Consider the following 55,182-nt stretch of genomic DNA (forward strand, 5'->3'; position numbering starts at 1 on the left):
CGGGAAAGCCCATCCACGACCATGTGGAAGACGGCGCCCACCCCGCCCACCACGAGCCCGGCCCCGGCGGCGAGGACGTAGTAAACGGCGTCTCGCGGCGTTCGGCGGGGATCGGCAGGCGCGGATGGCGTCACGCAAGGCCTCGGCGGCAAGAGAGGGAGCAAAGGTGCTCCCTTAAGGCTTACCGGAGGCAGGTGCGTGGGGGCAAGCGGCTCCGTCTCAGGTCGGGTGGAACACGGGGGCCGCGGCCGGCCGCAGCGTGCGCGGCGCCTCCTCGCCATGCAGGTGCAGCACCCGGTCGTGCAGGTCGGCGAGGGTGGAGCGGTGGCCGATGGAAATGAAGGTGGCGTGCGGCAGCCGGTCCTGCAGCAGGGCGTAGAGCGCCGCCTCGGACGGCTCGTCCAGCGCCGAGGTGGCCTCGTCCAGCAGCAGCACGTCGGGGGCGTCGAGCAGCGCGCGGGCGATGGCGAGGCGCTGCTGTTCCCCGAGGGACAGTTCGTGCGGCCACAGCGCCTGTTCCTCCAGCCGGCCGGTGAGGGCGGGCAGGCCGACAGCGGTGAGGATCTCGGCGAGGCGCTCCTTCGGCACCGTGTCCACCGGCCGCGGATAGGTGAGGGCGACGTCGAGCCGGCCCACGGGCACGTAGGGCTTCTGCGGCAGGACCAGCAGGCGCTGGTCTTCGTTGCGGTGCACCGTGCCCGATCCGAACGGCCAGATGCCAGCGATGGCGCGCAGCAGCGTGGTCTTGCCAGCGCCGGACGGGCCGGTGATCAGCACCCGCTCGCCGCGACCGATGGCGATCTCGCCGGTGCGGATGAGGGGGCCGCCGCCGGGCAGGCGCACGTCGAGGTCGCGCAGGGTGAGGCCGTGGGCGCCGGCCGCGCCCGTCGTGCCGAAGGCCGGCACGTCCGCGCCGATGCGGGCCTTTGTGATGGCGGCCTCGAAGCCGGTGAGGCGGTGCACCACCGAGGTCCACTCGGCCAGGGTGACGTAGCTCGAAATGAAGAAGGAGAAGGAGCCCTGTACCGAGCCGAAGGCGCTCGCCGTCTGCATCAATTGCCCGAGCTGGATCTGGCCGGCGAAATAGGCGGGGGCCACCACCACGTAAGGAAAGATGGTGGAAATCTGGTTGTAGCCGGCGGTGAACCAGGTGAGGCGCTTCTGCGCCTTCATGAGATCCACGAAATTACCGAAGATGCGGGAGAATCGGCCGTCGAGCTTGCGATCCTCGGCCGGTGAGCCGTTCAGCAGGGCGATCTGCTCGCCGTTCTCGCGCACCCGGACCAGATCGACGCGGAAGTCGGCCTCGTAGCGCTGCTGGTCGAAATTGAGCTTCACCAACGGCCGGCCGATGACATGGGCGATGAGCGTGCCCACCGCGGCATAGATCAGCGCCGCGAAGAACAGGTAGCCGGGAATATTGATCTCGTGCCCGAACAGCTTCAGTCCCAGCGGGCCGGACAGGTTCCAGAGGATGACGCTGAAGGACAGCAAAGAGACGACGGTGCCCAGCAGCCCCACGCCCACCGAGATGGTGCGGTTGACGAAGATCTGCACGTCCTCGGCGATGCGCTGGTCCGGGTTGTCGGCGGCATCTCCCGACAGGCGCAGGCGGTAGTGCACGTCGTCGGAGAGCCAGGCGTCGAGATAGCGCTTGGTGAGCCAGCGCCGCCAGCGGATCTCCAGTCCCTGCTTGAGGTAGACCTGGTACACCGCCACCACGATGGCGCCGGCGGCAAGGCCGCAGAACACCAGGATCTGTTTCTGGAACGCCGGGAAGTCCTTGTCCTGGATGGCGTTGTAGAAGGCCACGTTCCACTCGTTGAGCAGCACGGTGGCGAACACCCAGGCGAGTTCCAGGGCTATGACGGCGGCGAGCAGGCCGATGGCGGTCCACCGCTCCTCGCTCCTGAAATAGGGCATGGCGAGGCGGCGGATGTCGCCAATGAGGGTGAAAAGCGCGCGCACGAAGGACCTCTCCCGACACCAAGTGCGCGCAGCTTTGCCGGCTGGCGCATGACCGCACCATGGCCGCCGCATGAACGATTGGAAAGGTGCCGAAGGGGAAGTGGGCGTTGGTCGGGGCGACGCTGTGGCGCTGCGTTACAGACAGGATTGATCACTCTGTCTGTAACGCAGCGCCTGAATTCATGAAGCGCGCGAACGCGCTCAGGCCTTCTTCACGAACTCCGTGCGCAGCACGAGGCCCTTGACCTTCTCGACCTTGCAGTCGATTTCCTCCGGATCGTCGGTGAGGCGGATGCCCTTCACCAGCGTGCCCCGCTTCAAGGTGACGGACGTGCCCTTCACCTTGAGGTCCTTGATGAGGGTCACGTTGTCGCCATCCTTCAGGATGGCGCCGTTCGCGTCCTTGACGTCCACTCAGACCTCCTTGGCCATCTCGCGCAGCCGGAACTTCTGGATCTTGCCGGTCGATGTCTTCGGGATTTCCTCGAAGACGATGTGGCGCGGGCACTTATAAGCCGCCAGATGGGTCCGGCAATGGGCGATCAGTTCCTCCACCGTCGCGCTCGCGCCCTCGCGCAGCTCCACGAAGGCGACCGGCGTCTCGCCCCACTTCTCGTCGGGCTTGGCCACCACCGCCGCCGCGCTCACTGCCGGGTGCTTGTAGAGGGCGTCCTCCACCTCGATGGAGGAGATGTTCTCGCCGCCCGAGATGATGATGTCCTTGGAGCGGTCCTTCAGCTGGATGTAGCCGTCGGGATGCTTCACCCCGAGGTCGCCGGAATGGAACCAGCCGCCGGCGAACGCGGCGTCGGTGGCGGTGGGATTTTTGAGGTAGCCCTTCATCACCACGTTGCCGCGGAACATGACCTCGCCCAGCGTCTCGCCGTCGGCGGGCACCGGCACCATGGTTTCGGGATCCAGCACGTCGAGGGCTTCCAGCGCGCCGTAGCGCACGCCCTGCCGTGCCTTCTTGATGGCGCGATCCTGCGCGGGCAGGGCATCCCATTCGGCATGCCATTCGTTGACCACGGAGGGGCCATAGACCTCGGTGAGGCCGTAGACGTGCACGACGTTGAAGCCGGCCTCCTGCATGGCGGCAAGCACCGCCTCCGGCGGCGGGGCGGCGGCGGTGATGAATTCCACCTTGTGGGGCAGCGGCCGCTTGTCCGTCTCCGGCGTGTTGAGCAGCGTGGACATGACGATGGGGGCGCCGCACATGTGCGTCACCTTGTAGTCGGCGATGGCATCGAAGATGGGCTTGGCGCGCACCTGCCGCAGGCACACATGGGTGCCGCCCGCCAGCGTGATGGACCAGGGGAAACACCAGCCGTTGCAGTGGAACATGGGCAGCGTCCACAGATAGACCGGATGCTTGCCGAGGCTGCAGGTGACCACGTTGCCCACCGCGAGCAGGTGCGCGCCGCGATGGTGATAGACCACGCCCTTGGGGTCGCCGGTGGTGCCGGAGGTATAGTTGAGGGCGATGGCGTCCCATTCGTCGTCCGGCGTCTTCCAGGCGAAGTCGGCATCGCCGGTGGCCAGGAAATCCTCGTATTCGATGGTGCCGATGCGCTCGCCGTTGCCGGTGAATTCGGGGTCGTCATAGTCGATGACCACGGGCTTCGTTGTCGCCATAGCCAGGGCGGCCTTCATGACGGGCGAGAATTCCCGGTCGGTGATGAGCACCTTGGCCTCGCCGTGGTCGAGGGTGAAGGCGAGGATGGCGGCGTCGAGGCGGGTATTGAGGGAGTTGAGGATCGCGCCCGTCATGGGCACGCCGTAGTGCGCCTCCAGCATGGCCGGCGCGTTGGGGAGCATGACGGCGACCGTGTCGCCCTTGCCCACGCCGAGCTTGGCGAGGGCCGAGGCGAGCCGCCGGCTGCGGGCGTAGAAATCGCGATAATTGCGGGTGAGCGCGCCATGGATGATGGCAGTGTGGTCCGGGAACACGCCGGCGGCCCGCTCCAGGAAGCCGAGCGGGGTCAGCGGCTGGAAATTCGCGGGATTGCGGTCGAGATGCAGGTCATAGATGCCGCCGGCCATCGGTCCCCCCTTGGTGCAAGCTTTTGGGGCGCGGCGGTGTCGGCGCGCCCGAATTTGGGTTGTATTCGGGTCGCGACCGTAGCCGAGGCGGGCGATCCGGTGCAATCTCGCCAAAGCGAGACGAAAGTCTCACCGCGCTTCGCCAGATCGATCTTGCGGATGGCGAACTGCTGATCCGGGTCAATTTGTTGGACCAGCTGAACTGGGTGGTCCAAGGTTTTTCCCGACCAAGGTCTTACGCATTTGTGCGAACTTGCGTCGTGGATAGGCGACCGGCAGTAACCATCCCCAACAAGAGGGTCGAATGGGAGGCGTCCATGTCCGAGGTCGGAACGAGCGGATACGCTGAAACCTATGCCAGCTGGCGGGCGGATCCTTCCGCTTTCTGGGGCGCGGCGGCGCAATCCCTAGAATGGTCCAAGGCGCCGGAGAAGGTGTTCGATCCCGAGGCCGGTGTCTATGGCCGCTGGTTCCCCGACGCTGTCGGCAACATCTGCCACAACGCCCTCGATCGCCACGTGGCCGCCGGCCGTGGCGACCAGGCGGCGCTGATCTATGACAGCCCGGTCACCGGCGCCAAGCGCACCCTCACTTATGCGCAGATGCTGAAGGAGGTGAGCACGCTCGCTGCGGTGCTTCAGGACCTCGGCGTCGGCAAGGGCGACCGGGTGCTGATCTACATGCCCATGGTGCCCGAGGCCATCGGCGCCATGCTCGCTTGCGCCCGCATCGGCGCCATCCATTCGGTGGTGTTCGGCGGGTTCGCGGCGAAGGAGCTGGCCACCCGCATCGAGGATGCCGAGCCGAAGGTGATCCTCGCCGCCTCGTGCGGCATCGAGCCCAACCGCGTGGTGGCCTACAAGCCGCTCCTCGACCTTGCCATTTCCATGTCCGCGGTGAAGCCGCAGCGTTGCCTCGTGCTCCAGCGCCCCGAGGGGCCCGGCGCCCTGACCGAGGGTCGCGACCTCGACTGGGCGGCGGCCTGCGCGGCTGCGGCCGATGCCGGCAAGAGCGCGCCCTGCGCGGACATGGCGGCCACCGACCCGCTCTACATCCTCTACACTTCCGGGACCACGGGTAAGCCCAAGGGCGTCGTGCGCGACATCGGCGGCTACATGGTGGCGCTCGACTGGAGCATGAAGAACCTCTACGGCATCGCGCCCGGCGAGGTATTCTGGACCGCCTCCGACATCGGCTGGGTGGTGGGCCATTCCTACATCGTCTACGGCCCGCTGATCCACGGCGCGACCACCCTCGTCTATGAGGGCAAGCCGGTGGGCACGCCGGACCCAGGCGCGTTCTGGCGGGTGATCGAGGAGCACAAGGTGGTGGCGCTGTTCACCGCGCCCACAGCGCTCCGCGCCATCAAGAAGGAGGATCCCGATTGCCTCCTGAAGCAGGGCCGCGACCTCTCCCGCTTCCGCACCCTGTTCCTCGCTGGTGAGCGTGCCGATCCCGATACGGTGATCTGGGCGCAGCAGCAGCTACAGGTGCCGGTGGTGGATCACTGGTGGCAGACCGAGACCGGCTGGGCCATTGCCGCCAATCCGGTGGGCCTCGGCCTTTTGCCCACCAAGCTCGGCTCGCCCACCGTGCCCATGCCGGGCTATGACATCGCGATCGTGGACGAGGCTGCAAAGCCGGTGCCAGCGGGCACCATGGGCTCCATCGTGGTGAAGCTGCCGCTGCCGCCCGGCTGCCTGCCCACCCTGTGGCAGCAGGACGACCGCTTCGCCGAGGGCTACCTCGCCGACTATCCCGGCTACTACAAGACCTCCGATGCCGGCTTCCTGGACGAGGACGGCTATGTCTTCGTCATGGGCCGCACCGACGACATCATCAACGTCGCCGGCCACCGCCTGTCCACCGGCGGCATGGAAGAGGTTCTGGCCTCCCATCCGGACGTGGCCGAATGCGCGGTCATCGGCGTCAAGGACGAGCTGAAGGGCGAGGTGCCTTGCGGCTTCGTGGTGCTCAAGGCAGGCGAGCGCCGCGCGCCCGACGTGATCGAGAAGGAACTGGTGGGCCTCGTGCGCGACCGCATCGGCCCGGTGGCGGCGTTCAAGCTGGCGGTGACGGTGAACCGCCTGCCCAAGACGCGCTCGGGCAAGATCCTGCGCGGCACCATGAAGAAGATCGCCGATCACGACGAATGGTCGGTTCCGGCCACCATCGACGACGCCGGCGTGCTCGAGGAGATCGAGGACGTGCTGAAGGCGCGCGGCATCGCCTGAGATCGCACTGGAGGTGAGCCTGGACGCAGCAGCCGTGTGCCTGCGTCCAGGCGCTCAAACACCCATGCGGAAAATGCGATCCGGCAAACACCGCCGATAGGTTGCCGGGGCCCCGTCAGCCGTCATCGGCTGTAGCTGCCCCCGCGAAACGGCTCGAAGCAGCTGTAGCCGATGAAGCACTGGGGGTTGTCCTTCGTCGGCACCCATTCCGGCCTGGTGTCCTGGTCGTAGAGGCAGAAGCTCCGGTCGCGCACATAGCGATCGTAGAGCGTGCGGGAGGTGGCCAACACGGCCGAGCCCCGCGTGTTGATGAGCGCGGCCGCCTGCGCGCACGTCATGGTGATGCTCGGGGTCTGGGCGACGGCGCGGTCGGTGCCGGCCACCAGCGCGAGGCCCGCGAGAAGCCCGGGACCAGCCGCCAGCGCGAACGTGCCGAGGGCAAGGGGCAATCTTCTCATCTTCGACCTTTCCGTTCGGAACGTCCGTCAGGCTGACGCCCTACAGCTGGTGCGGGCCGGTCCGACTCTCAAGGGCACTGTGCCTGCGGAGCGAATCTTGGCCTGCGGAGCGAATCTTGCGGCGAGCCTCACCGGCCCACGCCGTTGTCGCGGCTCGGCACGTAGCACGTATAGCCGACGAAACACTGTGGATTATCCCGCGTCTTCACCCACTCCGCCTTGAGCTGCTCGGCGCCTGAGCAGAAGCGAATCTGGCTGACATAGCGGTCGTAGATGTTAGGACCGGTGCCGAGCACGATGGCTCCGCTCTTCGTTACCAAGTCGGCGGCGTCCTGGCAGGACAGGGCAAGGGTGTCCGGGCGCGCCTGAGCCTCGACAGGTCCCGCCGCGAGAGTGGCGAGGAGGAGCGCGGCCGCCAGTTGGGGGACTCGGGAAAGTTGCATCGCAAGGCTCCTCTTCAGGGACAGCGCCAGCTCGAATCGTAGTCTCTTCCCCCTCGCCTGAACGGGGGCTGAAGATATTGTGTTTACGTTCTTTTTACCGCTTGAGCATGGAACCGGCGCCGTGGCGCGCGGAAAGCCCCGCAAAGCGCGCTAAAGGGCGGTAACCCAATATGATTTGGGCAATTGGTTGTGCTGATTTGGGTCCGGTGTGGCAGGAATGTAACGGCATTCGGAGCGGGCGTCTGCTAGATAGGTGCCACTGGACGCAGCGACTCGTGTCTCACGTCTGTAACGAAACTAATTTGCGTAACACCCAACAAGGGGGTTGGTCATGAAGAAGTTCCTTCTCGCCACTGTCGCGCTGGCGGCGCTTTCGGCTCCGGCCATGGCTGCTGACCTGGCGACGAAGTATCCCGTCAAGGCGGTTGCCGTCGTGCCGGTGTTCTCCTGGACCGGCTTCTACATCGGCGCCAACGCCGGTTACGGCGGTGACAAGTTCACCTTCGACGAGGCCAAGCTTGACAACTATGCCTCTTCCAGCCCGCTGGATAAGACGCTTTCTGACTCGATCAATTCTTCCGGCTTCTTCGTCGGCGGTCAGATCGGCTACAACTACCAGTTCGCCAACAATGTGGTGATCGGTGTTGAGACCGACCTGCAGTGGTCGAACATCGAGGGCACCCACGATTGGTCTTCCGCGACCGCTTGGGGCACTCTCCGCAGCGGCACCCTCGGCGCCAGCGTCGATTACTTCGGCACCATCCGCGCCCGTCTCGGTTACGCCTTCGATCGGTTCCTGCCCTACATCACCGGCGGTGCGGCGTACGGCAAGACCGCTCTGAACATCGGTGAGGTGGTTAGCTACTCCAACGGCTATACCGAAGGCTTCGCCGCTTCCGGCTCGGCCACCAACTGGGGTTGGACCGTCGGTGCCGGCGTTGAGTACGCCATCACCAACAACTGGACGTTCAAGACCGAGTATCTGTACGTCGATCTCGGCAGCACCGACTACACGTACTTCACTGCCGACACCAACCACTATTACACCGGCACTGTGGACACCAAGTTCCACACCCTCAAGGCCGGTGTGAACTACAAGTTCTGATCGAAGCTTCGCTTCGTCGGGAAAGCCCGCTGCTTCGGCAGCGGGCTTTTTTATTGCGTGAACGACCCCCTCCGCCCCCTGCGGCCCGTTTCCTCGCGTGTTCAGAGGCCCCAACGGCGACATCCGCAGGCTTGCCCGGGCAGACGCCCTCTTGAGTTTGAGCGCGGATTCCCCGATCAGCTTGGATCAGACCCGATCATGTCCGGCTCGGAACACCTGAGCTTTGAGACATGATCATGAGGTCCGACGTCATGAGGCTTGCGCCATGAGTGAGGACATCGCCTTCAACCGCGCGTTCGACGCGCCGCCCGGCCGGGTGGATGAGGTGTCCCCCCTGGTGCGCCGGATCGTGGCGCCCAATCCTTCCCCCTTTACCTTTACCGGTACGTGCTCCTACATCATCGGACGCGGGCAGGTGGCGATCCTCGATCCCGGCCCGGACCATCCCGCCCATGTGGCAGCCCTGCTGGATGCCGTGCGCAATGAGACGGTGACGCACGTCTTCGTGACCCACACCCATCGCGACCACTCTCCGGCCGTACGCGCGGTGGTGGCCGCGACCGGGGCGGTGACCTTGGGGGAGGGGCCCCATCGTGCCGCCCGCCCCCTCGCCATCGGCGAGGTCAACCCCCTCGATGCCAGCGCCGACACCGACTTCTCTCCCGATATCCGCCTTGGGGAGGGCGACACCATCGCGGGGCCGGGCTGGACCCTGACGGCCGTTGAGACCCCCGGGCATTGTGCCAACCACCTCGCCTTCGCCCTGAAGGAAGACGACCTGCTCTTCTCCGGCGACCATGTGATGGCCTGGGCCACCTCCATTGTCGCGCCGCCGGACGGCTCCATGGGCGACTATATCCGCTCCCTCGAAAAGCTCGGGCTGAGGGAGGAGCGCATCTATCTCCCCGGCCACGGCGGGCCGGTGACGGACGCGCCCGATTTCGTGCGGGCCTATCTGACCCACCGCATGTCCCGTGAAGCTGCGATTCTGCGCGCCCTCGACCGGGACGTGGAAACCATCCCCGACCTCGTGCGGGGCATCTATATCGGTCTCGATCCACGGCTGGTGGGCGCGGCGTCCCTCACCGTGCTGGCGCACCTGGAGCACCTGGTGTCGAGCGGCCGCGTGGTGACGGATAGCCCGGTTGCCGCCATCACCGGGCGATTCCGGCGTGCGGCCTGAAGCCCAGCGATCCGGGACCTGCGCCTGATGTGCGGGCGGTTCGTCCAGCAGATGCCGCCGGTGCGCGCCGGCGAGCTGTTCGACGTGGACCCGGCGCTGGCGGCTTTGCCCAATGCGCCGCCGCGCTACAATGCGGCGCCGACGCAGGATCTCATGGTGGTCCGCCGCGATCCGCAAACGGGTGCGCGCCACCTCTCGCTGCTGAAGTGGGGGCTGGTGCCGTCCTTCGCCAAGGACGCGTCGGGCGGTGCCCGCCTCATCAACGCCCGCTCGGAGACGGCATCCGAAAAGCTATCCTTCCGCGCCGCGTGGCGCGCCCGGCGCCGCTGCATCGTGCCGGCGGACGGCTTCTATGAATGGGCGCGCGCACCCGGACGCCGCCAGCCCTTCTTCATCCGCCGCGCCGATGGTCGCCCCCTGGCGCTCGCGGGATTGTGGGAGGGCTGGAGGGATCCGGCGACCGGCCAGTGGCTTCGCACCTTCACCATCCTGACCACGGCCGCTGATCCCAAGCTCCGCCCGCTGCACGAGCGGATGCCGGTGATACTGCCCGAAGCGGACATCGCCGCCTTCCTGGAGGCGGAGGATCCACGCGGCCTCATGCGGTCGTTCCCGGGCGCCGATCTCGACCTGAGGCCGGTCTCGGATCGCGTCAATGCGGTGCGCAACGACGATCCGGAGCTCATAGCGCCGCTGCCGGCCGAGGCGGCGGCCTCAGCCGTGGCGCTGCTCTCCGCCGGAGCGGATGCCGACACTCGCGGCTTCGGCGCCCCTGAGATCTCCTAATCCGCCCGGCCCTAGCGGCGGCGGCGCTCGGCAGCAAGGTCCGCCATCAGCGCCTCCACGCGCTCGGAATTGGTGCCGAGATCATGGGAGCCGTAGCGGGAGGCGGAGCGCACATCCACCCGCGCGCCTTTCGCGGTTGGGCGGATGCGGATGGAGACGTTGGAGCGGAAGCCCATGATCGGCGACACCGCCACCGCCTCGATCTGCCCGTCGCGCCGGGTTCCGCGAGGCGGGACGGCGTCGAGGATGGTCCAGTGGCGCTTCTGCACCAGGGCGAGCACGGTGTTGAAGGCCTCTTCCGGCGTCGCGGTGAGATCCACCGGCTTGATGCCGGGATAGGCCATGCGCTGGACCGCGGCATTGTCGATGCCGCCATAGGTCAGCGTGTTGGCCTCGCGTGGAGAGGCGAGGGCGAGGGAACGGAACCGCGGCGGATCGGCCGCGTCGGTGGAGATGTCGGTGAGGGGCGGCAGCATCATGCCGCGCGCCAGCACGGCGGCGGGGCCGGCCAGCACCAATACCGCGATGCCCACCGCCGCCATGGCCCGGCCGATGCCCAGCCAGCCGGTTTCCCAGGTGATGAAAAAGGCCACAGTGCCGAGAATGCCGGCGATCGCCGCAAGGCCAAGCCCGGTGGCGAGTGTTACCAGCGCCGGCTGGAAATCGAGAAATCCGGCGCGGTAGAGCAGCGCGGCGAGCGCCACCACCGGCAGCGAGAACAAGGCGAGCCGGAAGCTCCACCGCGCCAGCGGGGAGAAGCGTTCTTCCGTGTAAAGCCTGCGTCTGATCATTCCATCCGTCCGCTTGCGGGCGACCGCATGATTAGAGCATTTTCGAGCGAAGTGGACCCCGGTTCGCGCGAAGAAAATGCGTCGGCTCTCAACTTCAGACCGCGTTTTCCGGCGCTGGGGAAGAGGGTTCCATGGCCAGAAGGCGGGGCAGATCGTCGATGCTGTCCACCACCAGGTCGGCCTCGGGCAAAAGGTCGTCGATGGGCGCGGGGCCGGAACGTACGGCGATGAAACGGGCTCCGGCGCCGCGGGCGGCAGCGAGGTCATGGGCGCTGTCGCCGATCACCGCCATGGCGTGGGGCGCAAGGCCGAAGCGCGCGCCGAAGGCCGTAACCATCCCCGGCCCGGGCTTGGAGCCGAAACCGGAATCATAGCCGTGCACTGCCGCCAGCAGCGGCAGGATGCCGAGGGCGTCGGCCTGCTTGCGGGCGCTTTCCTCGGCGTCATTGGTGACAATGCCGAGGGTGAAGCCGGCGCTCTTGAGGTGGGCAAGCGTCGCACGGGGCTGGCCGATAGGGGTGAGGAAGGCAAGGCCCTCGCGGGCGAACAGGTCGTCGATCTCGGCGAGGAAGTCGGGCGTGGCCGGCCGGCCGAGCGCGTCCGCCCAGAGCGGTCCGTAATGGGCCGACGATCCTGAGACCAAAGGCGAGGTGTGCAGGAAACGCCCTTCCGCCGGCAGGTAGTGGCTCACCTGCTGAAGGCGGGCCAGCGCGGCGGCGTCGCCCCCCGCCAGGGCGCGCATGGCCGCCCCACAGGCGGGACCCCAGGTTCGGTCGAAATGGACGAGGGTGCCGTCCTTGTCGAACAGCAGGGCGGAAACATCGCGCATGGGCAGGTCCGGGCGAGGCGGCCAAAGGCACGCCGGGAGGAAAATGGTACCAAGCCGGCCGTATCGACCGGGCGGTTCGGCTTCTCTACTATCACGCATCATGCACTCGCGACGATCTGCGCCGCCCGGCGTCCGCCTTTCCGCCCCGCCGGCCGCCGCCGCGTCGGATTCTGCCCGGACCGTATGGATGCGGATCGCCCGGTCGGGCGTATCCTGCCTCGTGCTCGCCGCTAGCGGACCTGCCCTCGGGGCGACGGCGCCGCTGCCGCCGAAGAAACCGCAGGGGCTGTCCGTGTCGGTGCCGGCGCCCACCGCCGTGCGGCGTCCGCTCGTGCGTGCCGCGCCACTGCCGCCGCCGCGCCCGGCCGAGCTGGATGCCGAGGAGGAGGAAGCGCCGGAACCGGCTGCCGAGCCCCGGCTCGCTGCGCGGACGGTTGGCCCGCAGGAGGGATCGGAGGCCGCAGGGCAGGGGTTCGCGCCCGGCGCGGTCCCGCTGCCGCCAACCCGCCCGGATGCACAGGCGCCGGCCGGGGATGACGCCGCCGGCACGCCGGCGCCGCCCTCTGGCGCGCGGGAGATGCCGGCGGCGTGCGCGGCCCTGATCGAGGAGGGCACCATGGTCGCTACCCTGGAGGCGCCGATCGCGCCTGCGGGCGGCTGCGGCCTTGCCCAGCCGGTGCGCCTGACCGGCGTGCGCCTCCAGGACGGCCGCCTCGTCGCCTTCAAGCCCGCCGCCGTAACCCGATGCGAGGTGGCCGCCGCCGTGGCCGACTGGCTGCGCGAGGATCTGGCTCCGGCGGTTGCCGCGCTGGGATCGCAGGTTGCGTCCGTCACGGTGGCTGCCTCCTATGACTGCCGCTCGCGCAATCGCATCGCCGGTGCGCGCATGAGCGAGCATGGCCTTGGCAATGCGCTGGACGTGGGCGGCTTCGAGCTGGCCGACGCCCGCGTGGTGAAGGTGGAGAAGGGCGGGCTGCCGCAGCGCCTGCGCGCCGCCATGAAGGAGAGCGCCTGCCGTCGCTTCACCACCGTGCTCGGCCCCGGATCGGACGGCTATCACGAGGACCATATCCACGTGGACCTCGCCCAGCGCCGCCTTGGCATTCGCCTGTGCCGCTGGAACCTCGATGCGGGCACGGTGGTCGCGAAGAAGGACAAGCCGAAGCCGAAAGATGCGGCCCCGGCGCCGGCGTCCTCTGGCGGGTCCGACAAGGACGGTCCGGCGGCAGATGCCGAGGCCGACGCCGCGGCGGAGAAGCCGAACGGGAAATAGAGCCCCGTCCGCCGGAACGGCGCCGCCGGCTCAGGCGAAGCTGGTGGATCAGAGGCACAAACGAAAAAGGGCGCGGATGAACCGCGCCCTTCGTCAAACCATCACTGTCGCCCGGTCAGGCGCCATGCCGTCCGATCAGAGAACCACCACTTCGGTGCCGGTCGGCACGCGGCTGTAGAGGTCGATCACGTCCTCGTTCAGCATGCGAATGCAGCCGGAGGAAATGGCCTGCCCGAGATATTCAGGCTGGTTGGTGCCGTGAATGCGGAACAGCGTGTCCTGGCTACCCTGGTAGAGGTAGAGTGCCCGCGCGCCCATGGGGTTGTGCGGACCGGGGCCCACATAGGAAGGCAGGCCGGCGATGCGCTGGTGAATTTCCGGCGTGGGGGTCCAGCTCGGCCATTCCGTCTTGCGGCCGACCTTCGCCTGGCCGCGGAAGGCGAGGCTTTCCTCGCCCACGGTAACACCGTAGCGGATCGCCTTGCCGTTTCCTTCAACGTAGTAAAGGAACTTGTTCGGCGTATCGACGACTATGGTGCCTGGCTTCTTGTTCGTCGGATACTCGACGATATGCCGTGCGAAGTCTCCGCTCGGCTTCACGTTGGGATACGGCTTGTTCGCGAGAAGCTGCTTGTCCCGCGCCGTCTGCGCCGATTCAGGTGCCGGCGCATAGGTTTCCGACATGCAACCGCTGAGCATCAAGCCCGTCAGCAGTGCTCCGACCACCCGCCACATCATGTTCGCCTCGTTTTACTCGCCTTGCTGCGCAAGGAGGAATCGATCCCACTCCGATTGAATTAACCCAATGTCCGCCATGCTTGAAGAGTTCTGCGCGTGCCCCTGCCTGCTTGTGCGAAAGCGTTGCAGAAATGCCGCACAACCTGCCGTTTCGTCACCGCCCTTTGGAGTTTCTCAAGGAATTGGGCGCGTACTCCTCACATGACCTCGGAGAAGTCGCATCGGTTGCACAGTTTTGACGCAGTCGAACGCCATTTCTGAAGCGGTCACGCGAAGGTGCCGCAACGTCAAAAGTCGCACCGTACAGGAGTAGGACATGTCTACCGCACAGCCGTCGCAGGGGCTCAGCACCCGGGTGGAATCGGATCTGAAGCGTATGGCGCAGAACCAGCAGTGGCGGGAAATCGGGATTTCGGCCGTCGCCGCGGCCGCCCAGCAGACGAGCGAGAAGCGCGTCGCCGAGGCCAAGGCCGCTGGTGAACCGAACCGGATCGTGACCCTCAGGGACATCGACTTCCTCGCGGCCTGAGGATAGCTGATCGCCCACGGACCCGGCGCGGGGGCCGGGCCACGGCGGCAGTTCCTTCGGCGTTCCGTCGGAGCTACAACAGCCGGCGAATCCGGGGACATGCCGCATGCTCATTGCATATGTGTTCAGCGATGGGGGCCTGAAGGGCAGCCCCGTCGCCGAAGGGCCGATCCCGGCCGAGACGGTATGGCTCGACCTGATCTCGCCGACCGAAGCCGATGATACGCTGGCTGAAGCCTTCGCCGGCATCTCCGTGCCCACCCGCGAGGAGATGGGAGAGATCGAGCAGTCGAGCCGCCTCTATATAGACGGCGAGGCAAGATACATGACGGCCTCGCTCCTGTGCGGGGCCGACACGCCGACACCGGTCATGCTGGCGGTCACCTTCATCGTGAGCCGCGGTCGCCTGATCACGGTGCGCTACGGCGAGCCCCGCGCCTTTCCCTCCGTTTCCGGGCGCCTGTCCAAATCCTGCCCCTCCGGCATTACCGGCGAAATCGTCCTCATCGACCTGCTCGAGGCGATCGTGGACCGCGCCGCCGACGTGCTGGAACAGATCGGCGCCGACGTGGAGCGCATCTCCAAGCGGATCTTCGAGCGCGACCAGGGGGGCGAGAACGCCAACCAGCGCTATCGCGCCATCCTCTCCCACATCGGCCGCAAGGAAGGCCTCGTCTCCTACGCCCGCGAGAGCCTGGCCTCGCTGCAGCGGCTTTTGTCCTTCCTCGGGACGGAGACCGAAGGGGCGGCGGTGAGCAAGGATTCCAAGGCCTCCGTCAAGTCCATGAGCCGGGACGTGTCGGGCCTGTCCGACTATGCCGCCTTCATCGGCGACAAGCTGCAGTTCCTGCTCGATGCCACCATCGGCCTCGTCAGCCTCGAGCAGAACAACATCATCAAGATCTTCGCGGTGCTCTCGGTGGTGCTGATGCCGCCGACCCTGATCGCGTCCATCTACGGCATGAACTTCCACAACATGCCGGAGCTCGACTTTGCCTACGGCTATCCGCTGGCGCTGTGCGGCATGGTGGTGTCGGGCATCCTGCCCTACGTCTTCTTCAAGTGGCGCCGCTGGCTCTGAACCCAAGCCCGCGCGGCGCCTGAGCGAAGGCCACTATCAAGCCCGCGCGGCGCTTGACCGAAGGCGCCTCAAGATCCCGCGCCAGCGTCACACATGCTGGCCGCCGTTGATGTGGATCTCCGCCCCGTTGAGGTAGGACGAGGTATCCGTGCACAGCACGTAGATGATCTTCGCCACCTCATCGGGCGTGCCGAGCCGCTGCATGGGGATCTGCTCGACGATTCTGTCGGTGCCCGGCGAGAGGATGGCGGTGTCGATCTCCCCCGGCGCGATGGAGTTGACGCGGATGCCGCGCCGGCCGAAGTCGGACGCCATCTCCCGCGTCAGCGAGGCCAGCGCCGCCTTTGAGGTGGCATAGGCTGCCCCCGCGAAGGGATGCACCCGCGAGCCGGCGATGGAGGTGACGTTCACCACCGAGCCCTGCGCCTTCTCCAATTCCGCTGAAAGCCCCCGCGCCAGCATGATGGGGGCGAAGAAATTCACCTGGAACACGTCCACCCAGGTCTCAAGGTCAGTGTCCAGGGTGCCGAGCCGGGAGCCGCCCTCGCCCTTGGGGGAGATGGCGGCATTGTTGACGAGGGCGTCCAGCCGGCCGTCCGGCAGGCGGCGCTTCACCTCGGCGATGGCGGCCTTGGTGCTGGCGGGGCTGGAGAGGTCCACCTGGATGTGGTCCTCCGGCCCGGCGCCCCACGGGCATTTATCCGGAAACGCATGGCGCGAGCAGGAGATGACGCGCCAGCCGGCAGCGGAGAAGCGCTTCACCGTCGCATGGCCGATGCCGCGCGAGGCTCCGGTGAGGAGCATGATGCGGGGCGTGGCTTCGGGTTCGGCGGTCATGACAAGGGTCCCGGGCCGGCATTCAGGGCTGAAGCATGTCGGCCCGACATGCAGCACCCTCTCGCTGCAAGGTCAAGGAAGCGAGGGCGGGGTCCCTCAGGGGAAGAGCCGCGTCCTGGACCAGTCGGCGCCTTCCCCCTCGCGGCGGAACACCACCCGGTCGTGCAGCCGGAACGGGCGGTCGTGCCAGAATTCGAGGGCCACCGGCAGCACGCGGAAGCCGGTCCAGTGGGGCGGGCGCGGCACGGTGCCGAGGGCGTATTTCGCGGTCGCCGCCGCTACGGCGCCTTCCAGCGCGAACCGGCCCTCCAGCGGGCGCGACTGGCTGGAGGCCCAGGCACCGATCTGCGACAGGCGGGGGCGGGTGGCGAAATAGGCGTCGGCCTCCTCCGCTGTCACCTGTTCCACCGGCCCGCGCACCCGCACCTGCCGGCGCAGCGATTTCCAGTGGAAAACCAGCGCGGCCTTGGGGGTCTGCGCCAGCTCTCGGCCCTTGGCGCTCTCGGTGTTGGTGAAGAAGACGAAGCCGCGGGCGTCGAGCCCTTTCAGCAGCACCATGCGGGCGTCCGGCAGGCCGTCGGGATCGACGGTGGCGAGCGTCATGGCGTTGGGATCGTTGGGCTCGCTCTTCTCGGCCTCGGCGAGCCATTGGGCAAACAGCCGGAACGGCTCGGAGACTTCCGTAAAATCACCGGATGTTAAGGGGTTGTGGGCTTCCATGCCTGTGCTCGAAGTCATGTGGGAGCCCCTCGTGCCTCGCCTCTTGCGCGCCGTCCCCGTGGCCGGCTGCCGTTCCTTATATAGAAGCGTGATCCGCCGGCGCGAAGCGCTCTGTCGCATGGCGGCCGCGGGGCTCGTCGTCACGGGGCTCGGCGGTTGTTCCACCGTCAACGTGTCGCCGGACGATGCCATCGTCACCGGCTCCATCCGGGCGACGCCGGCCTCCCTGCCGGTACCGGACGGCCATGCCCCCACCGGCGTTTCGGCCAGCGACTGGGTTCAGGCCAAGATCGCCCTCGACCAGGCCTTGGCGGCGCGCAGCAAGGACGTTTCCATCCCCTGGGACAATCCGGAGACCGGCTCCCGCGGCACGGCGACGCCGGTCGGGGCGGTCCGCGCCGGCGGCTGCCGCGATTTCATGATCTCGCTGGTGGATGGCAAGACCGCGGACCGCTGGATCCAGGGCGAGGTCTGCAAGGCCCGCGCAGGAACCGTCCTGTCGCAGGTCCGGGTGCTCGGGCAGGCCTGAGGCAAGGCAGAGATGCGAAAAGCTGAGCCACCGGCCAGCGCGGCCGTTGCATTTTTCGCACCGCGAACCACATCCTGAGGTGCGGCTGGCCGCCTGAGTGCCGGCCGGCGAGGTGATTGACCCATGCGTGATCCTTACGACGTCCTCGGCGTCTCCAAGACCGCCGACGAGGCCGAGATCAAGCGCGCCTATCGCAAGCTTGCGAAGAAGCTGCATCCCGACGCCAATGCGTCCGATCCCAAGGCGCAGGACCGCTTTGCGGAACTGAATACCGCGCATGAAATCCTTGAGGACAAGGAGAAGCGTGGCCAGTACGACCGCGGCGAGATCGACGCCGAGGGCAAGCCGAAAGCCCCCGAATTCACCGGATTTCGCGGCGGCGGACAGCGGCGCGGTCCCGGCGGCTTCTCGGGCTACGACGGCGACACGATTTTCGAGAGCTTCTCCTTCGGTCAGGAAGGCGCGCGCCGCTCGTCCGGGCGCGGCGGCGGTGGCGGCTTCGAGGACATCGGCGATATTTTCGGCTTCGGCCGCCAGCGCCGCTCCGCCGGCGGCGGCTTCGCGCCCCAGCCCGGCGCGGACATGGAAATAACGCTCCCGGTCTCCTTCGAGGAGGCGGCCGAGGGGGCGTCCAAGCGTGTCGGCCTGCCCAACGGCAAGCAGATCGACATCAAGATCGCTCCCGGCACCCGCGAGGGGCATCGCATGCGCCTGAAGGGCCAGGGTGAGCCCAGCGCCATGGGCGGCCCGTCGGGCGATGCCTATGTCACCATCTCCTACGCCCCCCATCCGATCTTCGAGCGGGACGGCGACGACCTGCGCCAGAACGTGGACGTGGAACTCGCCGATGCGGTGCTGGGGGCCAAGGTTCGGGTGCCGACCCTCAAGGGGGCGGTGGAGCTGGCCATTCCCGCCTGGACCTCCGGCGGGCGCACCTTCCGCCTGCGCGGCAAGGGCCTGCCCACGGCGAGCGGCGGCCACGGCGATCTCCTGGTGCGCACCAACCTGATCCTGCCCAAGGAGAAGGACGGCGAGCTGGAAGCCCTCATGAAGAAGCTGCGCGAACAGGCGGACTGATCGCGGCGGCCGGTACTTCATCGGCCGTAAATGCCGCGCCTGAACGCTGGCCCGCGCTTCGCGTCGGGCTCTACCGTGTTTGGGGGATGCCCGGCCGGTGCGTCGGGGCCATGATCCACGGGTTGCAACCTGGGTTCCTCAGGAGGCGATCCATGGCAAAGCCCATCTTGGACGACCAGCTCGCCGCCGAATATGCGGCCCTGTTCGCGTCCCTCGTCATCCGGCCCGAGCGCCGCGACGAGGTCCAGCGCGTCGCCGACCGCCTCCTGCGCCCGGCCAACCGCAAGCAGTACGAGACGGTGGAGGCCGCCACCTCCGTGCCCTGGTTCGTGGTGGCGATCATCCACAATCTTGAGGCTGATATGGCCTTCTCGGCCCACCTGCACAACGGTGATCCGCTGACGGCCCGCACGGTGCATGAGCCGGCCGGGATGCCGAAGAAGGCCCCCGCCAGCGGCGGCGCCTACAGCTGGGTCGAGAGCGCCATCGATGCCCTGGCCTATGACGGGCTCGACACCTGGACGAAGTGGACCGTTCCCGGCATCGCCTACGCGCTGGAGCGCTACAACGGCTTCGGCTACCGCACCCGCTTTCCGTTCGTCAAAAGCCCCTACCTCTGGGGCTTCAGCAATGTCTACACGCGCGGCAAGTTCATCCGCGACGGCGTGTTTTCCCCCGATGCGGTGAGCCAGCAGTGCGGGGGCATGACACTTTTGTCGGCCCTCATGGACGAGGACGACATCGCCCAGCGCCTCGGCTTCCAGCCACCGCCGGACAGCGACGAGGTGGCCAAGCCGACGCCCTTCCTGCCCGTGGACGGCAGCGTGGTGGAGTTTCCGGACAATCCGCCAGCGTTCCCGGGCAAGTACCTGATGGAGAAGACCGGCGACAAGGTCTCCGTCAGCCGCCTGCAGAAGCGCCTCGCCGACATGGGCGCCTCGCCGGGAGCGCCGACCGGTGTCTTCGACACCCCCACCAAATACGCGGTCCAGCTCTTCCAGGCGCGCTCCGTGGACCTCGACGGCGCGCCGCTGGAGATCGACGGCATCGTCGGCCCCATGACCTGGGGCGCGCTGTTCGGCCCCCTCTCCATCGAGAGCGAGTGGGTGAAGCCGCGCGTGGTCATCAAGAAGGCGGAGCGCACGCTCGCGTCCGCCGTGCTCGACGTGGCGTCGGAGCAGATCGGCGTCCGGGAGATCCCGCCCAACAGCAATTGCGGCGCGCAGGTGGAGGCCTTCCTTGCGAGCGTCGATCTCGACCGGGGCAATCCCTGGTGCATGTCGTTCGTCTATTGGTGCTTCGCGCAGGCAGCCGGCACCCTCGGCGTGCCCAACCGGGTGCCGCGGACCGGGCTGGTGCGCGGGGCCTGGACCAAGGCCCAGACGCTGACTACAGGCGTGCGCGTGGTGACGGCGCGGGATGCGCAGGTCGATCCCTCGCTGGTGGTGCCGGGCATGGTGTTCTTCCTCGGCTTCTCGGGCGGTACGGGCCATGCCGGCATCGTTGCCGACAATATCAACGGCAAGCTCGTGACCATCGAGGGCAACACCAACCAGGATGGGGTGCGGGACGGCGGCGGTGTCTTCCGCCGCGTCGGCCGCAAGGTGACGGACCCGACGGTGCTCGGCTTCGCCGCCTTCGGCTGAGGGCGTCGGCGCGGCAGGCCTGCCGCGGATGGATAAAGGCGGGGCATGCCTCACCCCTTTGGCCGACTTTCCACGCGTCCCGGCGCGCTCTAAAGTCCGCGCCCGAAAAAGGACAAGGAAGCGCGCCCATGTTTCTCGAGCTGCAGAACCTCTATTTCGAAGACCTGACCCTTGGCCGCATCGAGCGCATGTCCAAGACCGTGTCGTCCTCGGACATCGTCGGTTTCGCCGAGCTGACGGGTGACCGCAACCCCATCCACCTCTCCCAGCATTTCGCCGCGAAGACCCCCTTCGGCGGCCGCATTGCCCACGGCCTCTATACGGCGAGCCTGATCTCCGCCGTGCTCGGCACCCGCCTGCCGGGTCCCGGCGCCATCTACATCTCCCAGACCCTCAACTTCCGTGCCCCGGTGCGCATCGACGACACGGTGGACGTGGAGGTGAAGGTGGTGGAGCTGATCCCCGAGCGGCACCGCGCGCGGCTGTCCTGCATCTGCAGCGTGAAGGGCGAGGTGGTGCTCGACGGCGAGGCGCTGGTGAAGGTGCCGTCCTCCGGCGTGCAGAAGGTTGCGTCGGCCTGAGGTGTCGGCCACGCTGCCCTTCCTGTGTGCAGGGAGGACGGCATGTTCGAATCGGCCACGTTTGAGCATCGGCTGGACAAGGCCGCCTTCAAGGCGCTGGAACCCAGCCTGCGCGAAGACCTCCTCAACGCCCAGTTCGCCCTCATCGAGGCGAAGCGGCGCAGCCTGATCGTGCTGATCCACGGTCCGGACGGCGCCGGCAAGGGCGCGGTGCTCAACCGGCTCTACAGCTGGCTGGATGTGCGCAAGGTGCAGACGCTCACCTTCGAGATGCCCTGCGCCGAAGAAGACCGCCCGCCCATGTGGAAGTATTGGCGCGAGCTGCCGCCGTTCGGCCAGATTGGCGTCATGCTCGGCTCCTGGTACCACGCGCCGTTGTGCAAACGCGCGCTGGGCACCATGGGGCGGGCCGATTTCATGGCCTCCCTCGACGAGATGGAGCGCTTCGAGAGCATGCTCCACGCCGAGGGCGTGAGTCTGCTGAAGATCTGGCTCTATCTGGACGGGGACGAGGCCCGGCGCCGGCTCAAGGCCTTGAGCAAGGGTGACTACCAGCGACCCATCGTGCGCGAATGGGCCGAGATCGAGGGTGCCGCCGCCCGCAAGCGGCTGCACCTGGCGTCCGAGGAGGCCGCCCGCGCCACCTCCACGGAAATCGCGCCCTGGCACGTGGTGCCGGCCGCCGACACCGAATATTGCGACGCCATGGTCGGCAGCCTGCTGCTGGAGAAGCTGCGCGCCATGGCGGCGGAGCCGGAGCCCGCGCCTCTGCCCCTGCCGCCCAATCCCACCCACGTGCCGAGCCTGCTGCCCCCCTTCTCCATCCTCTCCACCCTCGACATGTCGCGCAGCCTGCCGGAGGCGGAGTATGATCGGGAGCTGGCCCATGCCCAGAGCCGCATCACCCGCCTCACCAACAGTCTGGCCTTCGCCCGCTCGGGGCTGGTGATCGCGTTCGAGGGCTCGGATGCTGCGGGCAAGAGTTCCACCATCATGCGCTTGCGCCGGGCGCTGGATCCGCGGCGCTTCCGCGTCCACCCCATCGCCGCGCCCACCGACGAGGAGCGGGCGCGGCCCTATCTGTGGCGGTTCTGGCGGCACATTCCCACTCACGGGCGCACCGCGATCTTCGACCGCTCCTGGTACGGCCGGGTGCTGGTGGAACGCGTCGAGGGCCTGTGCGGACCGGACGACTGGGGCAGGGCCTATGGGGAGATCAACGATTTCGAGGTCCAGCTCAACCGCGCCGGCTATGTGGTGGTGAAGTTCTGGCTCGCCATCAGCCAGGATGAGCAGGCCCGCCGCTTCGAGGAGCGCGAAAAGATCGCCTACAAGCGCTTCAAGCTGACCCCGGAAGACTGGCGCAACCGCGAGAAATGGCCGCTCTACGAGGCGGCGGTGACGGAGATGGTGGACCGCACGTCTACCCGCGAGGCGCCATGGACGCTGGTGGAGGCGGAGGACAAGCACTTCGCTCGCGTGAAGGTGCTGAAAACCATCGCCGACCGGCTGGAGGCGGCGCTGGGGGCCTGAGTGGGGCTGGTGTGGCACCCGCTCGGTCGTTGCGTGGTGGAATGGCCCCGACCAGACCTGGGGCGGGGGAGAGGGCGTCTGGGCGCTTGAATATGATTAAATCAATTGATTTAATCATATTCAATTCAGCGTCAGCGGAGCCGTTCCATGTCCTTGCCCATCACGCCTCGTTCCCTGCTGCGGGGTGCCGCCCTGGCCGCCGCGCTCTGCCTTGTCGGCACCAGCTTCGCGCAGGCGGAGACCATCCGCGTCGGCGTCACGGCCGGCCCCCATGCGGAGGTGCTCGACGTGGTGAAGAAGGTGGCGGCCGGGCAGGGGCTCGACATCAAGGTGGTGGAGTTCACCGACTATGTCGTGCCCAACCAGGCGCTCGCCAACAAGGAACTGGAGGCCAATTCCTTCCAGCACGAGCCCTATCTGAAGAACCAGGTGGCCAAGACCGGCTGGAAGATCGTGAAGGTGGCGCAGACCATCGCTTCGCCTCAGGGCATTTATTCCATCAAGTACAAGTCGTTCGACGAGGTGCCCGCAGGCGCCACCATCGCGATCCAGAACGATCCCAGCAATGCGGCGCGCTCGCTGCAGATCCTCGCGCACTACGGGCTGATCAAGCTGAAGCCGGATGCCGGCATCACTGCCACCGAGCTGGACATCATCGAGAATCCAAAGAAGTTCAAGTTCATCCAGCTCGATGCCGCCCAGCTTCCCCGGGCCCTGCCGGACGTGGATGCGGCCTCGATCAACAACAATTATGCGGTCCAGGCTGGCCTCAACCCGGCCAAGGACGCCCTTATCCGCGAGCCGGTGGACGGGCCCTGGGTGAATATCCTGGCCGTGCGCGAGGAGGACAAGGACAAGCCCTGGGTGAAGCAGCTCATCGCCGCCTATCATTCCGATGCGGTGAAAGCCTTCCTCGCCGAACGCTTCAAGGGCTCGTATCTGCCGACCTGGTAAGAGCCACCTTGAGAGGGCACTTGGTGAGGACACTTGGTGAGCGACCTCAGCTGCGCCAGACCTCGCCGGGATGGAACGGCAGGAACCGCTCCGCCGCGATGCCCGCGGCCCGCAGCGCCTCGGCGAGGGCGTGCTTCGGTGCGTCCTGGGCCTCGTCGGTCAGGCGGAAGGTGCCCCAGTGGATCCCGAGGCCCTGTTCCGCACCGGTATCCTCCAGGATGCGCACGGCCTCTTCCGGATTGGTGTGCTGGGGCGCCATGAACCAGCGTGGCTCGTAGGCGCCGATTGGGATGAACGCGAGGCGCGGCGGCCCGAAGGCGTGGCGCACCGCGCGGAAGATTTCGCCGGTGCCATAGCCGGTATCGCCGGCGAAATAGATCACGCCTTCCGGCGTCGCCAGCACGAACCCTCCCCACAGGGCGAAGCGGCGATCCTTCAGGCTGCGTGCCGACCAGTGGTTGGCGGGATGGATGACCGCGTCCACGTCCGCGCTCAACGCGAAGCGATCCCCCCAGTCGCCCGTCGCCACGGCCAGGTCCGGCAGCTTGCGGCGGATGACGGCGTCGTTGCCGAGGGGGGCGACAAGGCGGGGCCGGTGCGCCTGCGCCAGCCGGCCGAGGGTCGGCAGGTCGAGATGGTCGTAATGGTTGTGGCTGAGCAGGATCACATGGATCTGCGGCAGCGCCTCAAACAGGATGCCCGGCGGGTTGAACCGCTTCGGCCCGACGAAGGCCAGCGGGCTCGCGCGCTCCGACCAGACCGGATCGGTGAGGATGTTGAGGCCCGCCACCTGGATCAGCACGCTCGCATGCCCCACCATGCTCACCCGGATGCCGGAGGTGACCTCGGCCGGCGGCGTGTCGGTGGCCGTGGGCAGGGCCGGCACGGACGGCCACGCGCCGCGGTCCGTGCCCCGCCTGCGCCAGCGCATCAGGTCGCGCGCGGTCTTGTCGGTGGAGGGGTGATCGGGATTGAAGAAGCGCGTCCCGTCGAAATGGTCCGAGGGCGCGCCCTGATGGTAGGGGCGGGGCATGGCTGCTTATACCAGCGCGCGTCGATAAGGTCCCGGTCCACCCGCCACTGGACCTCCTGCCGCCGCACCGGCAGGTCCGCAGATGGCTGGGGCGCCTGGATCCCCAGCCGAGGCGTCGTGTTGTCGTTTTGGATCAATGAGATCAGTTGGTTATGCCGCATCGATGTACTAGAACGATGTACTAGAACGAGGAAAGGTGGGCGGTATCCAATGGCGCCAAGGGCGAATTGGCTGAAGCGTAGGGCGAACGTCTGGTGGTTTCAGATAGCGGTCCCCGTGACGGTGCAGCCCGCTGTCGGGAAGAAGATGGTTGCCGAGAACCTGAAGACAGCCGACCGGCGTCTGGCCCAGCATCTGGCGCTTGAGAAGGCGGCCTATTGGAAGCGACAGTTCGATCTGCTCCGGGTGTCGGAGGTGGAGACACAGCCTCCCCATGTCGTCTTTGAGGAGGTGGTCCAGCGCATCAACTGGCTGAGGCAGAAATTCCGCGATCCCGACGATCTGGACCAACAGCTCGACCTCCTCTGGGATGGCTATGCCGATCCCGAGGCGCGCCGTCTTGGCGTGGGCGAACTGAGCGAGACCGATCCCGCGGAGGTCCATCCCGAGGTGGCGGCTGCGCTGGAAGCGATCAAGGCCGCGCGAGCGGGCGAGGTGGAGGCGCCTGCCGAGTTTCGCGCGCCGTTCTCTGATCTTTCCGCACGCTACATCGCCGACATACAGCGGGACACGGCGAACCGTCGCACCATGCAAACCATCTCACAGATGGAAGCCGTCTTTCGACTGTTTCGGGACCACATCGGCGACAAGCCCCTCGCCACCGTGAAGGGCAAGGTGGTCGCCGCCTTCTTCGATAAAGTGAAGCGGCTTGACCCGAACTGGGGTCGGTCGCCGGATACGAAGGGGCGCACCCTCGATCAGTTACTCGCCTCCTATGCGAAGGCGGGTGGCAAGGTGCTCAGCAGCCGGACGCTGAACCGCTACGTCTCTTCGCTGAACGGGCTGTGGGATTGGGCGGACAGCAGAGGTGAAGTGTCGGGCAAAAACCCCTTCTCCGGCCACTGGACCAAGGTGAAAACGCGGAGAAATGCTCATGCCCCTTGGACAGACGAGGCGCTGAAGTTGGTGCTGAGATTCCAGTCGAGCCCTGGGAGCGAGGGCAAGCCAAACCCTCTGTACTGGCTCCCCCGCATCGCCCTGCTGTCAGGGATGCGCCTGAACGAGATTTGCTCGCTGGAATGGGCGGACGTGCAGACGGCGGAGGGCGTGACCTATTTCGACATCCCCGAGGGCAAGACGGAAAGCAGCGTTCGTGTCGTGCCCGTCCACAGCGCCTTGGCCCCCTTCCTCGACCTGTGCCCCCGATCCGGCTTCCTGTTCCCCAACTTGGTACCGGGCGGCCCCGACAAGAAGCGAGGTTGGAACATCGGCAAGAAGCTTGGGCGGGTCACGCTCGCTGCGGTTAAGGCCGGTTCACTGACGGCCGAACAGCGCTCCACCTTCCACGGCTTCCGCAAGAATGTCGCCCAGGCATTCGAACGCCACCGCATCGCCGAGACGGAGGCGGCCCAGATCATCGGCCATAAGAAGCCCGGTATGACCTACGGGGTGTATTCGCCGATCGGACTTAGGATCGAGCAGAAGCAAGGGTTGGTGGAGTTGCTGGGATTGCCGGGGGAGGGGTGAACGTCGGTGGCGCGCCAGAAGCGGTCATCCGAACCCACGCCCTCCAGCAGAGTGGCCTCAGGGGGATAGTCGCTTCGTCACTTTCTTTCTCGGTGGATCCGAGGGCGATCGACGTCGGCACAGCCCCATTTCGCCTTTGCGCTGAACGCGAACCCGGTTGCACCGGAACACCGAGTTTCTGCGAGGTATCCCGTCCAGCAGGCGCGGATGGCACAATCGAGAACCGTCGTGGTCTGAGGTGTCGGCAGTGCGTCAATTGCCGCGATAGGGACCGGGCCGAAGAATGGGCAATGGTGCCTGCTCGGACCCGATCACGGCGTCCTACGGGGCTAACGGCCAAACAATCTCTTGAGCCAGTTCCAGAAACGATAAAGCCAACCGTCCTTGGCGTACATAGCATCGTAATGCGCTTTGCGGCGCGATTCTTCAGCCTGCCGACCGGCCATGATTTGCTCATGCGTCCAGGTACCACACCATATAATCTCGCCGCGGTCGATGATGTAATGCGACTTGCAGGCTTGCTGCCAATTGCCAACAGAAGGCCACAGGCTTGGACCACTGGCGGTCTCCTTCAAGCTCCACTCCGTCTGCCCGAGCGGCGTGCGGATCTTCGCGCCGCAGCCGCATGCGCAGAGATGCGCCACCGCGCCATATTTTTCGGAGACGTAGAGAACCCCAGGCTCAAGCTGCTTGGGCATAAACTCGACGCGCTGAAGGGTGATGTGCTCAAGCTTCATGGAGTTCTGATCGCGTTGCTATTTTGCCGTCGGCGAGATCGAACAGCACATGGAAGTCCGGAGTGTGCTCGACGTAGAAGCCTTTCAAGCGCTTAAACTTCATGACTGCAATCGCAGCGTTCAAGGCGTTCAACTCGCTGATCTGGATGTTCACGCGGTACTCTTCATTCGGTCGGTCGCTCAGCTCAGCGAGTTCCATCGCCCTCACCGCAGACGCGGTCTCGGGCGCGTAATAGGTCGCCCGCATCATGCCGGAGAGCGCACCGTGTTTGCGGTTTAGCCCCATGCCTACGTCGATGAACGGAACGCCGAGCCCGATCAACAAGTCGAAGATGCCTGCGCGTGAGCTGCCCTTGTCCACACAGACGAAGGCGAAGGTGACTCCCTCGAAGTCGTCGGCGCAGGACGCATCGATGAACTTGGCCTCCAGCTTCAGGCCGTGACGAAGATTGTCATACCGGGCCTGGTACATCTTGGCCTTCGACAGGTTGAACTCATCATGCTCGAACCGTCCCGGCGAGCGAAATACGTTGTGAACGTGAAACGGATCGAGGTCGAATCCACGGATCTCTTTGACAGGCGTCTTGGCCAGAAAGTCGAGCGTGTAAGCTCCGGTACCCCCCAGACCGATGATGGCCACAACCTCATTGTGAAACTTCGCGGACAAGCCGGTGATTTCCGCTCGGCTTGTCATGGTGTCGTGGATCTTAAATATGGCGTCCTCGGCCGTCTTCTCGACAGTCCGGTACGTCAGCGGCTCCTTCCGGCCTGTGTACATCGCCATCGCAGGACCAGAGATTATACCGACGTAGCTCTCGATCTTGTCGAAGAAATTATCAAACCCGACAAGTTGACCGTTCACGCGTGGCTTGTTTGAGAAGCTGCGCCGCACGACCACATCAGATGCCTCGGCACTCAGCGTCAAAGTAGTTGGCCCTCCCGCGAGATTGCCGATCTGACTGCCATCCATATTATAGGGGTGCGAGCCCGCGAAGAAGATCTGATGATCCTCCTGGCAGACATGCTCATTGTCGGTGAACACCAACTTGGTGACGATTGCACCAACTTGGTACGCACCGTTCACATCGAGATAGGGGACATCGCGAACGATCAGATACTCGCTATCGAAACCGACCGCGTACCCCTTCTCGACAAGACGACGGATATCGTCGTTATGACTGACCAGTTTCTGAAACACTGAAGATCATCCCGTCTTTGACATGCACCGACTCGCCCTTGGCCAGAACGCCGTCTGGCCGATTGTTGGGGCCGTTTGTGTATTTCACCGAATATGTGATTTCCGGATGTTGGGCGTAGTCTGGCACCTCCAACGTGACGACTTGGTCATAGCTGATCTTGTTCTTCGTCCAGCTATGCGGCGAGCCCTCGACGATAATGGTCAAGGTCGCTTTGGCCGGACGTGTCTTGAACTTTTCGACACCGTCACCGGCCAGACGCACATCGTGGTCATCGCTAATGACCTTGTCGGGCTGCTCTTCGCGTTCCAGCAGCAGCTCTGTATCGGCGTTGTCCTTGCCGACCAGTTGCTTGATGTAGCGACCCTTCAGAGTCTTGAGCGGCCAGACCATGCTCAGGCCATCGACGAAAAAGCGGTACGTGCCATCACTCCGGATCACGAAGAAGCGATCCGCCTTCTTCAAATCGGCAATCTCGGTCGGGCGCAACTCCTCCAGCTCAAGATTGGCGAGTTGGTGAAGCACCACGAACTCGGTGACGGGATGCGCTCCGAATGCTTCCGCGATCTGTCCACCCGTAACCTTGCGGTCATCGAAGGGAAAGGTACGGAAGTTGAACGACTCGTCGGCAATATGCGCCGCGGTCTGGTCCTGATTGGCGGAGATCGGCTCCGGCGCGTCAGCTATGCTCATCGTAAAATCTCCTTTTCCTTAGTGCTTTTTGTCGCGCGGCGGATTGGGATCGTTCCCCGGCGCAACCGTGTCTGAGTCGCGCCATTTCCCATCGCGGCCTTGAATGCGTACTTCACCGCCGCCAAGGCCACGAACTGTGCTCTTGGCCTGCTGCTCGGCGCTGCTCTGCTTGCGATGGACGCTTTCCGGTGCAGCCACTCCGCCCTTCTTCACCGCCCAGTCGTTGCCGTGGCGAACCACGAATCTGTCGTTCTTAGCCATTCCGGCTTCTTCCAAAGGGCGGTTGCCACATGCGCATCCGCCATGCCATAATTGTTACAACCGCCATCCTGGAGTGAGATGGCGTATCCGTCAAGTTAAATATATCGAAAGCGCCATGCAGCCTGATCAGCCAGCTGATATCTTTAAAGAACGCCTCAAGGCCGCCCGCACCTTGAGAGGCCTGAATCAAGCCGAACTCGCCGCCAAGGCCGGTCTGCCCGCCGCGTCCGTCTCCCATTTCGAATCTGGACCGCGAAAGCCGTCCTTCGACAATCTGCGCTCGCTTGCATCGGCGCTGAACGTCACCACCGACTACCTGTTGGGCCGCTCCGATGCGCCGGATGCATCGGCGGAAACGGTGGGGCGTCTGCACCGTGATCTCGGAAAACTCACCGAGCAGGATCTCAAACTGGCGACGGATTTCATCCAACTTCTCGCCAAGCAAAGAGGCGTCAAGGGCAACGAATGACCGCCAAGCTCAAACTCGCGCGAAGGACCGTTGCGGAAGCTGCAGCGAACTCGGTGCTTCGCCAGATGAAGATCGAAGGGCTTTGGGTTGATCCGGAAGCGATCGCCACGAGCAAAGGCATCTTGGTTCAGGCGAAACCGGCTTCCGCCGAAGGCGTGTCCGGCATGCTGCTGAAGGCCGGTGACAACTTCGGCATCATGTACGCGACCAACATTCCGAGCCGTGGCTTTCAGCGGTTCAGCATCGCACACGAGTTGGGTCACTATTTCATCGAAGGCCATCCGGAAGCGCTGCTGACCACGGGTGTTCACCAATCACGCGCAGGCTTCGTCTCCGGCGATCCGTTTGAACTGGAAGCGGATCACTTTGCAGCGGCCTTACTGATGCCGGAGGGGCCTTTCAAAAAGGCTATCGCCGATCAAGACGCTGGCCTCGCCTGCGTCGAAGCACTGCGCAAGGCGTGTGACACATCTCTGACGGCGACGGCCATTCGCTATAGCGCGCTCACATCTGATGGCGTCGCGGTCATCTGCACCATCGGCGATGCCGTCGATTGGTGCTTCATGTCGGATGGCTTGAAGCAAGCGAAGGGACTCACCTTCCTGCGCAAAGGGATCGGCGTTCCACCTGGAACCGTGACCGCGCAATTTAATGCTGCGCCGGAGAACATCCGCACCGCTCAACGCGACGAAGGCGAGAGATATTTGAGCGACTGGATGGGCGGTGATCGCCGTTATCGCATCACCGAGGAAGTTGTCGGGCTTGGTCACTATGGGCGCACCTTGACTATCTTGACCTGTAAGGCGCTTAGCCTGCGTTCGGATGCGGACCCGGATGACGATGACGATGACGAAGAAGCATTGATTGAAAGTTGGACGCTTCGCTTTCGGAAATAGTACAAAGATCTCAATTTCTTTGCTTAATGCCGCATTATCACGCCAGAAGTAGCTGCACGATCCAAACGAGGGAATGTACGCTTAGGGTCAGTTAAAACCTGAGGGTCCGCGTACTGGCAGACCCGGCTCGCCTCTGAGCGTGACCAAAAATAGCAACGGGATTTTCGGACACATATTCTTTGGCTGCAAAACCAACCTGTCCCCTGCCCCCCCCTCAACGCTAGGGCGGAGCCATAATGTGTGCACGCCTATTCTGCTTCGCGGCTCGCCAAGGCGGCGGGATCGCCCAATAGCCCCTGCCCATGCGGACGCGTCCGGCGACGCTCGCGATTGCGTCCGATAGAGTGGTCTTGACATTCCGGACGGATCCGACTCTCATCTCTAGACTTTTTGGACACTGAGGTCGGGAGACAGGGCACATGGCGATGTTGGTCGGATATGCGCGGACCTCCACCACGGAACAGGAGGCCGGGCTTGAAGCCCAGCGACGCGACCTCGATGCGGCGGGTTGCGGCAAGGTGTTTGCCGAGCATGTGTCTTCAGTCGGGGAACGGGACAGGCTGAAGCAGGCGCTGGAGTTCGTGCGGGAGGGCGACACCCTCGTCATCACCAAGATCGACAGGCTTGCGCGCTCCACCATCCACCTGTGGGAGATCGTCCGCGACCTCGACGCGAAGGGTGTGGGTCTGCAGGTGCTGAACCTCGGTGGCGAGGTAGTCGACACCAAGAGCGCGACGGGGCGCTTGATCCTCACCATCTTCGCGGGCTTCGCCCAGTTCGAGCGTGAGATGATGCTGGAGCGGCAGAGGGAGGGCATCGCCAAGGCGAAGGCAGAGGGGAAATACCTCGGTCGCAAGCCTACCGCGCGGGCGAAGTCGGAAGAGGTGTTGAAGCTCCACCGGGAAGGAAAGACGCCCACCGAAATCGCTGCGGCTGTCGGGATTGGCAGGGGGAGCGTCTACCGGATCGTTCAGGGACAGGGAGCGGTCACGGGTTGATTAGCGGGATTGGCGGGCGGCGCGGTCGGGCGGCTTTTTTGCCTCCTACTGCCAGAGGTGCGCGTCGCGTGTGCTGTTTGCTGGGCGCAATCGGAGATTTTGTTGACCCTACTGCCCGGCATCGCGCGCGACTGCTCGCGGCCCCATAAACCCAAACGGCGCACGTTGCGGTTTTGCCAGCACATAGGCGGCCGACGCAGTGCGCAGGTGACCCCCCATGCTTGATAGCCAACCTGTTGCAGTCCCCGCCAACGTCTCTTGCACGGCTCTCGTACCTTGGTGTCCGCCGTCCCCGCCGCCGCCCTTAGACCTGGGAAAGATCGCCGGACTAGAGGCAATCACGGCAGGCGCCCTTCTGCTCAAGTCGTTCCCACCGCGTCGGTTCGTCGTCGATCCTTGGCTTCGGGAAGGAGAGACGGCCCTGATCTGGGCAGCTTCCGGTGTCGGCAAGACCATGTTGAGCCTGAGCATGGCGATGGCCATGGCGACGGGCGGCAGTGTCGGCGGATGGAGCGCCGAGAAGCCGAACAAGGTGGTCTATATCGATGGCGAGATGCACCTTCAGGATGTCCGCGACCGAGTCGACATGCTGAAAGCCACCGGCGCCGTGACGCTTGGTGCGCCGGGCCTGTTGGACACCAACCTCGTCTTCTTCAGCCGTCAGGCCCAGCCACGCGATGCGGTCTTCTTCGACCTGACGACCGAGGAGGGACGCGACAGCATCCTGCGTGCCTGCGACACGCTTGGCGCCGAGGTGTTGATCCTCGACAACTTCACCACGCTGAGCGAGCAGTTGGAGGACGAAAACGCCGCGCACGCGTTCAAGAAGATCCAGCGGTTCCTGTTGCAGACGAAGCAGGCGGGGCTCACCACCATCCTCATCCACCACGCGCGGAAGGATGGGAATGCTCTGCGCGGTAGCGCCTCTATCGAAGTCACTTTCGAGGTCGTGCTGGAGTTGCGGAGGCCGAAGATTGAACGGATGGGGGCGGCCTGCTTCTCCCCGCACTTCGGGAAGTTCAGGCAGAAGAAGGGCGAGCAACTGCTTCCGCGTCTGTGGTCGCTGACGGATGCCGGATGGGAGATCGGAGAAGAGGTCGATCTGGATGCCGACAACGCCGCCCTGCACTGTGTGAAATCGCTCCAGTTCGTCAGTCAGACGGAGGTCGCCGCCCATCTCGGCTTGGCGAAGGGCACCGTCAGCAAGCACCTCGCCACCGCCGTAGAGCGGAAGCTCATCAGCAGGGAGGATTTGAAGGACTGCTTCGCCAAGGCGCGGCGTCTGAGGGAGGAGGGCGTCGGGGACGATCTGGACACAATGGAGGAGGAGCACGCCAGCACCGAGGACTATTGAGCGGCCCTTGGGGTGCTGAGGGAGAGCGTAGCTCCCTTCAGCAGGGGAATTTTGGGGGCGCGCCTCCGTTTCCCTGTTTCCTCGTCTAGGTGAAACGAAACTCGAAACCGGGGCGTGGACCCCTCGCGTGGCGCTTTTGCGCTGGGCGGGGCGATCCGCGCCCCTGTTTTTTGGTCCCATCGGTACCCACGCGCTCGGTCGCGCCGACTCACGGCGGATGCGCGTACGCTCTGCGTCGCAAGACACTGCCTATTGCCCGGAAGTTTGTGTGAATTGTACTAGAATGATGTACTAGAACGAGGCGCGTCGCCGCCAATAAGTCATTGATATATAACAAGAACTTGAAAGTGGCTGGGGCGCCTGGATTCGAACCAGGGAATGGGGGAATCAAAATCCCCTGCCTTACCACTTGGCTACGCCCCAACGCGGCGGCGGACCATATAGCCGCGCCCTGCGCTTCTGTCCAACGTGTTGCCGCGGGTTTGACAACGAAGCCGCTATTCCGCCGCGCACGGCGTGCTACATCTTCAAGGTGAAGCCGATTCCGACTTCACGTCGAACAGACTGCGCGTCCCGGCGCAGCACCTCTGGAGGCCGCGCAATGTCCTTGCGCATCGCGTTCTTCTGCGTTGCCCTTGCCGCAACGGTTCCCGCTACATCCGCCGCCCTCGCCCAGGCCGCGGCAACGCCGCCGACCCAGACCGCCCCGGCCGCAAAGCCGGCGCCGGTCGCACCGGCCACCACCCCTGCGGCGCCCACGGCCACGAAGCCGGCCACGCCCAAGCCGGCCACCCCCGGCCAGACCGCCGCGCACCAGCGGCAGACGGCCTGTGGCGCCGAGTGGCGCGCCGCAAAAGAGGCCGGGAAGGTGCCCGCCGGCCAGAAGTGGCCCCAGTTCTGGAGCGCCTGCAACAAGCGCCTGAAGGCCCAGGGCAAATAGCCGGAAGGACGGTGCTCGAAGGACCTGGCCGGAAGGCCCGCGTCCCAAGGGCCTGCCGGGACAGGTCAGGCGCCCGCTTCCGGGCACCCGCCCTCAGCTTCCGGAGAAGCGCGGCGCGCGCTTTTCCGCGAAGGCGAGGCGGCCTTCGCGATAATCGGCGCTGGCATTGGCCGCACCGGTGGCGCGGCGGGCTTCGCCCAGCAGTGCCTGCGAGCCGGTCTCGGCGGCGCGGATGGCGAGCTTGGCGGCCTTCAAGGTCAGTGGCGCATTCTCCGCGATGCGCTGGAGCGTGCGTTCGGCGGTGGCTTCCGCCTCGGCGGCCGGGATCAGCACATCCACGGCGCCGATGGCATGCGCCCGCGCCGCCGTCAGCCGCTCGGCGGTGAAGAACAGGTGCCGCGCCCCCTGGCTGCCGAACACCCGCAGCGCTCGCGCCATGCCGCGCGGATCATATCCGAGGCCGAGCCGGGCGGCGGGAATGGCGAAGAAGGCGTCGTCCGCGGCGATCCGCATGTCGCAGCTCGCCGCCAGCGCCGCGCCGGCCCCCACGCACGCACCCTTCACCAGCGCGATGGTGGGACAGGCGAGGCCCTCGATGGCAGAGCAGGCCTGCTCCACCAGGTCGTCATAGCTCTGCGCGCCGGAGGCATCGGAGCGGGCGGTGTCGAAATCCGAGATGTCGGCGCCACCGGAAAAGGCGAGGTCGCCCTCGCCGCGCAGCACCGCAACTCGGATATCGCTGCGATGGGCAGCATCCTGCGCGAACGCGATCAGGCCTCGCCACATGGTGCTGGAAATGGCGTTGCGCCGTTCCGGATTGGTCAGCACGAGGCGGGCGATGCCGCCCTCGACGGAAATGGCGATGCTGCCAGCCACGCTTTCCTCCCCCCAGGCTTTCTCGAAGCTGTGTTGCTCGAACCTGTCTTGGCTTGCCCGGCTTGTGGCCGGCGACAGAGACCCGGCCGGCCCTGTCCTGTCGTGTCTAAGCGGAACGGCACGAGGAGGGAAGTTGCCGCATGCAGGGATGCGCCGGAACGAGGGACGACTTTCGGCGCAGAAGGCCTTGGGTGGCGGGGCGTGATGCCCGGCGGGTGGCGCCTGCGGAGCGAGTCGCGGCGGCGGGGTTCCGGGGTGGCGGGGTTCCGGGGCGGCGCATGAAGCGCCACCCCGTCCCCAACGGGCGCCGGTCAGGGCTTGGCACCCGAAGCTTGATGGTTAGAAGTCACATCGGATCAGCCCGCCCTGCCCAAAGGGTTGGAGGTAGCTCATTCGTGATGTGACGCTCACTCTTGTGTGACCGCGGAAAAAAGCAGTTTCAAGAAAAAAGTGAGATGGCGGGCAACAAAGCACGCTGTCGGTAACCGCGTCCGCGTATCGCGCTAAATGAATGGTTGTAGCGCCGGGTACGTTCCCGCATTCCTGTGCGGTCTTCAGTCCCGCCGGAACAGCAGGTTGCCCATAAAGCCCACCACGAGACTGCCAAACGCAACCACGAGACCGTACAACCAACCGTCCCTCTGGGAGAATTCTGCGATCTTTTGCTCAAAACCCGTCTTGTTCACATCGAAGCTGGAAAGTTCTGTCGCGGAAAGGGATCCGTTTCGGAAAACCTTGACCGCTACCGTGTAACGCCCCAGGGGCGCGGTGCCTGGAATGCTCACCTCCGCGCGAAACACCCGCGGCGCGAGGAATGCCACGCCGCCGGGATCTTCGCGATAGACCCCCTGGGTCGCCTGGATGCGCAGGAAGGCGGTGCGGAACGGGTCGCTCGGCACCACGTCGGCGAAGTCCGGCCCCACCTTCTGGACCAGGATGTTGTAGTTGAGGCCGATCTGCTCCACCCGCAGGGTTTCCGGGCTGGCCATCTGGTCGGTGGGGCGGTTGGAGAGGACGGCAAGGAACGCCGGCGCCTCCACGAAGGTGCGGCGGTCCGAATTGACCCACAGCCCGAGCACGCGGGACTTGCGCCAGGTGGTGAAGCGTTCGCCGGGGCCGCGCACCGTCACCACCACGTCGATGGGGCCGTCGTCCTGCTCCTGCGTTTCGGCGACGCCGAAAACCACCAGTTCCGCACCGGTGAAGCTCGAGGTGATGCGCACCTGGGGCTGGGAGACGGACACCACCAGCCGGTCGGCCCGCGCCGGCATCGCCGCAAGCGCGATCATCAGGGCGAGGAGCGCCGAGCCGATCCGCAGGGTCCTCACGGCTGCACCCACCCTTTCCCTCACGGCTGCGCCTCCTGGGTGACGGCGAAGGTGTCGGCCGGCCGGCTGACGAGGTCGATGGCGACGCGCACCGCCACCGACAGGACCAGGATGCCGAGGAGGAGGCGCAGGTGTTCCGCCTTCAGGGTCTGTCCGGTGCGAGCGCCGAACTGGGCGCCCATGGTGCCGCCGATCATCAGCACGAAGGCGAGCACCGCATCCACGGTGCCGTTGGCCTCGGCATGGAGCACGGTCGCCGCCGCCATGGTCACGAGGGTGAGCACCAGCGAGGTTCCCACCGATGTCTGGGTCGGCACCCGCAGCAGATAGATGAGCGCGGGCACCAGGATGAAGCCGCCGCCCACGCCGAGCACCGCGCCCAGGAGGCCGATGATGAAGCCGATGCCGATCACCGGCAGCGCCGAGACATAGATGCGCGAGCGGCGGAAGCGCATCTTCAGCGGCAGCCGCATGAACCAGGCCCGGGTGCCGGGACGGCGCACCGTGGGCGGCAGGCCGGCCCGCATCCGCGCCAGGGCTTTCAGGCTCTCCACCAGCATGAGCGAGCCGATGGCGCCCAGCAGCAGCGCATAGGAAATGCGGATGGCGAGGTCCACCTGGCCGATCACCCGCAGCCACAGGAACAGCAGCACGCCGGCTGCTGTTCCGGCCAGGCCCCCGGTCAGCAGCACGCCGGCGAGCGTCAGGTCCATCATGCCCTTGCGCCAGTAGGAGAGGGCGCCGGAAAAGGAGGAGGCCGCCATGTAGGGCGACACGCTCGCCACCGCCACGGCCGGCGGCACGCCGGTGAAGATGAGCAGCGGCGTCATCAGGAAGCCACCGCCGACCCCGAACATTCCGGAGATGAACCCCACCGCCAGCCCCATTGCGAAGACGGTGAAGATGGCGATCGGAAGCTCGGCGATGGGCAGGTAGATGGTCACGGGGGAACTTTCGCTGGCGCGCGGCGTCCGTGCCTATACGGCTGGAGTTTGACGGATGAAAGCTGAAGCGGCCCCATCAGGCAAATGCACGTGCAGTCAATCGGCGGGTTGCGCGTGCAGGTCACCATAGTACCTTGGCGGGAACGCCCTTCCCGTAGGTTCGGTTCGGGGGGCTTGGGATCGTGAGGCGACCAACAGGGCGGGTCGGGTGCCAAATATAAAGACGTACGGTTTCATGGGCGTTCTGCTCGATTCCATCGACATCGCATTGTGCCTGTTCGATGCGGACGATCGCACACTGGTGTGGAACGACAGCTTCCTGCGCTTTTTTCCCGAGCATGCGGGCCATGTGCATCGCGGCGAGCCCTACTGCGAGAACCTGCGCCGCTTCTATGACGGCCGGCTGGATGGCGAGGAGCGCCGGCACCTCGAGCGCTATGTAGAGGAGGGCATTGCCCGCCATCGCGCGCAATCGCGCCCCTTCGTCTTCATTCATCTCGGCCGCCGCCTGCGCGTCGCCTCCCTGCCAACGCCTGAGGGGCTGCGCATCCGCATCTGGCAGCACCTGCACGAGGAGCCGCAGCAGATGCGTCCCGGCAGCTGGGACGTCTTTCCCATCGACCTGCTCGACCACATCGCCGACGGCGCCATGGTGCTCGACCAGAACGACCGCATCATCGCCACCAATGACGAGTTCCGCATCCTCTATGATGTTCCCGAAGGCCACTCCGTGATCGGCGCTACGCTCCAGGACGTGGTGCGGGACGCCTGGGCCAAGGTCGATCAGCCCGAGCGCTGGTCCGACGGCTTCGTGCAGGACAGCCTGCATTTCGCCGGTGCGCCGTTCGAGGTGGAACTGCCGGGTGGGCGCTGGCGCCGTGTCATTGCCCGGCGCACGGCCTCCGGCATCGGCTATTTCACCCACTCCGACATCACCGAGCTGAAGCGCCAGCAGGCCGCGCTGGAGCGGGCCCTGGCGGAGCTGTCCGCCATCGCCGCCACCGATGTGCTCACCGGCCTTGCCAACCGGCGGGGGTTCGAAAAGGCGATCTCCGCCGCCTGGCACGCATGCTCGGTGGCCGGCACGCCGGTGGCGGTGGTCATCATCGATCTCGACCACTTCAAGGCCATCAACGACCGGTTCGGCCACGCCGCCGGCGACGAGTGCCTGCGGCGCGTCGCCGACGCGGTGCGCAGCTCCGTGACCCGCGCCGATGACCTCGCCGCCCGCCACGGCGGCGAGGAATTTGCCATCCTCCTGCCCAATGCCACGGCCGAGGAAGCGCTCGCCATCGGCCAGGGCATCCGCCGTTCGGTGCGCGTGGAGCCGTGGGCCCAGGTGCATCCCGATCTCAGCCGGCTCACGGTGAGCATGGGCATCTGCGCGGTGAAGTCGGCGTGCGAGGTGGATATCGCCTCGGCCATGCGGCATGCGGACGAGGCCCTGTACCGGGCCAAGAAGCGCGGACGCGACCGCATCGAGGTCCAGCGCGCCTGACGGCGTCTTTCCCGGTCAGGTGGGGCTAGAGCGTTTTCCGCTTGCCCTGGCTCACGGCAATCGCTCTAGACTCTTGTTTTGACGCGTTTTCTTCACGTGAACCGGTACCCACTTCGCTCGAAAAGACTCTGGCGCGAGACCCTCTCCCCTCCGGGCCGGGACCGTTGGCATTCCGCCGCCGCGCTTCCGCAGCGAGCGCGACGAGCAGGCCGGAAAGCGCGCGGGCAAGGCCGGCGCGGGCGGTGCCGCGCGGAACACCCGAGCGTCCCGGCAGGTGAATGAAGAGCACCGGCGGCGCGGCGCCCGTTCCTCGCACCCGCCCATGGGCGGCCGCGAGCGCGTGGAAATAGGCGGCGTTGCACAGATAGCGGCCGGCGTCGCGGGAGGCGCAGGCTGGGATGCCTGCCCGCCGCAGGGCCGTCACCCACGCCAGCGCCGGGGCCGTGGAGGCAATGGCATCAAGCCCATGGGGCGAGAGGCGCCGCCCCGGCGGATGCCGGCCGGCCGCATCCGGAAACGCGCGGGCCGCATTCACCGCGCGGGTTTCAAGGCAGACGCGCCGGCGCCGGGCGGCGACGCCCAGCAGCAGCACGGCATCGAACGGCTGTTGCGTCATCAGCGCGTCGATGCGTGGCAGCACATCCCAGCGCGTGGGCAGGATCTCGAGCGTTATATCGACGCCGGACAGGACCGGGCGCTTCAGCCGCAGCAGGTCCATGGCCGTGCGCTGCGACGGGTTCGCCGGCACGCCCGGGAACGGCCCGAACGCCGTCACCAGAATGCGGAGCGGGCGCGCCACGGCGTAGCCTCACAATCCGATGAGGCCGGCGATCTCCGCCGCCGCCAGCGCCGGGGCTAGCGTTCCGGCGGCCACCTCCTGCTCCAGCGCGGGCAGGCGAGCCTTTACCGCCGGGTCGTGGGTGACCCTTTCGGCGAGACGTTCGTTGAGCAGGGTCCACATCCAGCGCACCTGCTGGGCCCGGCGGGTGGCGGCGAAGGTGCCCGCCGCCTCGCACTTGGTGCGATGCAGCCGCACCTGCTCCCAGACCTCGGGGATGCCGGCTCCGGTGAGCGCGGAATAGGTCAGCACCGGCGGCGACCAGTGGGGCAGGCGGGCGCCGAGCAGGTGGAGCGCGGTGCGATATTCGCCGGCCGCGGCGCGCGCGCGGGTGACGTTGTCGCCGTCCGCCTTGTTCACGGCCACGATGTCGGCCAGCTCCAGCACGCCCTTCTTGATGCCCTGCAATTCGTCGCCGGCCCCCGGCAGCATCAGCACGAGGAAGGTGTCGGTGAGATCGGCCACTGCGGTCTCGGACTGGCCGACGCCTACCGTCTCCACCAGCACCACGTCGAAGCCGGCGGCCTCGCACAGCAGCATGGTTTCCCGCGTCTTGGCGGCGATGCCACCGAGGGTGCCGCTGGAGGGCGAGGGGCGGATGAAGGCGTTGGGATCCACCGCGAGGCGGGACATGCGGGTCTTGTCGCCCAGGATGGAGCCGCCGGTGCGGGTGGAGGAGGGGTCCACCGCCAGCACCGCCACCTTGTGGCCCTGCTGGGTCAGATAGGTTCCAAGCGCGTCGATGGTGGTGGACTTGCCCACCCCCGGCACCCCGGTGATGCCGACCCGGAAGGCACCTCCGGTCCGCGGCAGCAGGGATTGCAGCAGCACCTGCGCCCGCCGGCGATGATCGGTGCGGCGCGATTCGACGAGGGTGATGGCCCGCGCCAGCGCCGCCCGCTCACCTTTGGCGACGCCCTGCGCAAGCTTCTCGTCGTCCTCGTGCCGTGCCGTCATGTTTGGTTCCCCCGTTCCGCAGCAGTTTTAATCCGGAACCTGTGTGTCAGCGTGAACGTTCTTCCAGCATAATTCCACTCACATGGAGGACGAACGCATGAACTGGGATCGCATTGAAGGCAACTGGAAGCAGATGACCGGCAATCTCAAGGCGCAGTGGGGCAAGCTCACTGACGACGACATGACCGAAATCAACGGCAACCGCGAGATCCTCGAAGGCAAGCTGCAGGAGCGCTACGGCTATGCCAAGGATGAGGTGAAGCGCCAGGTGGATACCTGGTCCACCAACATCCGCACCATGTGATCGCGGACCTTTCCAAACCGCCCCGCGCCACCTGGCGCGGGGCTTTTTCTTTGCGTTTTCAGGTGGCTGCGACCTTCACGATGCCGCTGCGGTCGAGCGGCGCCAGCGCATCGGCCGCGCGCACGCCGGCGACCACGATGTCAGGCGCGATCTCCGTCAAAGGCACCAGCGCGAAGGCGCGCTCCAGCAGCCGGGGATGGGGAATCTCCAGGTCCGGCTCGGCGATATTTTCGTTTGCGAACAACAGGATGTCGATGTCGATGCGGCGCGGCCCGAAGCGCACCTCGTGGGGCCGGTCGCGCCCCAGCATCCGCTCCACCGAAAGGGCCAGGAACAGCAGGCTGCGGGGCGGCACCGGGCTTTGAATTTCAACCACCTGGTTGAGGTACGGCCCCTGCGGGATCGGTCCCCAGGGCGGCGTCTCATACAACGAGGAGCGGGCGCCGATGGTGAGTCCGGCGCGAGCCAGCACACCCAGCGCCAACCCCATGGTCAAGGCCCGGTCGCCCACGTTGGAGCCCAGGCACAGGTAGGCGGTGCGGTTGGTCACGAGGCGTCCCGGATGGCCTCGGCGACGCGCGCCGCCTGCACATGGGCGGCAACGTCGTGCACCCGGATGATCTCCACCCCGGCCATGATGGCGATGACGTTGGAGGCGATGGTGCCCGGCAGGCGTTCCGCCGGCACGGTCTCGATCACCTTTCCGATCAAGGACTTGCGCGAGGCGCCGAGCAGGATCGGCAGGCCCAGCACGCGCAGCTCTTCAAGCCTGCGGATGGCGGAGAGGTTCTGCGGGAAGCTCTTGCCGAAGCCGATGCCGGGGTCGAGCACCAGGCGCTCGCGCTTCACGCCGGCCTTGTCGGCCGTATCGAGAGCTTTCTCGAAGAAGACCAGCATATCGGCGACGATATCGAGGGTTTCGTCGACTTCGGTTCGGTTGTGCATGATGATCGCGGCGGCGTCGTATTCCGCCACCACTTTCGCCATGTCGGGGTCGCGGGAAAAGCCCCACACGTCGTTGACGATCACCGCCCCCGCCTCCAGCGCCCGCCGGGCGACCGAGGCCTTGTAGGTGTCCACCGAGATGGGCACGCCGGTTTCGGCGGCCAGCGGCGCGAGCACCGGGGCGAGGCGTGCCCATTCGTCCTCCGCCTCCACCGGGGTGTGGCCCGGCCGCGTCGATTCGCCGCCCACGTCCAGCAGGTCCGCGCCCTCGGTCACCAGCCGCCGGGCATTGGCGAGGGCGCTCTCCGGCGCGGCGCTGGCGCCGCCGTCGGAGAAGGAATCGGGCGTCACGTTCAGGATGCCCATGACGAGGGTGCGCGGGCCGAGCGCGAGGGCGCGGCCACGGGCCAGAAGGGTGCGGGAGGGAGCAGCGGGCAAGGAGGGGCGAGCCTGGGCACGATCAAGGGGAGGGCCAATGAACCGCGCGGCGCCCGCCTTTGCAACAGGGCGCCGAAACGAAGCAGGGCGCAGCCTGCGCCGCGCCCTGCCTGAAAAATGTGCTTCCGCACGACCGGGGCAGCTATTGGGCCGCCACCCCGGTGCCGATGGGGCAGGAGACGCCGGTGCCGCCGAGGCCGCAATAGCCGGCGGGGTTCTTCGCCAGATACTGCTGGTGGTAGCCCTCCGCGAAATAGAAGGGTCCCAGCTCGGCGATCTCGGTGGTGATGGCGGCAAAGCCCTTGGTCTTCAGCGCCGGCTCATAGGCAGCCTTCGCCGCCTCCGCCGCCACCCGCTGGCCAGCATTGGTCACATAGATGCCGGAGCGGTACTGGGTGCCCACGTCATTGCCCTGGCGCATGCCCTGGGTGGGATCGTGGGATTCGAAGAACAGCCGCACCAGCTCGTCATAGGTCACGGCCTTGGGATCATAGACCACCAGCACCGCCTCGGTGTGTCCGGTGCGGCCGGAGCACACTTCCTCGTAAGTCGGGTTCTCGGTGATGCCGGCCACATAGCCCACCGCGGTGGCCCACACGCCGGGCGTCTGCCAGAACTTGCGCTCGGCGCCCCAGAAGCAGCCGAGGGCGAACACGGCGGTTTCGAATCCGGCGGGGTAGGGGCCCTTGAGGGCGTGGCCGTTGACGAAATGGGTCTCGGCGGTGGGTACCGGCGTGCTGCGGCCGGGCAGGGCATCGGCCTTGGTGGGCAGGTCGAGGGATTTCTTCAGCCAGAACATGGCGGGGCTCCTCGCGGGGGCGCCGCGCCGGGCATCGGACCCGTCGCGCGCGGATGGGGCTTGAAGGGAGGCGCCGGCGTCGGCCGGGCCTGATCCCCAATATGGGATGTCCCCGCCGTTTCCGCGAGGGGGCGCCCTCTGCCCTTGCGCCTGATTCGATCCCCACCGCCCGGCTGGCCAAGCCGGCCCTACCGCGAGACCTCGAAGCGCGAGCGCTCGCGCACCCGGCCGAGGCCGAGCAGGATCAGCCCCACCACCACCAGCAGCAGGAAGGCCGGCAGGGACAGAAGCGGCAGGATGGCGCTGTTCCAGATGAACGGCAGGCCGGCACGGCCGGAGCGTTCCGCCTGTTCCAGCGTGCCCGGCGACAGCGCGAACCAGGCATCGCCGGTGGAGGTGAACACCAAGGCGGAGGCCGCGATGGAGCGCGTACCGTCCACGATGAGGGCGACAAAGCCGCCGGCCACAAGCCAGAATCCGATGAAGCGGAACAGGAAGCGGATCATGGGTGGGCGCCTGGCTCCCTTCAATCTGCGGGCATAGCGCCCGGCCGATCCCATTTAGGCGGGATCGCGGGAGATTGCACGCCCCTCGGTGCGGGGGTGGGGTGGGGGCATCGTCATAGGGCGAGAGAGCGCCGTCGCCGTCCGGCCTGACCAGACGGCCCATGGCCCGCCCGTGACAACACGGCGGGGGTGGCAAAGCGGCGAGATGGACCCTCCGGTCGAGCCGGAGGGTGACGGGGTGGAGACGTGCCGCCCTCTCTCGCGTGCGGGGGAGCCTTGTCATTCCTCGCGGTGCGAACCCTCTCCCGCGTGCGGGGGAGGGCAGGGTGGGGGCGGGCTCTCTCCACCTGACCCGCCCTCCGGTGTCTTGTCCCGGCGCTTTTGCCCCCTCCCCACCCCTCCCCACCCCTCCCCCGCAAGCGAGAGAGGGAGGCGCGGCGGCTTGGGCAGGAGGGGGCCTCGGCAATCAAGCCCGCCCCTCCCCCCGCCATGCACTGGCCGCCGGGCGGTATGGCGCTCCTGCGCGCCATTGCCCCTTGAAGCCGGGCGCGGGGAATGCTTCCATCACGTCATGAGCACGGGCCTCATCGAAATCCGCAGGGCCAAGCCGGCCGACGCCAAGGCGATCGCGCAGGTGCACGATGCGGCTTGGCGCACCGCCTATCGGGGCCTCATCCCCGGCGTGGAACTTGAGCGCATGGTGGAGCGGCGCGGTCCGCGCTGGTGGGACGCCGCGATCCGGCGCGGTAGCCGGCTCTCCGTACTGCTGGTGGGCGATGATCTTGCCGGCTATGTGAATTACGGTGGCAACCGCGCCAAGAGCCTGCCCTATGGCGGCGAGATCTATGAGATCTACCTACAACCTTTGTATCAGGGCCTCGGTTTCGGCCAGCGGCTGTTTTCGGCCGCCCGCCGGGACCTAAGTCTTGCCCGGCTCGACGGAATGGTGGTTTGGGCGCTGGCCGAGAACGAGAATGCGGTGGGCTTTTATCGGGCCTTAGGGGGGCAACCGGTCGCATCCTCGACGGAGCAGTTCGGCTCGAAAACGCTGGACAAGATCGCCTTCGCTTGGCAGCGGTAACCTCCGCGCGGGCAACCGCCCGCGTGGACCGTAGCTATCCAGCGAGTGTATCATGCGCATCGATGCGATCCCGATCGGCAAGAACCCGCCCCACGATGTCAACGTGGTGATCGAGGTGCCCATCGGCGGCGAGCCTATCAAGTACGAACTCGACAAGGCTGCCGGCACGCTCTTCGTCGATCGCTTCCTTTATACCGCCATGCGGTATCCCGGAAACTACGGCTTCATTCCCCACACTCTTTCCGGCGACGGCGATCCCTGCGACGTTCTGGTGGCGAATACCCGCGCCATCATCGCCGGCGCGGTGATCAGCGTGCGCCCCGTGGGCGTGCTGCTGATGGAGGACGAGGCCGGCGTCGATGAGAAGATCATCGCCGTGCCCTCGTCCAAGCTCACCAAGCGCTACGACCGGGTCACCAACCATTCCGACCTGCCGGACATCACGCTCAAGCAGATCGAGCACTTCTTCGAGCACTACAAGGATCTGGAGCCCAACAAGTGGGTGAAGATCCTGCGCTGGGGCGATGCCGCCGAAGCGCACAAGCTCATTCTCGAAGGCATCGAGCGCGCCAAGGCCGAAGGCAAGGAAGGCTGAGGCTTCCCTTCCCGGGGCGGGCGCTGTCCGCCCCTCAGGCCGGTACCGTCGTCTCCGCCAGGAGGCGGCGGATCTCGGGCAGGCACGAGCCGCAATTCGTGCCGGCCTTGAGCTTTTCCCCCACCAGCGCCGCATCGTGCGCGCCGGCGCGGATGGCGCCGATGATGGCGTCGCGCGGCACGCCGAAGCAGGCGCACACCAGCGGCCCACATGCGGCGGCCGCTCCCGCCCGCCGGCCCGCCAGCAGGGTGCGCCGGTCGGCGGTGGAGACGGTGCCTTCCGCCAGCAGGCCCTTCAGCGCATCCCAGGCCACGCGCCGGCCCGCAATGCCCACGAACACCGCGAAATCCAGCCGCCCGTCCCCGTCGAAGGCGGCGGCGCGGTAGAGGCCGGAGGGGGCGTCCACCAGCTCGGCCACGTCGGCGGGGCCTTCCGCCTTCACCCACTGCGCCCAGTCGTCCGGGCCGAGGCTGCCGGCCATGCGCCAGCCGAAGCCGCCCTCCAGCGCCGCCCGCGCCCACCACAGGCCCTGCGGCATGGCAAGCTTGCGCCGCGACAGCACGAAGCCCTCGAACGGCGCCGCATAGGGCGCGAGGGTTGCGGGTGTCGCCTTCGCATCGGGTTGGCCGGAGAAGGGGTCGCATACGCTGTGCACCAGCGGGCCGACCCGGCCGTGGGAGGAGGTGGCCCCGCTCCAGTGGATAGGCGCGAACAGGGTGCCGCGCCGCTGGCCGGCATCGATCCGAACCTCCAGCACCGCCGCGCCCGAGGCGCTCGCCACCCGCGCCAGCGCTCCCTCGGTGAGGCCGAGGGGCGCCGCATCGTCCGGATGCACGGTGACGAAGGGCGCCAGGATGTGCGAGCCGAGCCGGGGGGAGAGGCCGGTGCGGGTCATGGTGTGCCACTGGTCGCGGATGCGGCCGGTGTTGAGCAGGAAGGGGAAGGCGTCGTTCGCCTGCGCCGCCGCGACGGGGGCCGGCGTCACGAAGCGGCCGCGCCGGTCGGCGGTGAAATAGCCGCCCTCGGCGAACAGCCGTGGCGTGCCTTCGGGCCGTCCGCGCGGGGCCGGCCACTGCACCGGGGCGAAATCCTGATAGGCGGCGTCCGACAGCTCGGCGAAGGCGGAGATGTCGAAATCGCGGGTGCCGGCATTCTCGAAGCCGGAGAGCGCCGCATGCTCGCGGAAGATGTCCGCCGGCCCGCGCCAGGTGAAGGCCGGGCCGAAGCCGAGGCGGCGCGCCACCTGCGCCAGCGCCCACCAATTGGGCTTCACCGCGCCGGGCGGGGCGAGGAAGGGCCGCTGGCGGGAGATGCGCCGCTCGGAATTGGTCACGGTGCCGTCCTTCTCGCCCCAGGCGGCGGCGGGCAGCATCACATGGGGGGCACATTGGGCGGTGTCGTTGACCGCGACGTTCTCCGACAGAACGAACAGGTCGAGGCCCTTGAGCGCCGCGCGCACGCCGTCTGCCTCGGGCAGGCTGACGGCCGGATTGGTGCCCATGACCCACAGGGCCTTGATCTCGCCCCGGCCGATGGCGGCGAACAGGTCCACCGCCTTGTGGCCCTCGCGGGTGGCCATATGGGGCGCATCCCAGAAGCGGCGCACAAGGTCCACCTCTTCCGGCGAGAAGCCCATGTGGGCGGCAAGCTGGTTGGCGAGCCCGCCCACCTCGCGCCCGCCCATGGCATTGGGCTGGCCGGTCAGCGAAAACGGCCCCATGCCCTCGCGGCCCATGCGGCCGGTGGCGAAATGGCAGTTGAGGATGGCGTTGACCTTGTCGGTCCCCGCCACCGACTGGTTCACCCCCTGCGAATAGCAGGTCACGGTGCGCGCGGTGTCCGCGAACAGGGCGAAGAAGCGCGCCACGTCTTCCACGTCGAGGCCACAGGCGCGGGCGGTGGCCTCGGCGTCGGGGGCCGCGGCGCGGGCGTGGGCCAGCGCAGCGTCGAAGCCGGTGGTGTGGTCGCGCACGTAAGCGGCATCGAAGGCCGGGCTTTGCGCCAGATGGGCGAGCAGGCCTGAAAACAGCAGGGCGTCGGTGCCCTGGGCCAGCGGCAAGTGCAGGTCGGCTTCCGCCGCCGTCTCGGTGCGGCGGGGATCGATGACGATGAATTTGGTGCCCCGCGCCTTGCGGGCCGCCTCCATGCGGCGGAACAGCACCGGATGGCACCAGGCGGTGTTGGAGCCCACCAGCACGATGAGGTCCGCCGCCTCCAGGTCCTCATAGGACCCCGGCACGGTGTCCGAGCCGAAGCCGCGCTTGTGCCCGGCCACGGAGGACGACATGCACAGGCGCGAATTGGTGTCCACGTGGGACGTGCCGAGGAAGCCCTTGGCCAGCTTGTTGGCGGCGTAATAATCCTCGGTCAGAAGCTGGCCGGAAAGGTAGAAGGCGATGGCCCCCGGACCGTGGGCGTCGCGCACCGTCTTCAGCCCGTCCGCGATGCGGTCCAGTGCCGTGTCCCACGACGCGCGGGCGAGCGCTCCGTCGGCCCCGCGCACCAGCGGGTGCAACAGGCGGGTGTCGAGCCCCACCGTCTCCCCCAGCGCCGCGCCCTTGGAGCACAGGCGGCCGAGATTGGCCGGATGGGCGGCATCGCCCTCCACCAGCGCGCCGCCGAGGCCGTCCGGCGTCGCCTTCACCCCGCAGCCGACGCCGCAATAGGGGCAGGTGGTCTTCACGCTCGGGGGCGAGGCGAGAGGCGCGTTCATGGGGGGCCGATCCTGCCTGAGGCTGTTCGGGGTCAGTAGACGTCGGCCTGGTAGCGGCCGGCGGTCTTCAGGTCGGCCACGAAGCGGGCTGCTGCCTCTGCCGAGAGGCCGCCATGCTCCACCGCGACGGCGACCATGGCCGCTTCCACGTCCTTGGCCATGCGCTTGGCATCGCCGCAGATGTAGAAGTGCGCGCCGGCGTGAAGCCACGCCCATAGCTCCGGCCCCGCCGCGCGGATCTTGTCCTGCACATAGACCTTGCCGGCGCCGTCCCTCGACCATGCGGTGTCGAGGCGGGTGAGGGTGCCGCAGGCCTGAAGGCCGCTCAGCTCGTCCTCGTAGAAGAAGTCGGTGTCGCGCTTCTGGTGGCCGAAGAACAGCCAGTTGCGGCCCGGCGCCTTGGTGGCGAGGCGCTCGTGCAGGAAGGAGCGGAACGGGGCGATGCCGGTGCCCGGCCCCACCATGATCACATCCTTGGAGAGGTCGGCCGGCAAAGCGAAGCCGTGGGCCTTCTGGATATAGGCCTTCATCCGCGTGCCCGCCGCGATCCGCCCTCCGAGGAAGGTGGAGGCGACGCCGAGCCGGGTGCGCCCGGTCAGGTCGTAGCGCACCGCGTCCACCGTCAGTGTCAGCTTGCCGGGGGTCGCCGTGGGGCTGGAGGAGATGGAGTAGAGGCGCGGCTGGAGCGGCTCCAGGCATTCCACCAAAGCTTCCGGATCGGGCCGGATGCCGGGGAATTTCTCCAGCGCCGCCAGCACGTCGAGGGTGGCGGCATCGCCGTCCGGGTCCTCGCCGGAAGCCAATGCGCGGGCCTTGGCCTTGCGCTCGCCGCCGGTGATGTAGGAGATGAGGGTGAACAGCGCGTCGGGGGCCGATTTCAGGCACACCTCGCGGGAGAGCACCTCGCCGAGCGTCTTGTCGGCGATGGGAAAGTCCGGCGGAGCGTGGAGCGCTGAGAGCACCGCCGCCACCAGGTCCGGATTATTCACCGGGAACACGCCGAAGCTGTCGCCGGCCACATAGTCGATGCCCGAACCGGCAAGATCGAATTCGATGTGCCACGTCTCCTTCTCGGAGCCGTCCTTGTTGAGGCGCGTGCGGCCGAGGAAGGTGACTTCGCCGGGATTTTCACGGGTGCCCAGCGGTGCCGGGGCGTGGGGCTCGTGGGCGTAGGAGACAGTGGTGGGGGCGGCGGCGGCCGGCTTGGCGGCCGGGGCGGAGGTTTCCTCGGCCAGCTGCTTCAGCATGCGCAGGGTCTCCTTGCCGCCGGGGGCGCAGAGGTTGAGCTTGCTTTCGGCGCCATCGGCCAGGGCCTTGGCGTAGGTCTCGCAGACATAGCCGCACTGGCCGCAATCCTGCTGGGCCATGGCCGCCATCATGCGCCGGGGCAGCGCCTTGCCCTCCGCCAGCGCCATGCGCTCGGACAGCGGCATGGCGGGGTCGTGCCAGGGTGCGCCATCGTCCTCCGCCTCCACCGCCGGGGCGGGCATGTCGGGCATCAGCGCCGCCGCGTCGCCCGCCGAGAGGGCGGTGGGGGCGCTGACCTGATCGGCCGAGAGGATGGCGGCGAAGAAGCCGTTCAGCCACGCCCGCTGCTCGCCGGTGAAGGGCGCGCTGTCGGGCAGGACGGGCACAACGGGAATGCGGGTCTGGAGGCTCATGGCTGTGGTCTCGGTGTCGGATGGCGCGCCTGCGGCGCGAAGTCGTGCGTCAGGCCGCCTGGCGGCCATTCGGATCAGGTGCGGTGCTCATGCCGCCTCCCCCTCCGCCAGCGCCTTCAGCGCATCGGGGTCCATGCGGCGGGTGAAGGGGGCGAAGGCCTCGCCGGCCTGCCGATGGGCGAGCCAGCTCTTCAGCAGGCGCTCCACCACCATGGGGGCGTCCTCCGCCTTCACGTCGCGATAAAGCTCGCGGGCGATGGCGGCATCCGCGCCGAAGCCGCCGCCGACGAACAGGTGATAGCCGTCCACCGTGTCGCCATCGTCATTGATGGCCACCCGCGCGCCGATGAGGCCGATGTCGCCGATATAATGCTGGGCGCAGGAATTGTGGCAGCCGGTGACGTGGATGTTCACCGGCCCGTCGAGGTCGAGGCGCTCCTCGCAGTGGGCGAGGATGGCGCGGGCCGTGCCCTTGGTGTCGGCGGCGGCGAAGCGGCAGCCCTTCGATCCGGTGCAGGCCACAAGGCCGGCCTGCAGCGGCGTCGCCTGCGTGGAAAGGCCCAGCGCCGCGATGGCGGTGCACGCCTGCGCCACGTCCGCGTCGGCAACGCCCGAGATCAGCAAATTCTGCCAGACGGTGAGGCGGATGTCGCCGTCGCCCAGGCGGGCGGCGATGTCGGCGAGGCCGTGCATCTGCTCCACGCTCATGCGGCCCACCGGCAGGCCGACACCGATATAGTTCAACCCCGGCTGCTTCTGGGCATGGACGCCGAGATGGGCAAGGCGGTCGGCCTCGGCGCGGGGCGCAACGGCCTCGCCGGGCAGGCGGGTGAAGGGGCGGCCGAGCTTCTTTTCCACCAGCGCGAGGAAGCCGTCGAAGCCCATGGCGTCGAGCACGTATTTCAGGCGCGCCTTCTTGCGGTCGGTGCGGTCGCCGGTGTCGATGAAGGCACGCACGATGGCGGCCGCCACCTCGGTTGCCTCCTCCGGGCGCACCACGATGCCGGTGTCGCGGGCAAAGTCCTTGTGGCCGGTGATGCCGCCCAGCGCGAGGCGCAGCCACACGCCCGGCGCCACGCCGAAGCCGTCCTTCACCTCCACCGCCTGGAAGCCGATGTCGTTGGTGTCCTCCAGCGCGCCGATGGTGCCGGCGCCGTCAAAGGCCACGTTGAACTTGCGCGGCAGGCCGTACATGTCGCGCGTGTTGAGGATGTAGTGGTGCCACTCCTTGGCGAGCGGACGGGTGTCGAGCAGTTCCTGGGTGTCGATGCCGGCGGTGGGGGTGCCGGTCACGTTGCGGATATTGTCCGCCCCCGAGCCCTTGGCGGTGAGGCCTAGATCCACCAGTCTCTCCAGCACCGCGATGCCGTCGGTGGCCGGGATCTCGCGGATCTGCAGGTTGGCCCGGGTGGTCACGTCGCTGTAGTTGCCGCCGTGGGCGGCCGCGATGTCGGCGACGCCGCGAAACTGCCAGTGGGTGAGGATGCCGTTGGGAATGCGCAGGCGGCACATGAAGCTGTCCTGCGCCGGCGCCACATGAAACAGGCCGTGGAACTTCCAGCGGAACACGTCCGGCCCCTTGGGGAAGACGCCCTCGTGCGCGGCCGTCTTCATGCGGGGGTAGGCATCAAGGCCCAGCTCTTCGCGCTTGCCCTTTTCTTCCGGCGTGAGCTTCTTGCCCTGCGCCTCGAAGCGGGCCATGGCCTTCAGGCCCGCCGCGTCCGGGCCGGTGGGCTCGGCGGCAATCGCCGGCGCGCTCGCGCTCGCGGGCACGGCGCCGCGGGTGATCTGCACGGCCTTGGCGCCGGAGACGAAGCCTTCCAGATAGCGTTTCTGGTCGATGGAAAAATCGCCGCCCATGATGTCTCTCCTCAGGCCGCTGCGGCGATGGCGTCCCGCCCGAAGGCGAGATCGGCACGCATGGCGGTGATGGGGGTGCGTTTCGTGATGAGGTCGAGATAGAACAGGCCGTCCGCCGTATCGCCGAACAGCACGGCGCCCGCGAGCAGGCCGTCCTTCACGATGAGCCGGCGATAAACGCCAAGCCCCCGGTCGGTGAGCACGATGTCTTCCGTGCCCTCCCCGCCGGTGACGTCCCCCGCCGAGAAGACGGGAACGCCCGAAACCTTCAGATTGGTGGCTACCACCGAGCCGTCGTAGCGCGCCTCTTCCCCCGCCAGCCGCCGGGCGAGCACGCGGGCCTGCTCATAGGCCGGCGCCACGAGGCCATAGGCGATGCCGCGATGCTCGGCGCATTCGCCGAGGGCGCAGATGGCGGGATCGGAGGTGGCAAGGGTGTCGTCCACCACGATGCCGCGCTTCACCTCCAGCCCCGCCGCGCGGGCAAGATCCGCATTGGGGATGACGCCGCAGGCCACCACCACCAGGTCGGCCTCGACCACCCGCCCGTCCTTGAGTCTCAGGCCGGTGACGCGGCCTTGCTCATCGCCCTCGATGGCGTCGCTGGCGGCCTGAAGCAGCACCTCGACGCCCTTGGCTTCCACCGCCCGCCGCAGAAAGCCGGCGGCAGCGGGATCGAGCTGGCGCTCCATCAGCCGGTCCATGAGATGGACGAGGCTGGTCTTCACCCCCGCTCCGGCGAGGCCCACGGCGGCTTCCAGGCCCAAGAGCCCGCCGCCGATCACCACCGCCCGCGTGCCGGGCACGGCGGCGGCGGCAAGCAGCGCCGCCACATCCTTCAGGTCGCGGAAGGTGTGGACGCCACTGAGGTCCATCCCCGGCAGGGGCAGGCGGATGGGGTGCGAGCCGGTGGCGAGCACGAGGCGCGCATAGGGCAGGCGCCGCCCGTCCGCCAGCACCACTTCGCGCCGGGCGCGGTCGATGGCGGCGGCGGGGGTGCCGTATTGCAGGGTCACGCCGCGATCGCGCCACCAGGAGGCAGGCTTCATCTGCGCGTCCGCGGCGGTCATGTGGCCGGCGAGCACTTCGGAGAGCAGCACCCGGTTGTAGGCGAGGTGCGGCTCCGCCCCGATCACCGCGACGGCATAGCGGCCCAGCGCGCGCTGGCTCAGCTCCTCGCAGAGCTTCGCCGCTGCCATGCCGTTGCCGATGATGAGGAGGGGCTCGCTCATGTGCGTGTCCTCTGGCTTTGCCCTCAGGCCACCGGCTCGGGGGCTTCGGCGGCGGCGATCATGACGGAGGAGAGGAGGCCGTAGGCGTCCGCCCAGGCGGTCTTCACCTCGGGGGTGAAATCGGCGCCAAGTCCCTGCTCCAGCGTCCACAGCAGGGCGGCGCCCACGGGGGCGTAGTGCTCGGTCTTGACGCCATAGCCCACATGCTTGCGGGCGAGATTCTGCGCGGCGGGCACGATGCGCGGCAGGTCCTTCAGCCCGGCCACCACCACGCCGAGGGTGGCCATCAGCTTCTGGCCCTGGGTGGTCATGTCGCCCTTGAACAGGGGCTTCACTTCCGGCGCGATCTCGAACAGGCGGCCGTAGAACAGGCCCGCCGCCGTATCGGCGATGGGCGCCACCTTGGCGAAGCTGGCCTGGACCAGGTCAATCTGGGTCGGTGTCATGGCAATCTCTCCGGCTTTGAAAAAGGGGTGGAGGGAGCGGGCGCATCCGGCCCGCTCCGAAAAAGGATCAGGCGGCTTCCACGTAGCGGTGGCGCTCGTGGAGGAACTTCAGCACCGCCTCGCGGGCCTTGAGGTAGGTGGGGTTGGTGACCAGCTCGAGCCGCTTGCGCGGACGCGGCAGGCCGACCTCCAGCACTTCGCCGATGCGGGCGGAGGGGCCGTTGGTCATCATCACGATGCGGTCGGAGAGCAGCACCGCCTCGTCCACGTCGTGGGTGATCATGAGGATGGTGTTGCCGAGGCTCGCATGGATCTGCATGACGCTGTCCTGCAGGTGGGCGCGGGTGAGGGCGTCCAGCGCGCCGAAGGGCTCGTCCAGCAGCAGCACCTTGGGTTCCATGGCCAGCGCCCGGGCGATGCCCACGCGCTGCTTCATGCCGCCGGAGACTTCCGAGGGGCGCTTGTCCTTGGCGTGGCCCATCTGCACCAGGTCGAGGTTGTGGATGGTCCAGTCGTGGCGCTCGGCCCGCGAGCGGGTGCCGGAGAACACCTTGTCCACGGCGAGGCGCACATTGTCGTAGACGGTGAGCCAGGGCAGCAGCGAATGGTTCTGGAACACCACCGCGCGGTCCGGTCCGGGAGCGTTCACCTCCTTGCCGTCGAGGATGACACCGCCGGTGGTCACCGGGGTGAGGCCGGCGACGATGTTGAGCAAAGTGGACTTGCCGCAGCCGGAATGGCCGATGATGGAGATGTATTCGCCCTTGGCGATGTCGAGGGAGACGTCGCGCAGCACCTCCGTGGTGGCGGCGCCGCGGGTGAAGCTCTTTCCGATCTGGCTGAGCTCGAGATAGGCGGGCATGGAATGCTCCTCGAAAGTGCGGTCAGGACGCAGGGCTCAGGATGCCTGGGTGCCACGGGTGACGAAGGAGCCGACGCCGGCCACGAGGCGGTCGAGCACGAAGCCGACCACGCCGATGTAGACGAGGGCCACGATGATGTCGGGCAGGCGGGAGGAGTTCCACGCATCCCAGATGAAGAAGCCGATGCCGACGCCGCCGGTGAGCATTTCAGCGGCCACGATGGCGAGCCACGACAGGCCGATGCCGATGCGCAGGCCGGTGAAGATGTAGGGCGCCGCCGACGGCAGCATGATCTTCCAGAAGAATTCGATGGGGTTCAGCCGCAGCACCAGCGCCACGTTGCGGTAGTCTTGCGGGATGTTGCGGATGCCCACTGCCGTGTTGATGATCACCGGCCAGATGGCGGTGATGAAGATCACGAAGATGGCCGAGGGGTTCGAGTCGCGGAAGGCGGCGAGCGCGATGGGCAGCCAGGCCAGCGGCGGCACCGTGCGCAGCACCTGGAAGATGGGATCGAGCCCGCGCATGGCCCACACCGACTGGCCGATCACCGCGCCGAGCAGGATGCCCACCACCGCCGCGAGGCCGAAGCCCACCGCCACCCGCTGGAGCGAAACCAGCACGCGCCAGCCGAGGCCGATATCCTGCGGGCCGGCGACGAAGAAGGGATCGAGGATCAGGTCCTTGGAATCCGCCCAGATGCGGCTCGGCGGCGGCAGGGTGGCGCCGGGGCCGGAGCACAGAAGCTCCCACAGGAGGCCCAGCAGCAGCACCATCACCAGCGGCGGGAGGACGGTGACGGCGACATTGCGGGCGATGGCGGGTAAGCGCGAGGGGCGCGTTGCGGAAGGGGCGGCAAGACGGACCACGGCGGCGCTCCCGGAGCGCCGGGCCTCTTTGGGCGGCTCTTTCAATGCGGTGACGGACATGGGGCAAGGCTCCGGTTCGGGGCGTGTCGTGTGTTCGGGTCGCCAACCCTCTCCCGCATGCGGGAGAGGGTTGGTCGGGCTTGTCCTCAGGCCTCGACGCGCTTGATGCCGAGGCTTTTCAGGTAGGCCTGCGGATCGGCGGGATCGAAGACCTTGCCGTCGAAGAAGGTTTCCTTGCCGCGCGAGGTGCCGGCGGGAATATCCGCGGCATCGACGCCCAGCTCCTTGGCGGCCGCGCGCCAGATGTCCTCGCGGTTCACCTTGTTGACGAGGGCGTTGATATCCGTGGAAGGCTCGAACTTGCCCCAGCGGATGTCCTCGGTGATGAACCAGGCATCGTGGCTCTTGAAGGGATAGGACGCATGGTCCTTCCAGAACTTCATGTAGAGATCGGTGCCCTTCTCAACCCGGCCGTTGCCGTAATTGATGTCGCCCTTCAGGCGGCCGATGATGTCGGCGACGGGAACGTTGAACCACTGGCGCTTGCCGACGATCTCGGCCAGCTCCTGCTTGTTCTCCATCTTGTCGCACCATTGCTGGGCTTCCATCACCGCCATCAGGATGGCCTTGGTGGTGTTGGGGTTTTTCTCCACGAAGTCGGCGCGCATGCCGAGCGCCTTCTCGGGATGGTTCTTCCAGATCTCGCCGGTGGTGCAGGCGGTGAAGCCGATGCCCTGGTTCACCAGCTGCTCGTTCCACGGCTCGCCCACGCAGAAGGCATCCATGGTACCCACCTTCATGTTGGCCACCATCTGGGGCGGCGGCACC

56 protein-coding genes and 1 tRNA gene (2 of these 57 running past the window's edge) are annotated in these 55,182 nt (G+C 67.0%); 23 read left to right on the forward strand and 34 right to left on the reverse strand.

Annotated features, from left to right (window positions below):
* The 4 genes from clcA to FZ033_RS12785 all read right to left on the reverse strand — a co-directional run.
* Positions 1-134, reverse strand: partial view of a H(+)/Cl(-) exchange transporter ClcA gene (gene clcA / locus FZ033_RS12775; protein WP_149576519.1) — the start only. 1,246 nt of this gene lie to the left of the window's left edge; the window shows 134 of its 1,380 coding nt (coding positions 1-134); the start codon lies at positions 132-134; its stop codon lies off the left edge, out of view.
* Between the two features lie 85 nt (positions 135-219).
* Positions 220-1,968: an ABC transporter ATP-binding protein/permease gene (locus FZ033_RS12780; RefSeq protein WP_232847466.1), complete on the reverse strand. Its 1,749-nt coding sequence runs from the start codon at positions 1,966-1,968 to the stop codon at positions 220-222.
* 201 nt (positions 1,969-2,169) lie between these two features.
* Positions 2,170-2,382, reverse strand: coding sequence for an alkylphosphonate utilization protein (locus FZ033_RS24045; RefSeq protein ID WP_012114481.1), 213 nt, complete (start codon positions 2,380-2,382; stop codon positions 2,170-2,172).
* Positions 2,383-4,011: an acyl-CoA synthetase gene (locus FZ033_RS12785; protein ID WP_188079462.1), complete on the reverse strand. Its 1,629-nt coding sequence runs from the start codon at positions 4,009-4,011 to the stop codon at positions 2,383-2,385.
* 317 nt (positions 4,012-4,328) lie between these two features.
* On the opposite strand from FZ033_RS12785, the gene FZ033_RS12790 reads away from it, so the two are divergent.
* Positions 4,329-6,245 (forward strand): propionyl-CoA synthetase, encoded by a 1,917-nt coding sequence (locus tag FZ033_RS12790; RefSeq protein WP_149576521.1) that lies wholly within the window; start codon positions 4,329-4,331, stop codon positions 6,243-6,245.
* Between the two features lie 122 nt (positions 6,246-6,367).
* On the opposite strand, the gene FZ033_RS12795 is transcribed toward FZ033_RS12790, so the two are convergent.
* Both FZ033_RS12795 and FZ033_RS12800 read right to left on the reverse strand, forming a co-directional pair.
* A complete protein-coding gene (locus FZ033_RS12795; RefSeq protein WP_149576522.1) occupies positions 6,368-6,703 on the reverse strand; it encodes a hypothetical protein in 336 nt (111 codons plus the stop codon).
* Positions 6,704-6,831: 128 nt separating this feature from the next.
* On the reverse strand, positions 6,832-7,146 hold the full coding sequence (locus FZ033_RS12800) for a hypothetical protein (protein WP_149576523.1): 315 nt from the start codon (positions 7,144-7,146) through the stop codon (positions 6,832-6,834).
* A gap of 331 nt (positions 7,147-7,477) precedes the next feature.
* On the opposite strand from FZ033_RS12800, the gene FZ033_RS12805 reads away from it, so the two are divergent.
* The 3 genes from FZ033_RS12805 (at position 7,478) to FZ033_RS12815 (ending at position 10,220) form a co-directional block, all read left to right on the forward strand.
* Complete coding sequence (locus FZ033_RS12805) at positions 7,478-8,251, forward strand: outer membrane protein (RefSeq protein WP_149576524.1); 774 nt, start codon at positions 7,478-7,480, stop codon at positions 8,249-8,251.
* 265 nt (positions 8,252-8,516) lie between these two features.
* Complete coding sequence (locus FZ033_RS12810; RefSeq protein WP_149576525.1) at positions 8,517-9,434, forward strand: MBL fold metallo-hydrolase; 918 nt, start codon at positions 8,517-8,519, stop codon at positions 9,432-9,434.
* Between the two features lie 27 nt (positions 9,435-9,461).
* On the forward strand, positions 9,462-10,220 hold the full coding sequence (locus FZ033_RS12815; protein ID WP_149576526.1) for an SOS response-associated peptidase: 759 nt from the start codon (positions 9,462-9,464) through the stop codon (positions 10,218-10,220).
* Positions 10,221-10,231: 11 nt separating this feature from the next.
* Here FZ033_RS12815 and FZ033_RS12820 read toward each other — a convergent pair whose 3' ends face one another.
* Positions 10,232-11,011, reverse strand: a complete 780-nt coding sequence (locus FZ033_RS12820; RefSeq protein ID WP_149576527.1) for a DUF1499 domain-containing protein — start codon at positions 11,009-11,011, stop codon at positions 10,232-10,234.
* A gap of 94 nt (positions 11,012-11,105) precedes the next feature.
* Entirely contained in the window at positions 11,106-11,840 is a 735-nt protein-coding gene (locus FZ033_RS12825) for an HAD family hydrolase (RefSeq protein ID WP_149576528.1), read from the reverse strand.
* A gap of 187 nt (positions 11,841-12,027) precedes the next feature.
* Here FZ033_RS12825 and FZ033_RS12830 point away from each other — a divergent pair, with 187 nt between their 5' ends.
* Positions 12,028-13,113 (forward strand): extensin-like domain-containing protein, encoded by a 1,086-nt coding sequence (locus FZ033_RS12830; protein WP_188079464.1) that lies wholly within the window; start codon positions 12,028-12,030, stop codon positions 13,111-13,113.
* A 135-nt stretch (positions 13,114-13,248) separates the two neighbouring features.
* On the opposite strand, the gene FZ033_RS12835 is transcribed toward FZ033_RS12830, so the two are convergent.
* Positions 13,249-13,851 carry a L,D-transpeptidase gene (locus FZ033_RS12835; RefSeq protein ID WP_188079465.1) on the reverse strand — a complete coding sequence of 201 codons (603 nt, stop codon included), beginning with the start codon at positions 13,849-13,851 and terminating at the stop codon, positions 13,249-13,251.
* Between the two features lie 316 nt (positions 13,852-14,167).
* Between FZ033_RS12835 and FZ033_RS12840 the strand changes: the two genes are divergently transcribed.
* Both FZ033_RS12840 and FZ033_RS12845 read left to right on the forward strand, forming a co-directional pair.
* A complete protein-coding gene (locus FZ033_RS12840) occupies positions 14,168-14,380 on the forward strand; it encodes a hypothetical protein (RefSeq protein WP_149576530.1) in 213 nt (70 codons plus the stop codon).
* 106 nt (positions 14,381-14,486) lie between these two features.
* Positions 14,487-15,461, forward strand: coding sequence for a magnesium transporter CorA family protein (locus FZ033_RS12845; RefSeq protein WP_149576531.1), 975 nt, complete (start codon positions 14,487-14,489; stop codon positions 15,459-15,461).
* An 87-nt stretch (positions 15,462-15,548) separates the two neighbouring features.
* Here the strand turns inward: FZ033_RS12845 and FZ033_RS12850 are convergent, their stop codons facing one another.
* Both FZ033_RS12850 and pdxH read right to left on the reverse strand, forming a co-directional pair.
* Positions 15,549-16,298, reverse strand: a complete 750-nt coding sequence (locus FZ033_RS12850) for an SDR family NAD(P)-dependent oxidoreductase (RefSeq protein ID WP_149576532.1) — start codon at positions 16,296-16,298, stop codon at positions 15,549-15,551.
* 96 nt (positions 16,299-16,394) lie between these two features.
* Positions 16,395-17,036, reverse strand: a complete 642-nt coding sequence (gene pdxH, locus FZ033_RS12855; RefSeq protein WP_188079466.1) for a pyridoxamine 5'-phosphate oxidase — start codon at positions 17,034-17,036, stop codon at positions 16,395-16,397.
* A 100-nt stretch (positions 17,037-17,136) separates the two neighbouring features.
* On the opposite strand from pdxH, the gene FZ033_RS12860 reads away from it, so the two are divergent.
* From FZ033_RS12860 to FZ033_RS12885, 6 genes are all read left to right on the forward strand, one after another.
* Positions 17,137-17,547 carry an RT0821/Lpp0805 family surface protein gene (locus tag FZ033_RS12860; protein WP_188079467.1) on the forward strand — a complete coding sequence of 137 codons (411 nt, stop codon included), beginning with the start codon at positions 17,137-17,139 and terminating at the stop codon, positions 17,545-17,547.
* 123 nt (positions 17,548-17,670) lie between these two features.
* Positions 17,671-18,624 carry a DnaJ C-terminal domain-containing protein gene (locus FZ033_RS12865; RefSeq protein WP_149576534.1) on the forward strand — a complete coding sequence of 318 codons (954 nt, stop codon included), beginning with the start codon at positions 17,671-17,673 and terminating at the stop codon, positions 18,622-18,624.
* Between the two features lie 152 nt (positions 18,625-18,776).
* The gene (locus tag FZ033_RS12870) at positions 18,777-20,270 is read left to right on the forward strand and encodes a peptidoglycan-binding protein (RefSeq protein WP_149576535.1); all 1,494 of its coding nucleotides are present in this window, start codon (positions 18,777-18,779) and stop codon (positions 20,268-20,270) included.
* A gap of 128 nt (positions 20,271-20,398) precedes the next feature.
* Positions 20,399-20,851 carry a MaoC family dehydratase gene (locus FZ033_RS12875; protein WP_149576536.1) on the forward strand — a complete coding sequence of 151 codons (453 nt, stop codon included), beginning with the start codon at positions 20,399-20,401 and terminating at the stop codon, positions 20,849-20,851.
* Between the two features lie 42 nt (positions 20,852-20,893).
* Positions 20,894-22,384 carry a polyphosphate:AMP phosphotransferase gene (gene pap / locus FZ033_RS12880; protein WP_149576537.1) on the forward strand — a complete coding sequence of 497 codons (1,491 nt, stop codon included), beginning with the start codon at positions 20,894-20,896 and terminating at the stop codon, positions 22,382-22,384.
* 147 nt (positions 22,385-22,531) lie between these two features.
* A complete protein-coding gene (locus FZ033_RS12885) occupies positions 22,532-23,338 on the forward strand; it encodes a MetQ/NlpA family ABC transporter substrate-binding protein (protein ID WP_149576538.1) in 807 nt (268 codons plus the stop codon).
* A 46-nt stretch (positions 23,339-23,384) separates the two neighbouring features.
* Here the strand turns inward: FZ033_RS12885 and FZ033_RS12890 are convergent, their stop codons facing one another.
* Positions 23,385-24,371: an MBL fold metallo-hydrolase gene (locus FZ033_RS12890; protein ID WP_149576539.1), complete on the reverse strand. Its 987-nt coding sequence runs from the start codon at positions 24,369-24,371 to the stop codon at positions 23,385-23,387.
* Positions 24,372-24,581: 210 nt separating this feature from the next.
* Here FZ033_RS12890 and FZ033_RS12895 point away from each other — a divergent pair, with 210 nt between their 5' ends.
* Entirely contained in the window at positions 24,582-26,057 is a 1,476-nt protein-coding gene (locus FZ033_RS12895) for a site-specific integrase (protein ID WP_331251176.1), read from the forward strand.
* Positions 26,058-26,386: 329 nt separating this feature from the next.
* Here the strand turns inward: FZ033_RS12895 and FZ033_RS12900 are convergent, their stop codons facing one another.
* Genes FZ033_RS12900 through FZ033_RS12915 form a run of 4 tightly spaced genes read right to left on the reverse strand, consistent with a single transcriptional unit; the run spans position 26,387 to position 28,944 of the window.
* Positions 26,387-26,794, reverse strand: coding sequence for a DUF6527 family protein (locus tag FZ033_RS12900; protein ID WP_149576541.1), 408 nt, complete (start codon positions 26,792-26,794; stop codon positions 26,387-26,389).
* On the reverse strand, positions 26,784-27,992 hold the full coding sequence (locus FZ033_RS12905; RefSeq protein WP_149576542.1) for a ThiF family adenylyltransferase: 1,209 nt from the start codon (positions 27,990-27,992) through the stop codon (positions 26,784-26,786). The genes FZ033_RS12900 and FZ033_RS12905 overlap by 11 nt, the downstream gene beginning before the upstream one ends.
* Positions 27,967-28,683, reverse strand: a complete 717-nt coding sequence (locus tag FZ033_RS12910) for a multiubiquitin domain-containing protein (protein ID WP_149576543.1) — start codon at positions 28,681-28,683, stop codon at positions 27,967-27,969. The genes FZ033_RS12905 and FZ033_RS12910 overlap by 26 nt, the downstream gene beginning before the upstream one ends.
* 18 nt (positions 28,684-28,701) lie before the next feature.
* Positions 28,702-28,944: a DUF2188 domain-containing protein gene (locus tag FZ033_RS12915; RefSeq protein WP_149576544.1), complete on the reverse strand. Its 243-nt coding sequence runs from the start codon at positions 28,942-28,944 to the stop codon at positions 28,702-28,704.
* Between the two features lie 115 nt (positions 28,945-29,059).
* On the opposite strand from FZ033_RS12915, the gene FZ033_RS12920 reads away from it, so the two are divergent.
* The 4 genes from FZ033_RS12920 (at position 29,060) to FZ033_RS12935 (ending at position 32,661) form a co-directional block, all read left to right on the forward strand.
* Complete coding sequence (locus tag FZ033_RS12920) at positions 29,060-29,413, forward strand: helix-turn-helix domain-containing protein (RefSeq protein WP_149576545.1); 354 nt, start codon at positions 29,060-29,062, stop codon at positions 29,411-29,413.
* The gene (locus FZ033_RS12925; protein ID WP_149576546.1) at positions 29,410-30,309 is read left to right on the forward strand and encodes an ImmA/IrrE family metallo-endopeptidase; all 900 of its coding nucleotides are present in this window, start codon (positions 29,410-29,412) and stop codon (positions 30,307-30,309) included. The genes FZ033_RS12920 and FZ033_RS12925 overlap by 4 nt, the downstream gene beginning before the upstream one ends.
* A gap of 419 nt (positions 30,310-30,728) precedes the next feature.
* Positions 30,729-31,307, forward strand: a complete 579-nt coding sequence (locus FZ033_RS12930; RefSeq protein WP_331251177.1) for a recombinase family protein — start codon at positions 30,729-30,731, stop codon at positions 31,305-31,307.
* Between the two features lie 217 nt (positions 31,308-31,524).
* On the forward strand, positions 31,525-32,661 hold the full coding sequence (locus FZ033_RS12935) for an AAA family ATPase (protein ID WP_149576547.1): 1,137 nt from the start codon (positions 31,525-31,527) through the stop codon (positions 32,659-32,661).
* Between the two features lie 348 nt (positions 32,662-33,009).
* Here FZ033_RS12935 and FZ033_RS12940 read toward each other — a convergent pair.
* Positions 33,010-33,084: transfer RNA gene (locus FZ033_RS12940), tRNA-Gln, on the reverse strand.
* 178 nt (positions 33,085-33,262) lie between these two features.
* Here FZ033_RS12940 and FZ033_RS12945 point away from each other — a divergent pair.
* Positions 33,263-33,601, forward strand: a complete 339-nt coding sequence (locus FZ033_RS12945) for a hypothetical protein (protein WP_149576548.1) — start codon at positions 33,263-33,265, stop codon at positions 33,599-33,601.
* Between the two features lie 93 nt (positions 33,602-33,694).
* On the opposite strand, the gene FZ033_RS12950 is transcribed toward FZ033_RS12945, so the two are convergent.
* From FZ033_RS12950 to FZ033_RS12960, 3 genes are all read right to left on the reverse strand, one after another.
* A complete protein-coding gene (locus FZ033_RS12950) occupies positions 33,695-34,477 on the reverse strand; it encodes an enoyl-CoA hydratase-related protein (protein WP_149576549.1) in 783 nt (260 codons plus the stop codon).
* A gap of 554 nt (positions 34,478-35,031) precedes the next feature.
* Positions 35,032-35,829: a TIGR02186 family protein gene (locus FZ033_RS12955; protein ID WP_149576550.1), complete on the reverse strand. Its 798-nt coding sequence runs from the start codon at positions 35,827-35,829 to the stop codon at positions 35,032-35,034.
* Positions 35,826-36,749, reverse strand: a complete 924-nt coding sequence (locus tag FZ033_RS12960; RefSeq protein ID WP_149576551.1) for a sulfite exporter TauE/SafE family protein — start codon at positions 36,747-36,749, stop codon at positions 35,826-35,828. The genes FZ033_RS12955 and FZ033_RS12960 overlap by 4 nt, the downstream gene beginning before the upstream one ends.
* 235 nt (positions 36,750-36,984) lie before the next feature.
* On the opposite strand from FZ033_RS12960, the gene FZ033_RS12965 reads away from it, so the two are divergent.
* Positions 36,985-38,247, forward strand: coding sequence for a GGDEF domain-containing protein (locus FZ033_RS12965; RefSeq protein WP_149576552.1), 1,263 nt, complete (start codon positions 36,985-36,987; stop codon positions 38,245-38,247).
* 25 nt (positions 38,248-38,272) lie between these two features.
* Here the strand turns inward: FZ033_RS12965 and FZ033_RS12970 are convergent, their stop codons facing one another.
* Both FZ033_RS12970 and meaB read right to left on the reverse strand, forming a co-directional pair.
* Positions 38,273-39,046: a pyroglutamyl-peptidase I family protein gene (locus tag FZ033_RS12970; RefSeq protein WP_149576553.1), complete on the reverse strand. Its 774-nt coding sequence runs from the start codon at positions 39,044-39,046 to the stop codon at positions 38,273-38,275.
* 9 nt (positions 39,047-39,055) lie between these two features.
* The gene (gene meaB / locus FZ033_RS12975; protein WP_149576554.1) at positions 39,056-40,042 is read right to left on the reverse strand and encodes a methylmalonyl Co-A mutase-associated GTPase MeaB; all 987 of its coding nucleotides are present in this window, start codon (positions 40,040-40,042) and stop codon (positions 39,056-39,058) included.
* Between the two features lie 97 nt (positions 40,043-40,139).
* Here meaB and FZ033_RS12980 point away from each other — a divergent pair, with 97 nt between their 5' ends.
* A complete protein-coding gene (locus FZ033_RS12980) occupies positions 40,140-40,346 on the forward strand; it encodes a CsbD family protein (protein ID WP_012114510.1) in 207 nt (68 codons plus the stop codon).
* A 58-nt stretch (positions 40,347-40,404) separates the two neighbouring features.
* On the opposite strand, the gene folK is transcribed toward FZ033_RS12980, so the two are convergent.
* From folK to FZ033_RS13000, 4 genes are all read right to left on the reverse strand, one after another.
* Positions 40,405-40,896: a 2-amino-4-hydroxy-6-hydroxymethyldihydropteridine diphosphokinase gene (folK, locus tag FZ033_RS12985; protein WP_149576555.1), complete on the reverse strand. Its 492-nt coding sequence runs from the start codon at positions 40,894-40,896 to the stop codon at positions 40,405-40,407.
* Positions 40,893-41,729, reverse strand: a complete 837-nt coding sequence (gene folP / locus FZ033_RS12990; protein ID WP_408068484.1) for a dihydropteroate synthase — start codon at positions 41,727-41,729, stop codon at positions 40,893-40,895. The genes folK and folP overlap by 4 nt, the downstream gene beginning before the upstream one ends.
* A 142-nt stretch (positions 41,730-41,871) precedes the next feature.
* Positions 41,872-42,528: a peptide-methionine (S)-S-oxide reductase MsrA gene (msrA, locus tag FZ033_RS12995; protein ID WP_149576556.1), complete on the reverse strand. Its 657-nt coding sequence runs from the start codon at positions 42,526-42,528 to the stop codon at positions 41,872-41,874.
* Between the two features lie 188 nt (positions 42,529-42,716).
* Positions 42,717-43,034 carry a hypothetical protein gene (locus FZ033_RS13000; protein ID WP_149576557.1) on the reverse strand — a complete coding sequence of 106 codons (318 nt, stop codon included), beginning with the start codon at positions 43,032-43,034 and terminating at the stop codon, positions 42,717-42,719.
* 571 nt (positions 43,035-43,605) lie between these two features.
* Here FZ033_RS13000 and FZ033_RS13005 point away from each other — a divergent pair.
* Positions 43,606-44,115 carry a GNAT family N-acetyltransferase gene (locus tag FZ033_RS13005; RefSeq protein ID WP_149576558.1) on the forward strand — a complete coding sequence of 170 codons (510 nt, stop codon included), beginning with the start codon at positions 43,606-43,608 and terminating at the stop codon, positions 44,113-44,115.
* A 52-nt stretch (positions 44,116-44,167) separates the two neighbouring features.
* Complete coding sequence (ppa, locus tag FZ033_RS13010; RefSeq protein WP_149576559.1) at positions 44,168-44,710, forward strand: inorganic diphosphatase; 543 nt, start codon at positions 44,168-44,170, stop codon at positions 44,708-44,710.
* 34 nt (positions 44,711-44,744) lie between these two features.
* On the opposite strand, the gene FZ033_RS13015 is transcribed toward ppa, so the two are convergent.
* The 8 genes from FZ033_RS13015 to FZ033_RS13050 all read right to left on the reverse strand — a co-directional run.
* Entirely contained in the window at positions 44,745-47,423 is a 2,679-nt protein-coding gene (locus FZ033_RS13015) for a nitrate reductase (protein WP_149576560.1), read from the reverse strand.
* A gap of 32 nt (positions 47,424-47,455) precedes the next feature.
* Entirely contained in the window at positions 47,456-49,084 is a 1,629-nt protein-coding gene (locus FZ033_RS13020; RefSeq protein WP_149576561.1) for a sulfite reductase subunit alpha, read from the reverse strand.
* An 87-nt stretch (positions 49,085-49,171) separates the two neighbouring features.
* On the reverse strand, positions 49,172-50,944 hold the full coding sequence (locus FZ033_RS13025) for a NirA family protein (protein ID WP_149576562.1): 1,773 nt from the start codon (positions 50,942-50,944) through the stop codon (positions 49,172-49,174).
* A gap of 11 nt (positions 50,945-50,955) precedes the next feature.
* Positions 50,956-52,176, reverse strand: coding sequence for an NAD(P)/FAD-dependent oxidoreductase (locus tag FZ033_RS13030; RefSeq protein WP_149576563.1), 1,221 nt, complete (start codon positions 52,174-52,176; stop codon positions 50,956-50,958).
* A gap of 23 nt (positions 52,177-52,199) precedes the next feature.
* Positions 52,200-52,622: a globin family protein gene (locus FZ033_RS13035; protein WP_149576564.1), complete on the reverse strand. Its 423-nt coding sequence runs from the start codon at positions 52,620-52,622 to the stop codon at positions 52,200-52,202.
* Positions 52,623-52,689: 67 nt separating this feature from the next.
* Positions 52,690-53,484, reverse strand: a complete 795-nt coding sequence (locus FZ033_RS13040; RefSeq protein WP_149576565.1) for an ABC transporter ATP-binding protein — start codon at positions 53,482-53,484, stop codon at positions 52,690-52,692.
* A gap of 36 nt (positions 53,485-53,520) precedes the next feature.
* Positions 53,521-54,414, reverse strand: a complete 894-nt coding sequence (ntrB, locus tag FZ033_RS13045; RefSeq protein ID WP_149576566.1) for a nitrate ABC transporter permease — start codon at positions 54,412-54,414, stop codon at positions 53,521-53,523.
* 86 nt (positions 54,415-54,500) lie between these two features.
* A protein-coding gene (locus tag FZ033_RS13050; protein WP_188079469.1) for a CmpA/NrtA family ABC transporter substrate-binding protein crosses the window boundary here: on the reverse strand, positions 54,501-55,182 show its 3' portion. Its footprint extends 674 nt past the window's final position; 682 of the gene's 1,356 nt are visible here — the last part of the coding sequence; its start codon lies off the right edge, out of view; its stop codon occupies positions 54,501-54,503.

The sequence above is a fragment of the Xanthobacter oligotrophicus genome, assembly GCF_008364685.1.
Taxonomy (GTDB): domain Bacteria; phylum Pseudomonadota; class Alphaproteobacteria; order Rhizobiales; family Xanthobacteraceae; genus Xanthobacter; species Xanthobacter oligotrophicus.

Coding starts and splice junctions, on each gene's coding strand:
- ntrB (WP_149576566.1), bottom strand. CDS start 54,414: ATGTCCGTCACCGCATTGAAAGAGCCGCCCAAAGAGGCCCGGCGCTCC.
- FZ033_RS12895 (WP_331251176.1), top strand. CDS start 24,582: ATGGCGCCAAGGGCGAATTGGCTGAAGCGTAGGGCGAACGTCTGGTGG.
- FZ033_RS12925 (WP_149576546.1), top strand. CDS start 29,410: ATGACCGCCAAGCTCAAACTCGCGCGAAGGACCGTTGCGGAAGCTGCA.
- FZ033_RS12825 (WP_149576528.1), bottom strand. CDS start 11,840: ATGCGCGATGTTTCCGCCCTGCTGTTCGACAAGGACGGCACCCTCGTC.
- FZ033_RS12965 (WP_149576552.1), top strand. CDS start 36,985: ATGGGCGTTCTGCTCGATTCCATCGACATCGCATTGTGCCTGTTCGAT.
- FZ033_RS12815 (WP_149576526.1), top strand. CDS start 9,462: ATGTGCGGGCGGTTCGTCCAGCAGATGCCGCCGGTGCGCGCCGGCGAG.
- FZ033_RS12845 (WP_149576531.1), top strand. CDS start 14,487: ATGCTCATTGCATATGTGTTCAGCGATGGGGGCCTGAAGGGCAGCCCC.
- FZ033_RS12945 (WP_149576548.1), top strand. CDS start 33,263: ATGTCCTTGCGCATCGCGTTCTTCTGCGTTGCCCTTGCCGCAACGGTT.
- FZ033_RS12870 (WP_149576535.1), top strand. CDS start 18,777: ATGGCAAAGCCCATCTTGGACGACCAGCTCGCCGCCGAATATGCGGCC.
- FZ033_RS12785 (WP_188079462.1), bottom strand. CDS start 4,011: ATGGCCGGCGGCATCTATGACCTGCATCTCGACCGCAATCCCGCGAAT.
- FZ033_RS12835 (WP_188079465.1), bottom strand. CDS start 13,851: ATGATGTGGCGGGTGGTCGGAGCACTGCTGACGGGCTTGATGCTCAGC.
- pdxH (WP_188079466.1), bottom strand. CDS start 17,036: ATGACTTCGAGCACAGGCATGGAAGCCCACAACCCCTTAACATCCGGT.
- FZ033_RS13000 (WP_149576557.1), bottom strand. CDS start 43,034: ATGATCCGCTTCCTGTTCCGCTTCATCGGATTCTGGCTTGTGGCCGGC.
- FZ033_RS13040 (WP_149576565.1), bottom strand. CDS start 53,484: ATGCCCGCCTATCTCGAGCTCAGCCAGATCGGAAAGAGCTTCACCCGC.
- FZ033_RS12885 (WP_149576538.1), top strand. CDS start 22,532: ATGTCCTTGCCCATCACGCCTCGTTCCCTGCTGCGGGGTGCCGCCCTG.
- FZ033_RS12805 (WP_149576524.1), top strand. CDS start 7,478: ATGAAGAAGTTCCTTCTCGCCACTGTCGCGCTGGCGGCGCTTTCGGCT.
- FZ033_RS12795 (WP_149576522.1), bottom strand. CDS start 6,703: ATGAGAAGATTGCCCCTTGCCCTCGGCACGTTCGCGCTGGCGGCTGGT.
- FZ033_RS12930 (WP_331251177.1), top strand. CDS start 30,729: ATGGCGATGTTGGTCGGATATGCGCGGACCTCCACCACGGAACAGGAG.
- FZ033_RS12820 (WP_149576527.1), bottom strand. CDS start 11,011: ATGATCAGACGCAGGCTTTACACGGAAGAACGCTTCTCCCCGCTGGCG.
- FZ033_RS12810 (WP_149576525.1), top strand. CDS start 8,517: ATGAGTGAGGACATCGCCTTCAACCGCGCGTTCGACGCGCCGCCCGGC.
- FZ033_RS12935 (WP_149576547.1), top strand. CDS start 31,525: ATGCTTGATAGCCAACCTGTTGCAGTCCCCGCCAACGTCTCTTGCACG.
- FZ033_RS12910 (WP_149576543.1), bottom strand. CDS start 28,683: ATGAGCATAGCTGACGCGCCGGAGCCGATCTCCGCCAATCAGGACCAG.
- FZ033_RS12890 (WP_149576539.1), bottom strand. CDS start 24,371: ATGCCCCGCCCCTACCATCAGGGCGCGCCCTCGGACCATTTCGACGGG.
- meaB (WP_149576554.1), bottom strand. CDS start 40,042: ATGACGGCACGGCACGAGGACGACGAGAAGCTTGCGCAGGGCGTCGCC.
- msrA (WP_149576556.1), bottom strand. CDS start 42,528: ATGTTCTGGCTGAAGAAATCCCTCGACCTGCCCACCAAGGCCGATGCC.
- pap (WP_149576537.1), top strand. CDS start 20,894: ATGTTCGAATCGGCCACGTTTGAGCATCGGCTGGACAAGGCCGCCTTC.
- FZ033_RS12850 (WP_149576532.1), bottom strand. CDS start 16,298: ATGACCGCCGAACCCGAAGCCACGCCCCGCATCATGCTCCTCACCGGA.
- FZ033_RS12865 (WP_149576534.1), top strand. CDS start 17,671: ATGCGTGATCCTTACGACGTCCTCGGCGTCTCCAAGACCGCCGACGAG.
- FZ033_RS13005 (WP_149576558.1), top strand. CDS start 43,606: ATGAGCACGGGCCTCATCGAAATCCGCAGGGCCAAGCCGGCCGACGCC.
- FZ033_RS12860 (WP_188079467.1), top strand. CDS start 17,137: ATGGCGGCCGCGGGGCTCGTCGTCACGGGGCTCGGCGGTTGTTCCACC.
- FZ033_RS12900 (WP_149576541.1), bottom strand. CDS start 26,794: ATGAAGCTTGAGCACATCACCCTTCAGCGCGTCGAGTTTATGCCCAAG.
- ppa (WP_149576559.1), top strand. CDS start 44,168: ATGCGCATCGATGCGATCCCGATCGGCAAGAACCCGCCCCACGATGTC.
- FZ033_RS12830 (WP_188079464.1), top strand. CDS start 12,028: ATGCGGATCGCCCGGTCGGGCGTATCCTGCCTCGTGCTCGCCGCTAGC.
- FZ033_RS13025 (WP_149576562.1), bottom strand. CDS start 50,944: ATGGGCGGCGATTTTTCCATCGACCAGAAACGCTATCTGGAAGGCTTC.
- FZ033_RS12920 (WP_149576545.1), top strand. CDS start 29,060: ATGCAGCCTGATCAGCCAGCTGATATCTTTAAAGAACGCCTCAAGGCC.
- FZ033_RS12840 (WP_149576530.1), top strand. CDS start 14,168: ATGTCTACCGCACAGCCGTCGCAGGGGCTCAGCACCCGGGTGGAATCG.
- FZ033_RS12875 (WP_149576536.1), top strand. CDS start 20,399: ATGTTTCTCGAGCTGCAGAACCTCTATTTCGAAGACCTGACCCTTGGC.
- FZ033_RS13035 (WP_149576564.1), bottom strand. CDS start 52,622: ATGACACCGACCCAGATTGACCTGGTCCAGGCCAGCTTCGCCAAGGTG.
- FZ033_RS12800 (WP_149576523.1), bottom strand. CDS start 7,146: ATGCAACTTTCCCGAGTCCCCCAACTGGCGGCCGCGCTCCTCCTCGCC.
- FZ033_RS13015 (WP_149576560.1), bottom strand. CDS start 47,423: ATGAACGCGCCTCTCGCCTCGCCCCCGAGCGTGAAGACCACCTGCCCC.
- FZ033_RS12790 (WP_149576521.1), top strand. CDS start 4,329: ATGTCCGAGGTCGGAACGAGCGGATACGCTGAAACCTATGCCAGCTGG.
- FZ033_RS12915 (WP_149576544.1), bottom strand. CDS start 28,944: ATGGCTAAGAACGACAGATTCGTGGTTCGCCACGGCAACGACTGGGCG.
- FZ033_RS12980 (WP_012114510.1), top strand. CDS start 40,140: ATGAACTGGGATCGCATTGAAGGCAACTGGAAGCAGATGACCGGCAAT.
- FZ033_RS13020 (WP_149576561.1), bottom strand. CDS start 49,084: ATGAGCCTCCAGACCCGCATTCCCGTTGTGCCCGTCCTGCCCGACAGC.
- FZ033_RS13030 (WP_149576563.1), bottom strand. CDS start 52,176: ATGAGCGAGCCCCTCCTCATCATCGGCAACGGCATGGCAGCGGCGAAG.